At 64.7% G+C, this 42,132-nt stretch carries 34 protein-coding genes; 27 read left to right on the top strand and 7 right to left on the bottom strand.

Annotated features, from left to right (window positions below):
* Window positions 1-34: 34 nt before the first annotated feature.
* The gene (rnr, locus tag DA1_RS27200) at window positions 35-2,611 is read left to right on the top strand and encodes a ribonuclease R (protein ID WP_034396186.1); all 2,577 of its coding nucleotides are present in this window, start codon (window positions 35-37) and stop codon (window positions 2,609-2,611) included.
* A 6-nt stretch (window positions 2,612-2,617) separates the two neighbouring features.
* On the opposite strand, the gene DA1_RS27195 is transcribed toward rnr, so the two are convergent.
* The gene (locus DA1_RS27195; RefSeq protein ID WP_034396184.1) at window positions 2,618-4,195 is read right to left on the bottom strand and encodes an NAD(P)H-hydrate dehydratase; all 1,578 of its coding nucleotides are present in this window, start codon (window positions 4,193-4,195) and stop codon (window positions 2,618-2,620) included.
* Window positions 4,196-4,238: 43 nt separating this feature from the next.
* Window positions 4,239-5,510, bottom strand: coding sequence for an FAD-dependent oxidoreductase (locus DA1_RS27190; protein ID WP_034396182.1), 1,272 nt, complete (start codon window positions 5,508-5,510; stop codon window positions 4,239-4,241).
* 370 nt (window positions 5,511-5,880) lie between these two features.
* Here DA1_RS27190 and rpsB point away from each other — a divergent pair, with 370 nt between their 5' ends.
* The 20 genes from rpsB (at window position 5,881) to DA1_RS27090 (ending at window position 26,980) form a co-directional block, all read left to right on the top strand.
* Window positions 5,881-6,633 (top strand): 30S ribosomal protein S2, encoded by a 753-nt coding sequence (rpsB, locus tag DA1_RS27185; protein WP_012206747.1) that lies wholly within the window; start codon window positions 5,881-5,883, stop codon window positions 6,631-6,633.
* A gap of 113 nt (window positions 6,634-6,746) precedes the next feature.
* Entirely contained in the window at window positions 6,747-7,643 is an 897-nt protein-coding gene (gene tsf / locus DA1_RS27180) for a translation elongation factor Ts (protein ID WP_034396180.1), read from the top strand.
* A 64-nt stretch (window positions 7,644-7,707) separates the two neighbouring features.
* The gene (pyrH, locus tag DA1_RS27175) at window positions 7,708-8,430 is read left to right on the top strand and encodes a UMP kinase (RefSeq protein WP_012206745.1); all 723 of its coding nucleotides are present in this window, start codon (window positions 7,708-7,710) and stop codon (window positions 8,428-8,430) included.
* 43 nt (window positions 8,431-8,473) lie between these two features.
* On the top strand, window positions 8,474-9,034 hold the full coding sequence (gene frr, locus DA1_RS27170) for a ribosome recycling factor (protein ID WP_012206744.1): 561 nt from the start codon (window positions 8,474-8,476) through the stop codon (window positions 9,032-9,034).
* Window positions 9,035-9,069: 35 nt separating this feature from the next.
* Window positions 9,070-9,816 carry a polyprenyl diphosphate synthase gene (gene uppS / locus DA1_RS27165; RefSeq protein ID WP_034396177.1) on the top strand — a complete coding sequence of 249 codons (747 nt, stop codon included), beginning with the start codon at window positions 9,070-9,072 and terminating at the stop codon, window positions 9,814-9,816.
* 13 nt (window positions 9,817-9,829) lie between these two features.
* Window positions 9,830-10,684 carry a phosphatidate cytidylyltransferase gene (locus DA1_RS27160; RefSeq protein ID WP_034396174.1) on the top strand — a complete coding sequence of 285 codons (855 nt, stop codon included), beginning with the start codon at window positions 9,830-9,832 and terminating at the stop codon, window positions 10,682-10,684.
* The gene (gene ispC, locus DA1_RS27155; protein WP_034396171.1) at window positions 10,681-11,859 is read left to right on the top strand and encodes a 1-deoxy-D-xylulose-5-phosphate reductoisomerase; all 1,179 of its coding nucleotides are present in this window, start codon (window positions 10,681-10,683) and stop codon (window positions 11,857-11,859) included. Before DA1_RS27160 ends, ispC begins: the two co-directional genes overlap by 4 nt.
* Window positions 11,860-11,941: 82 nt before the next feature.
* On the top strand, window positions 11,942-13,312 hold the full coding sequence (gene rseP / locus DA1_RS27150) for an RIP metalloprotease RseP (protein WP_034396168.1): 1,371 nt from the start codon (window positions 11,942-11,944) through the stop codon (window positions 13,310-13,312).
* A 45-nt stretch (window positions 13,313-13,357) separates the two neighbouring features.
* Entirely contained in the window at window positions 13,358-15,655 is a 2,298-nt protein-coding gene (gene bamA / locus DA1_RS27145) for an outer membrane protein assembly factor BamA (RefSeq protein ID WP_013801452.1), read from the top strand.
* Window positions 15,655-16,164, top strand: coding sequence for an OmpH/Skp family outer membrane protein (locus DA1_RS27140; protein ID WP_013801453.1), 510 nt, complete (start codon window positions 15,655-15,657; stop codon window positions 16,162-16,164). Before bamA ends, DA1_RS27140 begins: the two co-directional genes overlap by 1 nt.
* Window positions 16,165-16,187: 23 nt before the next feature.
* Window positions 16,188-17,195 (top strand): UDP-3-O-(3-hydroxymyristoyl)glucosamine N-acyltransferase, encoded by a 1,008-nt coding sequence (lpxD, locus tag DA1_RS27135; RefSeq protein ID WP_013801454.1) that lies wholly within the window; start codon window positions 16,188-16,190, stop codon window positions 17,193-17,195.
* Window positions 17,192-17,632, top strand: a complete 441-nt coding sequence (fabZ, locus tag DA1_RS27130) for a 3-hydroxyacyl-ACP dehydratase FabZ (protein ID WP_012206736.1) — start codon at window positions 17,192-17,194, stop codon at window positions 17,630-17,632. Before lpxD ends, fabZ begins: the two co-directional genes overlap by 4 nt.
* Before the next feature lie 7 nt (window positions 17,633-17,639).
* Entirely contained in the window at window positions 17,640-18,437 is a 798-nt protein-coding gene (gene lpxA, locus DA1_RS27125) for an acyl-ACP--UDP-N-acetylglucosamine O-acyltransferase (protein ID WP_013801455.1), read from the top strand.
* 21 nt (window positions 18,438-18,458) lie between these two features.
* Entirely contained in the window at window positions 18,459-19,649 is a 1,191-nt protein-coding gene (gene lpxB / locus DA1_RS27120; protein WP_034396164.1) for a lipid-A-disaccharide synthase, read from the top strand.
* The gene (rnhB, locus tag DA1_RS27115) at window positions 19,612-20,319 is read left to right on the top strand and encodes a ribonuclease HII (protein ID WP_034396161.1); all 708 of its coding nucleotides are present in this window, start codon (window positions 19,612-19,614) and stop codon (window positions 20,317-20,319) included. The genes lpxB and rnhB overlap by 38 nt, the downstream gene beginning before the upstream one ends.
* 62 nt (window positions 20,320-20,381) lie before the next feature.
* On the top strand, window positions 20,382-21,173 hold the full coding sequence (locus DA1_RS27110) for a TrmH family RNA methyltransferase (RefSeq protein ID WP_034398842.1): 792 nt from the start codon (window positions 20,382-20,384) through the stop codon (window positions 21,171-21,173).
* Window positions 21,174-21,347: 174 nt separating this feature from the next.
* Window positions 21,348-22,520 (top strand): glutamine-hydrolyzing carbamoyl-phosphate synthase small subunit, encoded by a 1,173-nt coding sequence (gene carA, locus DA1_RS27105; RefSeq protein ID WP_016447475.1) that lies wholly within the window; start codon window positions 21,348-21,350, stop codon window positions 22,518-22,520.
* On the top strand, window positions 22,513-25,761 hold the full coding sequence (carB, locus tag DA1_RS27100) for a carbamoyl-phosphate synthase large subunit (protein ID WP_034396158.1): 3,249 nt from the start codon (window positions 22,513-22,515) through the stop codon (window positions 25,759-25,761). Before carA ends, carB begins: the two co-directional genes overlap by 8 nt.
* A 254-nt stretch (window positions 25,762-26,015) precedes the next feature.
* The gene (gene greA / locus DA1_RS27095; RefSeq protein ID WP_012206729.1) at window positions 26,016-26,492 is read left to right on the top strand and encodes a transcription elongation factor GreA; all 477 of its coding nucleotides are present in this window, start codon (window positions 26,016-26,018) and stop codon (window positions 26,490-26,492) included.
* 44 nt (window positions 26,493-26,536) lie between these two features.
* A complete protein-coding gene (locus DA1_RS27090; RefSeq protein WP_034396156.1) occupies window positions 26,537-26,980 on the top strand; it encodes a DUF4149 domain-containing protein in 444 nt (147 codons plus the stop codon).
* 76 nt (window positions 26,981-27,056) lie between these two features.
* On the opposite strand, the gene DA1_RS27085 is transcribed toward DA1_RS27090, so the two are convergent.
* Together DA1_RS27085 and DA1_RS27080 are read right to left on the bottom strand one after the other, a co-directional pair.
* Window positions 27,057-27,851 (bottom strand): hypothetical protein, encoded by a 795-nt coding sequence (locus DA1_RS27085; RefSeq protein ID WP_013801461.1) that lies wholly within the window; start codon window positions 27,849-27,851, stop codon window positions 27,057-27,059.
* A gap of 13 nt (window positions 27,852-27,864) precedes the next feature.
* Window positions 27,865-28,338, bottom strand: coding sequence for a YhbY family RNA-binding protein (locus DA1_RS27080; protein WP_012206726.1), 474 nt, complete (start codon window positions 28,336-28,338; stop codon window positions 27,865-27,867).
* Between the two features lie 31 nt (window positions 28,339-28,369).
* On the opposite strand from DA1_RS27080, the gene DA1_RS27075 reads away from it, so the two are divergent.
* From DA1_RS27075 to glmM, 4 genes are all read left to right on the top strand, one after another.
* Window positions 28,370-29,023 (top strand): RlmE family RNA methyltransferase, encoded by a 654-nt coding sequence (locus tag DA1_RS27075; RefSeq protein ID WP_012206725.1) that lies wholly within the window; start codon window positions 28,370-28,372, stop codon window positions 29,021-29,023.
* 170 nt (window positions 29,024-29,193) lie between these two features.
* Complete coding sequence (gene ftsH, locus DA1_RS27070) at window positions 29,194-31,116, top strand: ATP-dependent zinc metalloprotease FtsH (protein WP_016447469.1); 1,923 nt, start codon at window positions 29,194-29,196, stop codon at window positions 31,114-31,116.
* Window positions 31,117-31,258: 142 nt separating this feature from the next.
* A complete protein-coding gene (folP, locus tag DA1_RS27065) occupies window positions 31,259-32,095 on the top strand; it encodes a dihydropteroate synthase (protein ID WP_034396153.1) in 837 nt (278 codons plus the stop codon).
* 16 nt (window positions 32,096-32,111) lie between these two features.
* Window positions 32,112-33,455, top strand: coding sequence for a phosphoglucosamine mutase (glmM, locus tag DA1_RS27060; RefSeq protein WP_034396150.1), 1,344 nt, complete (start codon window positions 32,112-32,114; stop codon window positions 33,453-33,455).
* A gap of 108 nt (window positions 33,456-33,563) precedes the next feature.
* On the opposite strand, the gene DA1_RS27055 is transcribed toward glmM, so the two are convergent.
* Both DA1_RS27055 and DA1_RS27050 read right to left on the bottom strand, forming a co-directional pair.
* Window positions 33,564-35,417 (bottom strand): EAL domain-containing protein, encoded by a 1,854-nt coding sequence (locus DA1_RS27055; protein ID WP_034396146.1) that lies wholly within the window; start codon window positions 35,415-35,417, stop codon window positions 33,564-33,566.
* A gap of 119 nt (window positions 35,418-35,536) precedes the next feature.
* On the bottom strand, window positions 35,537-36,517 hold the full coding sequence (locus DA1_RS27050) for a Ppx/GppA family phosphatase (RefSeq protein WP_034396142.1): 981 nt from the start codon (window positions 36,515-36,517) through the stop codon (window positions 35,537-35,539).
* A gap of 212 nt (window positions 36,518-36,729) precedes the next feature.
* On the opposite strand from DA1_RS27050, the gene ppk1 reads away from it, so the two are divergent.
* On the top strand, window positions 36,730-39,177 hold the full coding sequence (gene ppk1 / locus DA1_RS27045) for a polyphosphate kinase 1 (protein WP_034396140.1): 2,448 nt from the start codon (window positions 36,730-36,732) through the stop codon (window positions 39,175-39,177).
* Between the two features lie 68 nt (window positions 39,178-39,245).
* Here ppk1 and DA1_RS27040 read toward each other — a convergent pair whose 3' ends face one another.
* A complete protein-coding gene (locus tag DA1_RS27040) occupies window positions 39,246-40,730 on the bottom strand; it encodes a Ppx/GppA phosphatase family protein (RefSeq protein WP_034396137.1) in 1,485 nt (494 codons plus the stop codon).
* A gap of 245 nt (window positions 40,731-40,975) precedes the next feature.
* On the opposite strand from DA1_RS27040, the gene pstS reads away from it, so the two are divergent.
* Complete coding sequence (pstS, locus tag DA1_RS27035) at window positions 40,976-42,016, top strand: phosphate ABC transporter substrate-binding protein PstS (RefSeq protein ID WP_012206717.1); 1,041 nt, start codon at window positions 40,976-40,978, stop codon at window positions 42,014-42,016.
* Window positions 42,017-42,132 lie beyond the last annotated feature (116 nt).

Here is a 42,132-nt window from a genome sequence, read left to right as displayed (position 1 = left end):
ATCTCAGGAAAGATTTAGATTGTATACCAAGAAAATGAACCCTCACGCCAAAAGCGCCGATGTGAACGACGAAATCGAGGGCAGTGTGCAGGGGCACCGCGACGGACATGGCTTCGTCATCCGCGATGACGGCGAAGGCGACATCTTCCTCCCCCCCAATGAAATGCGTGCCGTGCTGCACAAGGACCGCGTGAAGGTCCGCATCGTGCGTCAGGACCGCCGCGGCCGGCCTGAAGGCCGTGTGGTCGAGATCATCGAGCGCCCTGCGCACAACATCATTGGCCGCTTCTTGCAGGAAAGCGGTGTGTGGCTGGTGGCGCCCGAGGACAAGCGCTACGGTCAGGACATCCTGATCCCCGCCAATGCCACAGGATCGGCCAAGATCGGCCAAGTGGTGGTGGTGGAACTGACCGAGGCGCCTGCGCTGTTCGGCCAGCCCGTGGGCCGCATCATCGAAGTGCTCGGTGAAGTCGATGATCCCGGCATGGAGATCGAGATCGCGGTGCGCAAGTACGGCGTCCCGCATGTGTTTTCCGATGCCTGCCTTGCGCAGGCCAAGGCGCTGCCGGATAGGGTGCGGCCTGCCGACTGCAAGAAGCGCATCGATCTGACCGATGTGCCCCTGGTGACCATCGATGGCGAGGACGCGCGCGATTTCGACGATGCCGTCTACTGCGAGCCCGCCAAGGTCGGACGCAGCAAGGGCTGGCGCCTGCTGGTGGCGATTGCCGATGTGAGCCACTACGTGACCACGGGCAGCGCCATCGACATCGATGCCTATGACCGTGCCACCAGCGTCTATTTCCCGCGCCGCGTGATCCCCATGCTGCCCGAGAAGCTGAGCAATGGCCTGTGCTCGCTCAACCCCGATGTGGACCGCCTGTGCATGGTCTGCGACATGCTGATCACCGCCAAGGGTGAGATCCATGCCTATCAGTTCTACCCGGCGGTGATGCACAGCCATGCGCGCTTCACCTATACCGAGGTGGCGGCCATCCTGGCCAATACGCGTGGCCCGGAGGCTGCGCGGCGCTCGGAGCGCGTGGGTGACTTGCTCAATCTTCATGGCGTCTACCAGGCGCTGCTCAAGTCGCGCGAGGCGCGCGGCGCCGTGGACTTCGAGACCACGGAGACGCAGATCGTCTGTGACGAGAACGGCCGCATCGAGAAGATCGTGCCGCGCACGCGCAACGAGGCGCACAAGCTGATCGAGGAGGCCATGCTGGCTGCCAATGTCTGCAGTGCGGACTTCATCGAGCAAAGCGGTCGCGTCGGCCTGTTCCGCGTGCACGACAAGCCCTCGCTGGAAAAGCAGGACATTCTGCGCAACTATCTGAAGGCCATGGGGGTCGGTGTGGCGCTGAGCGAGAACCCGGCCACGTCCGAGTTCCAGGCCATTGCCAACGCCACCAAGGACCGTCCCGACTCCCAGCAGATCCACACCATGCTGCTGCGCTCGATGATGCAGGCCTTCTACACGCCCGAGAATTCGGGCCACTTCGGCCTGGCATTCGATGCCTATACGCACTTCACCAGCCCGATCCGCCGCTATCCTGATTTGCTGGTGCACCGCGTGATCAAGGCCGAGCTCGAAGGCACGCACTATCGCCTGCCCGAGCTGCCCACCCCCGGAGAAGCCGAGGCCAAGCTGGCCAAGCGTCTGGCATCACGCGTCAGCCCGCCCGGCCAGAAGCCGCGCAAGCGCGCGCCCGCCGCCGAGGTCCAGGCCTGGGAAGCCGCTGGCCTGCACTGCAGTGCCAACGAGCGCCGGGCTGACGAGGCCAGTCGCGATGTCGAAGCCTGGCTCAAGTGCAAGTACATGCGCGAGCATCTGGGCGAGGAGTTCGGTGGCATGGTCTCTGCGGTGACCACCTTCGGCATCTTCGTCACGCTCGACGCCATGTATGTGGAGGGACTGGTCCACATCACCGAGCTGGGTGGCGACTATTTCCGCTTTGACGAGGCGCGCCAGGAACTGCGCGGCGAGCGCTCGGGAATTCGCTATGGCATCGGCACGCGGCTGCGCGTGCAGGTCAGCCGCGTGGACCTGGATGGCCGGCGCATCGATTTCCGCCTGGTGCGCGATGGCGAAGAGCAGCCGGCCTCGGGCCGGCCCGGCAGGACGCCGGCGCGCACGGAAGCCCATCAGGGCGAAAAATGGGGCCGCCGCGATGCCAAGGAAAAGCGGGCGCAGCGCAACTCGGGAGGCTCCAGCGGTGCAAGGCCTGAGTCTGATGCAGCGGCGTCGGCGGGCAAGCAGGGGCGCAAGGCGTCTAAAAAGGCCATGGTCAAGGGTGTGAACCTGGCCGCGCTGGAAGCTGAATATGCGAATGCCCAGCCGCGCTCGGCTACCTCGGCGCGGCAGAGCGACATGGGCGAGGCGGTTGCGGAACCATCGTCCGCTGGCTCCGCTGGCTCCGCTGCGCGACCCCGCAGAGGCCGGGCGTCCGATGCGCGCAAGCCTGCGGCCACGGATGCTGCTGCCCACGGCCTGCCGCAGCTGCCTCCACCGTCGCCGGTGCAGGCACTGCGCGCCTTGGGCAAGAAGGCCTTGGGCGCCGTCAAGTCCAAGGTGACGGGCAACACATCCAAGCCCCGGCGCAAGCCCTGAGGGTTTTTATGCTCCGAGCTGCTGGGCCAGTGCGCTGGCGCTGAACGGGATGTGCGCAGGCCAATGGTCTGCTGCAAATCCATGGCGCCAGGCCGCCAGGGCTGCCGCCTGCGTGGGCTCCAGTCCCTGGGCCCACAGCGCGGCAATCAGCCCGGCCAGCACATCGCCGGTTCCTCCGGTCGACAGGCGGGCGTTTCCCGTGGGATTGATCCAGCAAGGCGGTGCATCGCTCTCTTCCTGGGGCCCGGCGATCACGGTGCCGGAGCCTTTGAGCAGTGCGGTGCAGTCGAAGCGTTGCGCCAGCTGCCTGGCGGCGTGCAGCCGCTGTGCCTGGATCTGTGCGGTGTTCGTCTTCAGCAGGCGGGCGGCCTCCAGCGGGTGGGGCGTCAGCACCGTGTGCAGGTCGCGCTGGCGGCGCTCTTTCAGGAGCGAGGCCAGCGATTCATCTTCGGCAATGGCATTCAGTGCGTCTGCGTCCAGCACCAGCCTGGGGGCTTGTTCCAATATCTGGGGCAGCCATGCGCGCACCGCCACGCCGCCCCCGCATCCGCACGCCACGGTGGTGCTGCGCCAGTCCTGCGCTTCGGGGCTGCGCAGCATGATTTCGGGCCAGGGCGCGGTTGCCTGGCCTGACCCGGCCGAGGCATCGAGCAGAGCGAGCATCACGCGCCCCGCGCCACCATGCAGCGCGGCCAGGGCAGCCAGCCAGGCGGCGCCGGTCATGGAAAGGCCGCGCTGTCCCAGCCCCTCTCCGCCAAGGATGGCCACGTCGCCAAAGCTTCCCTTGTGGCTGGCGTGCGGGCGCGGGGCGCTGGCGCCTGGTGAAAACAGTTGTGCGCAGGGCAGGGGAGTGAGGATTGGCCCGCCTTTCGCCAGTCCCGTGTCCAGGTCATCCCACCATATCTGGCCGCAGGCATCGCGGCCACTTCCTGTGAACAGTCCGGGCTGCAGCGTCAGCAGCGCCAGCGTGTGCCGTGCGCTGGCTGGGGCGTTTTGGGGTGCGAATCCAGGCAGGTACTGCCCGGTGTCGGCATCCAGTCCGGACGCTATGTCCGCGCAAAGGACCGGGCTGGTGCTGGACTGCAGGCTGCGCAGCAGAGTGAGCAGGCGCTCATTCGTGCCGGTGTGTGGGCTTGCGGCGTCTGGATGGCGCAGGCCGATGCCCAGCAATGCGTCAATGCACAAGTCCTGTGGCCCCATGTTGGCGGGCATGTGCTCGGTCCATTGCACGCCGGCTTCGTGGGCGGCGTCCCAGGCGGCGCGTGCATCGTCTGGCATGTGGGCGCGTTCGCGCACGCAGCTGACCAGAATGCGGCAACTGCGGGCCTTTTCTGGCGCCGCATTCAGGCTTTGTTGCAGCCAGGCGGCTGCCTGCAAACCATCGCCGCCGTTGTTGCCGGGGCCACAGGCTATCCAGATGCAGCGTGCATGGGGAGCGATGGCGCGCGCCAGGCGTGCCAGGCCCGCGCCCGCGCGTTGCATGAGGCTGTGCGCTGGCAGTCTGGCTGCCGCCTGCTGTTCCAGGGTGCGAGTGGCCGCCGTATCAAACAGCGGCAAGGCGGTGGATGTGGGAATGCGCAGCATGGACCGAGCATAGCGGTCCGCCGCCGGGTGGCGGACGGGGCGATCAGCCGAAGCGGCGCGGGTCGAGCAGTGCGCTGTCCAGGAAGCTGGCGCGGTTGTCCATCAGGTCGCTCAGCATGCTTGCGCATCCCTGCGCGATGGCGGCGCCGCAGCTGCCGTGTCCCAGGTTGAGCCAGATGCCGGGCAGTCCGCTGGCGCCCACCAGCGGCAGTCCATCTGCCGTGCACATGCGCGTGCCATGCCAGATCTGTACGCCCGAGGCCAGCACCGCGCTGCCGGGAAAAACCATGTTGAGGCGGTGATACATGCGCTGCAGCGTGGCCTCATGCATGGGGCTGCGGCGGCCCAGCTCCGCGCCGGCCACGATGCGCATGCGCTGGCCCAGGCGGACCAGGGTCATCTGCTCACTCCAGTCCACGATGGCGTGGCGGGGGGCATAACCTTGTTCGCGCAAAGGGGCGCTGACGCCATAGCCGTGCAGGGCGATCATGGGTGGGCGCAGGCCCAGCGGCGTGAGCAGGTTCGCGGCCTCGGCGCCGGCGCAGACGACGATGGCGTCGTGCGAACGGGGGGCGTCTTCGCCCAGCAACTGCAGGCGTGCGGTGCGCCCGGCGCCGCCGGGTTGCAATCGCTGCACCAGGCGCTGCGTCTCGAATCGTGCTCCTGCCGACTGCGCTGCCTGGCGTTGCATCAGCGTGGCAAGGCGGCCATTGGCTGCGCCTGCCTGTGGAAAATACAGGGCGCCTGCGAGCGTGGTTTCCTCGCCCAGGGCGGGTTCGCGCAGCCGGGTCTGGGCGGCATCCAGTGCCTCGCAGCGTGTGCCGGCCTCGGCCAGTGCGTCCAGCGCAGGCTTGAGTTGTTGGTGCTCGGCCTCGCTGCCCAGCAGCACCAGGCTTCCGGCGACATATTCCGGGTCAAACTCCCATTGCCTCCACAGCGATTGCTGGAACTGCTGGCTGCGCTGCGTGAGCGCCTCCAGCGCCGCCATGGCGGCTGTGGGCACGTTGCCTTTGCGCAGTTGCCGTCCGGCCTGGCGCCATTGCCATAGCCAGCGCAGCTGGGCTGCAAGGTTTCCGGAGCCCAGGCGCGGCAGGGCCTGCCGGCCGGGGAGGGTGGGGGAGCGTTCGGCGGTCGAAAGGCCGGGGACGCTCCAGGGCTGGAGCAGGCTGGGGCCCAGCCAGCCGGCATGTCCGAAGCTGGCTTCTTCGGCTGCGGTGCCGTGACGCTCGTAGACGGTGACCTCGTGGCCGGCCTGTGCCAGTGCGTGGGCTGTCGCAACGCCAATGCTGCCGGCGCCCACAATCGCGATGTTCATTTTTGGGTGGAATCTGCTGAAGTGCCCGGATTATCAAGCGGATGCAGCTATCACTACAGGAGTGTGTGCATGTTGTGCAACTGCCGTGGCCGTGAGGGGTGGTGAGCGCGCTTGGAGCGCGAAGCCTCGGTTGAGGGGTGGCGTGTGCTAGAATCTTGCGGCTTTGCTAGGGGTTCCCCCTGATTTTCTCCGGGATTGCCGGGGGTCAGGTGAAAGCTTTTGGGTGCGGGGTGTTCGTCAAGAACGCCTGCCCATGCTTGGGGATCCTGCGCAAAGTCAATCGCAAACCAGTCCCTTCAAGGTGTTGCGCCCTGTGTTTCAGGGGGCAATTGTCGGGCTGGATTTTAGACCTAACCTTTGAGGTATTCATATGTCCGTCACTATGCGCGAGATGCTGGAAGCAGGCGTCCACTTCGGTCACCAGACCCGTTTCTGGAACCCCAAGATGGCCCCCTTCATCTTCGGTCACCGCAACAAGATCCACATCATCAACCTGGAAAAGTCGCTGCCGATGTTCCAGGACGCCCAGAAGTTCGTCAAGCAACTGGCGTCCAACGGCGGCACGATCCTGATGGTCGGCACCAAGCGCCAAGCCCGCGAGATGGTGGCTGCAGAAGCCCAGCGCGCTGGCGTGCCCTTCGTTGACCAGCGTTGGCTGGGCGGCATGCTGACCAACTTCAAGACCGTCAAGACGTCCATCAAGCGTCTGAAGGAAATGAAGGCCCAGCAAGAAGCCGGCCTGGAAGCCATGAGCAAGAAGGAACAGCTGATGTTCGTTCGCGAACTGGAAAAGCTGGAAAAGGACATCGGCGGCATCCAGGACATGAACAGCCTGCCCGACGCCATCTTCGTGATCGACGTGGGCTTCCACAAGATCGCCGTGGCCGAAGCCAAGAAGCTGGGCATCCCCCTGGTTGGCGTGGTTGACTCCAACCACAACCCCGAAGGCATCGACTATGTCATCCCCGGTAACGACGACTCTGCCAAGGCTGTGCAACTGTACGCCCAAGGCATCGCCGACGCGATCCTGGAAGGCCGCGCTGCTGCACTGACCGACGTGGTCAAGGCTGCATCCGGCGAGAGCGGTGACGAGTTCGTGGAAGTGGAAGAATCCGCTGCCTGATTGAGCTTGTCCGGCTGAGCGACCTCGTCGCTGAATAAGAAGCGGGGCTCAGGGTAGCCCCGTTTTTTTAGCCGAAATCCTGTAACGAATCGAACTGACATTGGAGAAATACGATGGCTGCAATTACCGCAAGCATGGTGGCTGAACTGCGCGCAAAGACTGACGCGCCCATGATGGAATGCAAGAAGGCCCTGACCGAAGCCGAGGGCGATCTGGTCAAGGCCGAAGAGCTGCTGCGCGTCAAGCTCGGCACCAAGGCTGGCAAGGCCGCCTCGCGCGTGACCGCCGAAGGCGTGATCGCCGCCTTCATCAATGGCAACCAGGGTGCCATGATCGAAGTCAACAGCGAAACCGACTTCGTGTCCAAGAACGACAGCTTCATCGCGATGGCCAATGCCGCCGCCAAGCTGGTCGCCGAGCAAAACCCCGCTGACGTGGCCGCGCTGAGCGCCCTGGCCTATGAGCAGGACGGTTTCGGCCCCACCCTGGAAGACGTGCGCAAGGGCCTGATCGGCAAGATCGGCGAGAACATGTCCTTCCGCCGCTTCAAGCGTTTCGATGGCACCAGCCTGGCTTCTTACCTGCACGGTTCGCGCATCGGCGTGATCGTCGAGTTCGAAGGCGATGCAACCGCTGCCAAGGACGTCGCCATGCACGTGGCCGCCATGAAGCCCGTGTCCGTGACCAGCGCTGACGTGCCTGCCGAGCTGATCGAAAAGGAACGCACCGTTGCTGCCGCCAAGGCTGCCGAATCCGGCAAGCCTGCCGAGATCGTCGCCAAGATGGTCGAAGGCTCGGTTCAGAAGTACCTGAAGGAAGTCTCGCTGGCCGACCAGGTCTTCGTGAAGGCTGCCGACGGCAAGCAGACCGTGGCCCAGATGCTCAAGGCCGCCAACACCAACGTCAAGGGCTTCACCCTGTACGTGGTCGGCGAAGGCATCGAAAAGAAGGTTGACGACTTCGCTGCCGAAGTGGCTGCCCAAGTGGCCGCTGCCAAGGCCGGCGCCTGATTCGTCTGAGCGCCTGAACCGTTCCCTTCACCATCCACCACCATCCACCTTTCGGAGAAACACCATGTCCAACGCCGCACCGGCCCACAAGCGCATCCTGCTCAAGCTGTCCGGTGAGGCGCTCATGGGCGACGACTCGTTCGGCATCAACCGTGCCACCATCGAGCGCATGGTCTCCGAAATCGCCGAAGTCACCCGCGTGGGTGTCCAGGTGGCCGTGGTGATCGGTGGAGGGAATATTTTCCGTGGCGTGGCTGGTGGTTCGGTCGGAATGGACCGCGCCACCGCCGACTACATGGGCATGCTGGCCACTGTGATGAATGCCCTGGCCCTGGCCGATGCCATGGACAAGCAGGGCCTTATCGCCCGTGTCATGTCGGCCATTGCCATCGAGCAGGTCGTGGAGCCCTATGTGCGCCCCAAGGCCCTGCAGTATCTCGAAGAGGGCAAGGTGGTGGTGTTCGCCGCCGGCACCGGCAACCCGTTCTTCACGACCGATACGGCCGCGGCACTGCGCGGCGCGGAGATCGGTGCCGAAGTGGTGCTCAAGGCCACCAAGGTCGATGGTGTCTACACCGACGACCCGATGAAGAATCCCAACGCGACCCGCTATCACAAGCTGGCTTTCGACGAGGCCATTTCGCGCAACCTGGGCATCATGGACGCCACTGCCTTTGCGCTGTGCCGCGATCAGAAGCTGCCGATCCGGGTGTTCTCCATCATCAAGCCCGGCGCGCTCAAGCGCGTGGTCATGGGCGAGGATGAGGGCACGCTGGTGTACGCTTGAGCGTTTTGATCCCGCGTTTCACAGCTCTTCAAGGAACAAGAACATGACGATTGCAGACATCAAGAAGACCACCGAGTCCAAGATGGGCCAGTCCATCGAAGCGCTCAAGAACAATCTTGCGCGTGTGCGTACCGGCCGTGCCAACCCCTCGCTGCTGGACTCCATCCATGTGGATTACTACGGCTCCATGGTGCCGCTGTCCCAGGTGGCCAACGTGAACCTGCTCGATGCGCGCACCATCAGCGTGCAGCCCTGGGAAAAGAGCATGTCCGCCAAGGTGGAGAAGGCCATTCGCGAAAGCGATCTGGGCCTGAACCCTGCCTCGCTGGGCGATTTGATCCGCGTGCCCATGCCTCCCATGAGCGAGGAACGCCGCAAGGAAATGACCAAGCTGGCCCGCAACGAAGGCGAAGCTTCCAAGATCGCCGTGCGCAACCTGCGCCGCGACGCCAACGAAGCCGTCAAGAAGCTGGTCAAGGACAAGGAAGCCTCGGAAGACGATCAAAAGCGTTGCGAAGCCGATGTCCAGAAGATGACCGACAAGCACATCACCGAGATCGACGCGCTGGTGGCTGCCAAGGAACAAGACATCATGGCGGTCTGAGGCGTTCTGCCTCGCTTGCCTCAGGGCCCGTACCTTTGACAAACCAAGACTCCGGCGCGGTGCCGCGCCATATTGCCGTCATCATGGATGGCAATGGACGCTGGGCCAATCGCCGCTTTCTGCCGCGACTGGCCGGCCACAAGCAGGGCGTGGAATCGCTGCGCCGCTGTGCCCGCGCCTGCGTCCAGCGCGGCGTGCAGGTCCTGACCGTCTTCGCTTTCTCTTCCGAGAACTGGAACCGCCCCGAAGAGGAGGTTTCCGGTCTCATGGGCCTGCTGGCCAATGCCCTTGCCAAGGAAGTGCAGCAACTGAGCCGCGATGGCGTGCGCCTGCACTTCATCGGCGACCGCAGTGGCCTGAGCGAGAAAGTGTGCGCAGGCCTGGCCCAGGCCGAGCAGGTCACGGCACACAACAACCGCCTGGTGCTCAATGTCTGCTTCAACTACGGCGGGCGCTGGGACATTGCCCAGGCCGCAGCCCGGCTGGCAGAGCAGGGCGAGCCCATCACCCCGCAGAGCCTGGACCGCGCACTCGCGCTGGCCCATGTGCCCGACCCGGACCTGCTGATCCGCACTGGCGGGGAGATGCGCATCAGCAACTTCCTGTTGTGGCAGGCCGCGTATTCAGAGCTCTTCTTCAGTGCCAGCCTGTGGCCTGATTTCGACGAGGCCTGCCTGGACGAGGCCATTGCCGCCTTCACTTCGCGCGAGCGGCGCTTCGGCCAGACCTCCGCGCAAGTACACCAATCACAATCGAAGTCGTCCCATCAACAGACGACCTGAACAAGGGGGAGCCATGCTCAAGCAGCGAGTCATCACCGCCCTGATCCTGCTGGCCATCTTGCTGCCTGCGCTGTTCTATCCGACGGGCGTTCCGTTCGCCGTGGTGGTGCTCGTGCTCATGGCTGCGGGTGCCTGGGAATGGGGCCGTCTCAACGGCTTTGGCTCCGCTGGTTCCATCGGCATAGGTGCCATCTGCACGGCGATGTGCGTGGGGACCTGGGCCGCGGGCTGGCTGGAGCGTCCTCTGACTGCGGTCTGGGTGGTTGCTGGCTCCGCCTGGGTGCTGGGCGGCGCGGCACTTCTGCGCGCAGGCGTGGCCGGCTGGCCGCGCATTGCGGGGCCTGTGCGTCTGGTCGGCGGAGTACTGGCCCTGTGGCTGGCCTGGGTGGCCGTGGTGCAGGCGCGCATGATGGGCATCAACTTCCTGCTGTCGGTGCTGGTGCTGGTCTGGGTAGCCGATGTCTTTGCATATTTCGCAGGCCGGACCCTGGGCCTGAAATTCACCAAGTCCAAGCTCGCGCCATCCATCAGTCCTGGCAAGAGCTGGGAAGGCGTGTGGGGCGGCATGGCCGGCGTGCTGGTGCTGGCCTTGGCCTGGGTCTGGGCGGACCGCCACTACGCGGTGGCCGTGCCCAGTTTCTATTCGTTGCTGTTGGCGCGCGGGGCCTGGTTCCTGCTGCTGGCGGTTGTGTTCATGGCCGCGATGAGCGTGGTCGGCGACCTGGTCGAATCCCTGGTCAAGCGCAGCGTGGGCGTCAAGGACAGCAGTGGTCTGCTGCCCGGCCATGGCGGCGTGCTTGATCGCGTCGATGCCCTGTTGCCGACCCTGCCGCTGGCCATGATGCTTTCCTCTTTCGCGCATTCATGAAGCAGAAAATCACCGTCCTGGGCTCCACAGGCTCCATCGGTACCAATACGCTGGACGTGGTGGCGCGCCACCGCGAGCACTACGAGGTCTTTGCACTCAGCGCGGCCACGCAAGTGGACCTGATGCTGCGCCAGTGCGCCGAATTCAAGCCCGCCTATGCCGTCATGGCCAGCGAGCCACACGCGAAGCTGCTGGCTGAGCAGCTGCGCAGCAATGGATTGGCGACCGAAGTGCTGCAGTCGCCAGACGCGCTGGAGCAGATCGCCTCGCATCCCGAGGTCGATGCCGTCATGGCGGCCATCGTCGGTGCGGCGGGCCTTGCGCCTTGCCTGGCGGCCGCGCGCGCGGGCAAGCGCCTGCTGCTGGCCAACAAGGAGGCTCTGGTCGTTGGCGGCGCACTGTTCATGGACACGGTCAAGCGCCACGGCGCGACCCTGCTGCCCATAGACAGCGAGCATTCGGCCATTTTCCAGTGCCTGCCGGAAGACCGAGCCAGCTGGCCCGATCGCGTGGACAGTCTGCTGCTCACGGCGTCGGGCGGACCCTTTCGCCTGCGCGATCCGGCCACCTTGTCCGAGATCACGCCGGAGCAGGCCTGCGCGCACCCGAACTTCTCCATGGGGCGCAAGATCTCCGTGGACTCGGCGACCATGATGAACAAGGCGCTGGAGGTCATCGAGGCACGCTGGCTGTTCGACATGGCTCCCGACAAGATCAAGGTCGTCATCCACCCGCAGCAGATCGTGCACTCCATGGTGCAGTTCAAGGATGCCTCGGTGCTGGCACAACTGGGCACGCCCGACATGCGCGTGCCCATCGCCTGCGGCCTGGCCTGGCCACGGCGCATCGCCAGTGGCGCGGCGCCCCTGGATTTCGCGAACCTGTCGGCCCTGACCTTTGAAGAGGCGGATGCCGTGCGCTTTCCGGGCCTGCATCTTTCCTGGCAGGCGCTGCTCGCCAGCGAGGGAACTACGGCGGTTCTCAATGCTTCCAACGAAGTCGCCGTTGCCGCCTTCCTGGAGCGACGCCTGGCATTTGACCGTATCCACGCTGTGAATTTGCGCACTCTCGAAACCTTGCTGCCGCCTACACTGGGCAGCCTGGACGACCTGCTGGCCCTGGACGCCCAGGCCCGCGAAATCGCGCACACCGTGGCGCGGCAGTGGCAGCTGTAATGCCGGCTTCGCGGGCCAGAACGGGTTTCTCGGTGGGCCTGCGGCGGTGTCCAGGTGCGCATTGGATTCAAAGGAGTATCAATTGTTGCTGACCGTAGTTGCATTCGTGGTCGCGCTGGGCGTGCTGATTGCCGTCCACGAGTGGGGCCACTACCGCGTCGCTGTGGCCTGCGGCGTGAAGGTGCTTCGGTTTTCCGTCGGCTTCGGTCGCCCCATCCTGCGCTGGAAGCGCAAAGGTTCGGACACGGAATTCGTCATCGGTGCACTGCCGCTTGGCGGCTATGTGCGCATGCTCGACGAGCGTGAGGGCGAAGTCCCTGCCGATCAGCGCCATCTGGCATTCAACACCCAGCCGCTGCGTGCACGTGCGGCCATCGTGGCGGCAGGCCCGGTGGCCAATCTCGTGCTGGCCATTGCGCTGCTGGCCATCGTCAATTGGATGGGCATGCAGGAACCCGTGGCGCGATTGGCCACGCCGCCGGCGGGCACGGTGCTGCAGATGGCGGGCGTGCAGGGCGGCGATCGCGTGCTGCGCATCGCCTTGGGCGACCAGGAGTGGGAAGAGGTCCGCTCCATCAATGATCTGCGCTGGACACTGACGCGCGCCGCGCTCGATGATGAGTCGGTGCGCATGGAGGTGCTCCAGGGCCGGCGCACCGCTCCGTCCGAACTGCGGCTGGCGCTGGCCGGGCAGGTGCAGGGCGAGCCCGATGCCGCCTTCTTCGAGCGCCTGGGCCTGCTGGGACCCTGGACACAGCCTGTGCTGGACAAGGTCATTGCCGGTGGTGCCGCCGAAAAGGCCGGCTTGCGCCAGGGCGACCTGGTGCTGCGCGTGGGCAGCACCCCGGTGGATGATGGCACCCAACTGCGCAATCTCATCCGCAAGATGGGTGCATCGGGCCAGGTCCAGCAGCAGGTCTGGCTGGTGGAGCGCGATGGCAGGCAACTGCAGATCCCCGTGCTGCCCGATCTGGGCCGCTCGGAAGATGGCAAGGAGAGCATTGCCCGCATCAGTGCCTACATCGGCAGTGCTCCCGAGATGGCTCTGGTGCAGCGCGGTCCGCTGGAAGGCCTGTGGGCTGGCGTGCAGCGCACCTGGGAGCTGTCGTCGCTGACGCTGCGCATGATGGGCCGCATGGTGATAGGCGAGGCATCGCTCAAGAACATCAGCGGCCCCTTGACCATTGCCGACTATGCGGGGCGCTCGGCCAGCATGGGTCTGGTTCAATATCTCTCGTTCCTGGCGCTGATAAGCATCAGCCTGGGGGTTCTCAACTTGCTCCCCCTGCCGGTGCTCGATGGCGGGCACCTGATGTATTATCTTTGGGAGGGCGTGACTGGCCGAAGCGTGTCGGAAGTCTGGGCCGGGCGCTTGCAGCGTGCAGGCGTGGCGGTTTTGATGATGATGATGTCCGTCGCCTTTTTCAACGATATCAACCGGCTTTGGGGCTAACTTTTCAGCCGTTTTCGGCAAGCCGCAGCGGCGGCAAATCCATTCATGACTAAACGTATCAATCGCCTGGGCGTGCGCGCTGCATCGACCCTGGCTGCCATGGTTTTGGCTGCCAATGCAGCCTGGGCGCTGGAGCCCTTCCGGGTACAGGACATCCGCATCGAAGGCCTGCAGCGCGTGGAGCCGGGCACGGTCTTCGCATCCATCCCGCTGCGCGTGGGCGACCAGTATGACGATGACAAGGGCGCAGCTGCGATCCGCTCGCTGTTCGCGCTGGGGCTGTTCAAGGACATCCGCCTCGAAGCCAATGGCAACGTGCTCGTTGTCGTCGTCGAAGAACGCCCGACCATCGCCGAGGTGAACTTCGCCGGCACCAAGGAGTTCGACAAGGAAACCCTGCAAAAGGCCATGCGCGATGTGGGCCTGGCAGAAGGTCGTCCCTTCGACAAGGCCCTGGCCGACCGTGCCGAGCAGGAGCTCAAGCGCCAGTACATCAACCGTAGCCTTTATGGCGCGGAAGTCGTCACCACGGTCACGCCCATCGAGCGCAACCGCGTCAACCTGACCTTCACGGTGACCGAGGGCGATCCGGCCCGCATCAACGAGATCCACATCGTCGGCAACAAGGCCTTCAGCGAATCCACGCTCAAGGACCTGTTCGACCAGGACACCGGCAACTGGATGAGCTGGTACACCAAGTCGGACCGCTATGCGCGCAACAAGCTCAACGCCGACTTGGAAACGCTGCGCTCGTACTACCTGCAGCGTGGCTACCTGGAGTTCCGCGTGGACTCCACCCAGGTGGCCATCTCGCCCGACAAGCAGACCATCTCGCTGACCCTGAACATCCATGAAGGCGAGCGTTTCGTCGTCTCCGGCGTCAAGCTGGAGGGCAACTACCTCGACCGCGACGACGAGTTCAAGTCCCTGGTCAAGATCAAGCCCGGCGAGCCCTACAACGCCGACCAGGTCACGGCGACGACCAAGGCCTTCACCGAGCACTTCGGCAACTTCGGCTTTGCCTTTGCACGCGTCGAGGCCGTGCCGGACATCGACCGTGCGACCAACCGGGTGGCCCTGGTGCTGCACGCCGAGCCTTCTCGCCGCGCTTATGTGCGACGCATCAATCTCAGTGGCAACAACCGCACGCGCGACGAAGTGATCCGCCGCGAATTCCGCCAATACGAGGCCTCCTGGTATGACGGCGACAAGATTCGCCTGTCGCGCGACCGTGTGGACCGTCTGGGCTTCTTCACCGAGGTCAATGTCGAGACCCAGGAAGTGGCGGGTTCGCCCGACCAGGTGGATCTGGTCATCTCGGTGGCTGAAAAGCCCACCGGCTCGCTGCAGCTGGGCGCTGGTTTTTCCAGCGCTGAAAAGGTTTCGCTGTCGTTCGGCATCAAGCAGGAAAACGTGTTCGGCTCGGGCAACTACCTGGGCGTGGACGTGAACACCAGCAAGTACCGTCGCACCATGGTGCTGTCCACCACGGATCCGTACTTCACGGACACCGGCATCTCGCGCACCTACGACCTGTACTACCGCACTGACCGTCCCTACTACGACGATGCGGCCTACAAGATCGTCACCTCGGGCGGCAGCGTGCGCTTTGGCGTGCCCTTCAGCGAGATCGACACGGTGTATTTCGGCGGCGGCGTGGAGCGCTCCGAAATCAAGCCCGGCACCTACCTGCCCCAGGCGTACAAGGACTATGCCGACAAGTACGGCTACTCCAACACGGGCATACCGCTGACCCTGGGCTGGTCACGCGACAGCCGTGACAGCGCGCTGGCGCCCAACTCCGGTCTCTACCAGCGCCTGAACACCGAGTGGTCGGTGGGTGGCGAGGCCCGCTATGTGCGAGCCAACTACCAGATCCAGCAGTACATCCCTCTGAGCAAGAAGTACACGCTGGCACTGAACGGTGAACTGGGCTACGGCAAAGGCCTCAATGGCCGTCCGTTCCCGCTGTTCAAGAACTTCTTCTCGGGTGGCCTGGGCTCGGTGCGTGGCTTCGAGCAGGGCTCGCTGGGTCCGCGCGACACCAAGGAAAACCTGGCGCTTGGCGGCTCCAAGAAGGTGACCTTGAACGCAGAGTTCATGATTCCCTTCCCCGGTGCCGGCAATGACAGGACTTTGCGTCTTTTTACATTCCTCGATGTGGGCAATGTCTACGGGGCCAACGAGAACTTCGATCTCGGGGAGCTGCGTGCTTCCACGGGCCTTGGCATCAGCTGGATTTCCCCGCTGGGCCCCCTGCGTCTCGCCTTTGCTCAACCCATCCGCAAGCAGACCGGGGATAAAATCCAGCGACTGCAATTCCAAATCGGAACCTCTTTCTAATGAAATCTCTATCTAGCCATTTTTCCCTGGCTGTGCTGCTTGGCGCCATGGCTGTTTCTGCGCACGCTCAAGAGTTCAAGGCCGGCTTTGTGAACACGGACCGCATCTTCCGTGAAGCGTCGACGGCCAAGGCTGCGCAGTCCAAGCTGGAGCAGGAATTCTCCAAGCGTGAGAAGGAACTGGTCGACCAGGGCAATACGCTCAAGAGCGCTTCGGAGAAGTTCGAGCGTGAAGCGCCCACCATGGCCGAAAGCCAGCGCGTCTCCCGTCAGCGTCAGCTGGTGGACCAGGACCGCGAGTTCCAGCGCAAGCGCCGTGAGTTCCAGGAAGACCTGAACTCCCGCAAGAACGAGGAACTGGCCCAAGTGCTGGAGCGCGCCAACAAGGTGGTCAAGCAAGTGGCCGAATCCGAGAAGTACGACGTCATCCTCCAGGAAGCCGTCTACATCAACCCCAAGTACGACATCACTGACAAAGTGATAAAGGCACTGAACGGCGGCGGCAAGTAAGCCAGCGTCCAGGGCTGCATGCCGTGAGCGTATTGTTGGGTCAGATCCTCGATGCACTCGGTGGCGAACTGGTCGGTGGCGAAAGGGAGATGCCCATCTCCCGCATCGCACCGCTGGATTCCGCCGGGGCCGGGGATCTCAGTTTTCTGAGCAACCCCCGCTACCGCCAGCAACTGGCCGCCTCCGAGGCGGCCTGCGTTATTGTGGCGCCCGCCATGCGTGAGCTGGCGCAGCAGCGGGGTGCCTGCATCGTGGTCCCTGACCCGTATGCCTACTTCGCCAGGGCCACGCAGTGGTGGAAGCGGAACTGCAGGTCTGTGGCGCCGGCCGGTATCCATCCAAGCGCGGTGGTGCACGAGAGTGCCATCGTTGATGCCTCTGCCACGATCGGCCCGCTCTGCGTGGTTGAAGAGGGTGCCACCATCGGTGCCCACACCGTGCTCAAGTCGCGCGTCACCATTGGCGAGAACTGCCATGTGGGGGCGCGCTGTCTGCTGCATTCCGGCGTGGTGCTGGGAGCGGACGGCTTCGGGTTTGCGCCCGAGAACGGAGCATGGGTGAAGATCGAGCAGCTCGGTGGCGTGCGGATCGGCGACGATGTGGAAATCGGCGCCAATACCTGCATAGACCGCGGAGCGCTGGACGACACGGTGATCGAGGACGGGGTCAAGCTCGACAACCTGATCCAGATCGGTCACAACGTGCACGTCGGCAAGCATACGGCCATGGCCGGTTGCGTGGGGGTGGCCGGCAGCGCGCGCATTGGCGCGCATTGCACCGTGGGAGGCGGCGCCATCGTGCTGGGCCATCTGCAGCTGGCCGACAGGGTGCATATTTCGGCAGCGACGGTAGTGACCCGTTCGCTGACACAATCAGGTGTTTACACGGGCATGTTTCCCGTGGATGAAAACGCCAAATGGGAAAAAAATGCTGCGACGCTGAAGCAGCTGCACTCCATGCGCGATCGCATCAAGGCCCTGGAGCGGCAACTGCAGCAATCGGCGGATCAAGGCCATAACGGAACGCAATGATGGATATTCACGCAATTCTCAAGCAACTGCCCCACCGCTACCCCTTCCTGCTGGTGGACAAGGTCACGGAGCTTGAGCGCAATACACGCATCAAGGCGATCAAGAACGTCACGTTCAACGAGCCCTATTTCATGGGCCATTTCCCAGGCCGTCCCGTCATGCCGGGCGTGCTCATCCTGGAGGCGCTGGCGCAGGCTGCCGGCCTGCTGGCCTTCGATGCCATGGGCCAGGTTCCCGACGAAAACAACATCTACTACTTCGTGGGCATCGACGGTGCGCGCTTCAAGCGCCCTGTGGAGCCGGGCGACCAGCTGGTGCTGGAGATCACCATCGATCGCGTTCGCGGCGGCATCTGGAAGTTCAAGGGCGTGGCTCGCGTCGAGGACGAAGTGGCCTGCGAAGCCGAGCTGATGTGCACCATGCGCAACGTGGGCTGACGGGCGCATGGCTGGCATTGAACGCATCCATCCCACGGCACTGATAGATTCCGCTGCACAGCTGGATTCATCGGTGTCGGTCGGCCCCTATGCCGTCATCGGGCCGCATGTGGAAATCGGCGCCGGCACCACGATTGGCGCGCATTGCGTTGTCGAAGGCCATACCCGCATTGGTTGCGACAACCGGATTTTCCAGTTCGCGTCCCTGGGTGCGCAGCCCCAGGACAAGAAGTACGCAGGCGAGCCCACGCGGCTTGTCATCGGTGACCGCAACACGGTGCGCGAGTTCTGCACCTTCAATGCGGGCACCGTGCAGGACCAGGGTGTCACGGTCATAGGCCATGACAACTGGATCATGGCCTATGTGCATGTGGCCCACGACTGCGTCGTGGGCAGCCACACCATCCTGGCCAACAACGCCACCCTGGCTGGCCACGTGCATGTGGGCGACCATGTGATCCTGGGCGGCCTGACGGGCGTGCACCAGTTCACCAAGGTGGGTGCCCATGCCATGGCGGGCTTTGCCAGCCATATCTCGCAGGATGTGCCGCCCTTCATGATGGTGGATGGCAATCCCCTGGCCGTGCGTGGCTTCAATATCGAAGGCCTGCGTCGGCGCGGATTCGGGCCGCAGCGTATCCAGGCCATCAAGCAGATGCACCGTCTGCTGTATCGCCAGGGGCTGACCCTGGAGGCCGCGCGCGACGCCATTGGAGCGCTGGCTGGCGAGCAGCCCGAGGCCGCTGCCGATGTATCGCTGATGCTGGATTTTCTGGCCGCTTCGACCCGGGGCATTGCGCGCTGATCCGGCGCGCGAAAGGACGGCATGACAGAGAACGCGGCGCCATTGGCGCGCCTGAGTCCATCGATTGCCATGGTCGCCGGGGAAACCTCGGGCGACCTGCTGGCGTCCTTGCTCCTGGGTGGGCTGCAGGCCCGCTGGCCCGAGGCTTCGGCCTTTGGAATCGGCGGGCCCCAAATGCAGCAGCGCGGTTTTGAGGCATGGTGGTCCTGCGAGCGGCTGGCCGTGCATGGCTACAGCTGGGAAGTGTTTCGCCGACTGGCCGAGATTCTGAACATCCGCCGGCAGTTGCGCCAGCGCCTGCTCAAGCAGCCGCCAGCCGTTTTTGTCGGCATCGATGCGCCCGACTTCAATTTGGGCCTGGAGACCGATCTGCGGGCTGCGGGCATCAAGACCGTGCATTTCGTCTGCCCCTCGATCTGGGCCTGGCGTGCCGATCGCGTCGAGAAAATCCGGCGTGCGGCCGACCATGTGCTGTGCATCTTTCCCTTCGAGCCCGAGTTGCTGGCCCGTCACGGCATAGACGCCACCTACGTGGGCCATCCCCTGGCCAGCGTGATTCCGCTGCAGCCCGACCGTGCCGCCGCGCGCCGTCGGCTGGGTCTGCCGGAAGATGGTCTGGTGCTGGCCGTGCTGCCCGGCAGCCGACGCTCCGAAATCCGCTATCTTGCAGCCCGTTTCTTTCAGGCTGCAGCTTTGGTCCGGAAGGCGCTGCCAGCTATTAAAATAGTAGTGCCTGCCGTGCCTTCGCAACTGGACGAGTTGCGGCGCATTGCCCAGGAGTCAGGCATGGCCTCGTCGCTGCACATCGTGCGCGGCCAGTCCCATGATGCATTGGCAGCCTGCGACGTGACGTTGATCGCCAGCGGCACGGCGACGCTGGAAGCCGCGTTGTACAAGCGTCCCATGGTGATCGGCTACAACATGCACCCCTGGAGCTGGCGCCTGATGCGTGGCAAGCAGTTGCAGCCCTGGGTGGGCCTGCCCAACATCCTGTGCGGCGATTTCGTCGTGCCCGAGCTGATCCAGGATGCGGCAACGCCCCAGGCGCTGAGCGCGGCTGTGCTGCAATGGCTGCAGGCGTGCGAACATTCCCCTTCAACCGTCGAGGCGCTGGTACAGCGCTTCACAGCGCTGCACCATGAATTGCGGCGCGATACTGCCGAACTGGCCGCCCATGCGATCGAGAAAATCATTGCCCCCACTGCCGCCTGAACAGGCGTGCCTGCCCTGGCATCCGCCGGGGTTGGTTGCGGGCGTGGACGAAGCGGGCCGCGGCCCGTTGGCTGGCCCTGTCGTGGCCGCTGCTGTCATTCTTGACGATCTCAATCCCATCGAGGGCCTGAACGATTCCAAGAAGCTCACGGCTGCCCGCCGCGAGGCACTCTATGACGAGATCCGTGCCAAGGCGCTGTGCTGCAGCATTGCCGAGGCTTCGGTCGAAGAGATTGATCGCCTGAACATCCTGCAGGCCACGCTGCTGGCCATGCGCCGCGCGGTGCTGGGTCTGCGCCTGAAGCCGGTGCTCGTGCTGGTGGATGGCAACCAGCTGCCCGTGCTGGATGTGCAGGCCGAGGCCATCGTCAAGGGGGACTCCCTGGTGCAGGCCATCTCGGCCGCCTCCATTCTGGCCAAGGTCACGCGCGACCGCTGGTGCAAACGGCTGCATGAGCAATATCCGGAATACGGCTTCGACGGCCACAAGGGCTACGGCACGGCGGCCCACCTTGCGGCGCTGCGCCTGCACGGTGCCTGCGAAGAGCACCGGCGAACCTTCGCGCCGGTGGCCCATGTCGTGAGCATTGCCCGCATGGCCGAGCCTCTGGCCGCTGCCCGCGTGGCAGCTGCGGCGCAGGGCGCGCAAGCCTTGCTGCTGTCGGCCTGAGCGCCTTTGCCGTTTCTTTCTGCGCCCGTGGCGCGCTGTTCCCTTTGCCCGAAAGCTTCACCATGAGCCGACAACCCGCCGCCACATTGATCCAGTCCCGTGACAACGTCCTGGTCAAGGATTTGCGCAGGCTTGTCCAGGACAGTGGGGCCTACCGCAAGCAAGGGCGCGTCTGGCTGGAGGGGGATCATCTGTGCCGTGCCGCGCTGGCGCGTGGCATGCAGCCCTCCGTGGCCGTGGTGGCCGAATCCTTCTGGCCGCTGGTGCCGCTGGAATGGGTGCAGGGCGCGGGCAAGTGCGTGGTGCTGGCGGATGCCCTGTTTGCCGAAGTCAGCGGCCTGGAGTCCCCGGCGCGCATCGGTTTTCTGATGGACTGGCAGGCATCGGCGGTCATCCGTGCCGGCGTGGCCACGGTGGTGTTGGATCGCGTGCAGGACGCAGGCAACGTAGGCTCCATCCTGCGCAGTGCCGCTGCCTTCGGTTTCAGCCAGGTCGTAGCCCTGAAGGGCACGGCTGCGCTGTGGAGCCAGAAGGTGCTGCGCGCCGGCATGGGGGCGCATTTCGGTCTGCAACTGATCGAGTCGGCCTCGCCCGAAGACCTGGATGCGCTTGGCTTGCCCCTGATCGTGACCAGTTCCCACCAGGGCGAACTGATCCACAATGCCGCGCTGCCCTGGCCTTGTGCCTGGGCCATGGGCCATGAAGGGCAGGGCGTTGGCGAGGCGCTGATGCAGCGGGCAGCGCAGCATGTGCGCATCGGCCAGCCAGGCGGTGAGGAGTCGCTGAATGTGGCTGCTGCAGCGGCGATATGCCTGCACGCAAGCAGCGTGAGTGCCGGCTCACGTCAAGGGTAATCCCGCCTCCTGTCAGGAGGCTGAAGCACGACCAGCCTATAATGGGCGGCTTTCAAGCATTCCACACTACGCCTAGCGACGCTTCCTCGCCACCCCCTGCAGACAAGCTATAACCCGCCCGGATCCGTCCGTGCGGCACGCTGGGCGTAACCGTAATTAGAACCGGAGAACCCAGTGCTTTTGTCTCTCAAGGGAGCATTCCCATCCGCCATCCTGGCGCTCGCAGACGGCACGGTCTTTGTTGGCAACTCGATCGGTGCGCAAGGCACCACGGTTGGTGAAGTCGTTTTCAACACGGCAATCACCGGCTACCAGGAAATCCTCACCGACCCCAGCTACTGCCAGCAGATCGTGACGCTCACGTATCCGCACATCGGCAACTACGGCGTCAACGCAGAGGATGTCGAGGCTGGCAAGGTCCATGCGGCGGGCCTGATCATCAAGAACCTTCCGCTACTGGCCAGCAACTTCCGCAAGTCCGAGACCCTGCCCGACTACCTCACGCGCAGCGGCACGGTGGCGATTGCCAACATCGACACGCGCAAGCTCACACGGCTGCTGCGCGACAAGGGCGCACAAAACGGCGCCATCGTCGGTTTGGCCGCTGGCGAAGAAGTGACCCAGGCGCGCATCGACGAGGCACTGGCTGCGGCCAAGGCGGCTCCCAGCATGAAGGGCCTGGATCTGGCCCAGGTGGTGAGCGCCGCCCAGCAGTACGAATGGACGGAAACCGAGTGGAAGCTGGGCGAAGGCTACGGCCAGCAGCAGGCCCCGCGTTTCCATGTGGTGGCCTATGACTTCGGCGTGAAGTTCAACATCCTGCGCATGCTGGCCGAGCGCGGCTGCAAGCTGACCGTGGTGCCGGCCAAGACGCCTGCCAAGGATGTGCTGGCACTCAACCCCGACGGCGTTTTCCTGTCCAACGGCCCTGGCGACCCGGAGCCCTGCGACTACGCCATTGCCGCCACCAAGGAACTGGTGGAGTCCGGCAAGCCCGTCTTCGGCATCTGCCTGGGTCACCAGATCATGGCCCTGGCCGCCGGCGCCAAGACCTTCAAGATGGCCAACAGCCACCACGGCGCCAACCACCCCGTCAAGGACCTGGACAACGGCCGGGTCAGCATCACCAGCCAGAACCATGGTTTTGCCGTGGAGATGGAGTCCCTGCCCGACACGCTGCGCGCCACGCACATCAGCCTGTTCGACGGCACGCTGCAAGGCCTTGAGCACAAGGACAAGCCTGCGTTCTGCTTCCAGGGCCACCCCGAGGCTTCGCCCGGCCCGCACGATATCGCCTACCTGTTTGACCGCTTCACGGCGCTGATGGAGAAACACAAAAATGCCTAAGCGCACCGACCTCAAAAGCATTCTGATCATTGGCGCCGGTCCCATCGTCATCGGCCAGGCCTGCGAGTTTGACTACTCCGGCGTGCAGGCCTGCAAGGCGTTGCGCGAAGAGGGCTACAAGGTCATCCTGATCAACAGCAACCCTGCCACGATCATGACCGACCCGGCCACGGCCGACGTCACCTACATCGAGCCCATCACCTGGCAGACGGTCGAGAAGATCATCGCCAAGGAGCGTCCCGACGCCATCCTGCCGACCATGGGCGGCCAGACCGCGCTGAACTGCGCTCTGGACCTGTGGCGCAACGGCGTGCTGCACAAGTACAAGGTCGAGCTGATCGGCGCCACGCCCGAGGCCATCGACAAGGCCGAGGACCGCCTCAAGTTCAAGGATGCGATGACGCGCATCGGCCTGGGTTCGGCACGCTCGGGCATCGCCCATTCGATGGACGAAGCCTGGGCCGTGCAAAAGGAAATGGGCTTTCCCACCGTCATCCGCCCCAGCTTCACGCTGGGCGGCACGGGCGGCGGCATTGCCTACAACCCCGAAGAGTTCGAGACCATCTGCAAGCGCGGGCTGGAAGCATCCCCGACCAACGAGCTGCTGATCGAGGAATCGCTGCTCGGCTGGAAGGAGTACGAGATGGAAGTCGTCCGCGACAAGGCGGACAACTGCATCATCATCTGCTCCATCGAGAACCTGGACCCCATGGGCGTGCACACCGGCGACTCGATCACCGTGGCACCCGCGCAGACGCTGACCGACAAGGAATACCAGATCATGCGCAACGCCTCGCTGGCGGTGCTGCGCGAGATCGGTGTGGACACGGGCGGCTCCAACGTGCAGTTCTCGGTGAACCCGAAGGACGGCCGCATGATCGTCATCGAGATGAACCCGCGCGTGTCGCGTTCCTCGGCGCTGGCCTCCAAGGCCACGGGCTTCCCCATCGCCAAGGTTGCTGCCAAGCTGGCCGTGGGCTACACGCTGGACGAACTCAAGAACGACATCACGGGCGGCAAGACGCCCGCTTCGTTCGAGCCCTCGATCGATTACGTGGTCACCAAGATCCCGCGTTTCGCGTTCGAGAAGTTCCCGGCTGCCGACAACCGCCTGACCACGCAGATGAAGTCCGTGGGCGAGGTCATGGCCATTGGCCGTACCTTCCAGGAGTCCTTCCAGAAGGCGCTGCGCGGCCTGGAAGTCGGCGTGGACGGCATGAACGAAAAGACCCAGGACCGCGAAATCCTCGAAAAGGAACTCGGCGAGCCAGGTCCGGACCGCATCTGGTATGTGGGCGATGCCTTCGCTGCCGGCTGGACGCTGGACGAGGTGCACAACATCACCAAGATCGACAAGTGGTTCCTCGTGCAGATCGAAGAGATCGTGAAGATCGAACTCGAGCTGGACCAGGTCTACGAGGAAAAGGGCGATGCCGCGCTGGCCGCACTGGACGCCACCACGCTGCGCACGCTCAAGCAAAAGGGCTTCTCCGACCGTCGCCTGGCCAAGCTGCTGCACAGCAATGAGAAGGCCGTGCGCGAGGCGCGCAAGGCACTGGGCGTGCGCCCCGTGTTCAAGCGTGTGGACACCTGCGCTGCCGAGTTCGCCACCGACACGGCTTACATGTACTCCACCTATGACGAGGAGTGCGAAGCCGAGCCGACGAACAAGAAAAAGATCATGGTGCTGGGCGGTGGCCCGAACCGCATCGGCCAGGGCATCGAGTTCGACTACTGCTGCGTGCATGCTGCGCTCGCCATGCGCGAGGACGGCTATGAAACCATCATGGTCAACTGCAACCCCGAGACCGTGTCCACCGACTACGACACGTCGGACCGCCTGTACTTCGAGCCGCTGACGCTGGAAGACGTGCTCGAAGTCGTGGCTGTCGAGAAGCCTGTTGGCGTCATCGTGCAGTACGGCGGCCAGACGCCCCTGAAGCTTGCGCTGGGTCTTGAAAAGGAAGGCGTGCCCATCATCGGCACCACGCCCGACATGATCGACGCGGCCGAAGACCGCGAGCGCTTCCAGAAGCTGCTGCATGAGCTGGGCCTGCGCCAGCCGCCCAATGCCACGGCCCGTACCGAGCCCGAAGCGCTGGAAAAGGCGGCCGGCCTGGGCTACCCCCTGGTCGTGCGTCCCAGCTACGTGCTGGGTGGCCGTGCCATGGAAATCGTGCACGAGCAGCGCGACCTGGAGCGCTACATGCGCGAAGCCGTCAAGGTCAGCAACGACTCGCCCGTGCTGCTGGACCACTTCCTGTCCAACGCCATCGAGTGCGATGTGGACTGCGTGCGCGACCGCGAAGGCGCCGTCTTCATCGGCGGCGTGATGGAGCACATCGAGCAGGCTGGCGTGCATTCGGGCGATTCCGCCTGCTCGCTGCCGCCTTACTACCTCAAGCCCGAGACCGTGGCCGAGATCAAGCGCCAGACTGCCGCCATGGCCAACGCGCTGAGCGTGGTCGGCCTGATGAACGTGCAGTTCGCCATCAAGGAAACGGCCGACGGCGACGTGATCTACGTGCTGGAAGTCAACCCGCGCGCCTCGCGCACCGTGCCCTTCGTCTCCAAGGCCACCGGCATCCAGCTGGCCAAGGTGGCTGCGCGCTGCATGGCCGGCGACACGCTGGCCCAGCAGGGCATCACCAAGGAAGTCACGCCGCCGTACTTCAGCGTCAAGGAAGCCGTCTTCCCGTTCGTGAAGTTCCCTGGCGTGGATACCATCCTCGGCCCCGAGATGAAGTCCACCGGCGAAGTCATGGGCGTGGGCAAGACCTTTGGCGAAGCCTTCGTTAAGAGCCAACTGGGCGCCGGCGTCACGCTGCCGACCCAGGGCAAGGTCTTCCTGACCGTGAAGAACGCCGACAAGCCGCGTGCCGTGGCCGTGGCCAAGGAACTGGCAGCGATGGGCTTTGTGCTGTGCGCCACGCGCGGCACGGCAGCGGCCATCTCCGAGGCCGGCATCGAGGTGCAGCTCGTCAACAAGGTGACCGAGGGCCGCCCCCACATCGTGGACATGATCAAGAACGGCGAGATCGCCATGGTCATCAACACGGTGGAGGAGCGCCGCAACGCCATCGCCGACTCGCGTGCCATCCGTACCAGCGCCCTGCTGGCGCGTGTGACCACCTTCACGACCATCTTCGGTGCAGAAGCTGCCGTCGAAGGCATGAAGTCCATGGGCAACATGGACGTGCACTCGGTCCAGGAATTGCACGCCCAACTGCAGGCTGCCTGAGATCCTTCCATTGCCGCTGCGCCTGTTTTTTGATGGCGCGCAGCGAGCGGCACTGTCCGACAGTGCCGCCGGGTTATCCCACCATTTCGGGTGGGTAAACACGGCATAATGGAACGAATCATTCGATGAAACCGCCGCGCGGCAACGTGCGGCGGTTTGCTTTTGGGGTGCAGGTCCAGCCGCAAAGTCGCCGGCCCGCCTGTACCAAAGAAACCGCGCAGCGCGCGGCGTTCGCTGAACATGGAGACTTTTCAATGGCCACCATTCCCATCACCAAGCGCGGAGCCGAGAAGCTCAAGGACGAACTGCACCGCCTGAAAACCGTGGAGCGTCCCTCCATCATCCAGGCCATCGCCGAGGCACGTGCCCAGGGCGACCTGAGCGAAAACGCCGAATACGAGGCCGCCAAGGACCGCCAAGGCTTCATCGAAGGCCGCATTGCCGAGGTCGAGAGCAAGCTGTCGGCTGCCCAGATCATCGATCCCTCTTCCGTGGATGCCGGTGGCCGCGTGGTCTTCGGTGCAACGGTGGAGCTCGAGGATGAAGACAGCGGCGACACGGTCAAGTACCAGATCGTCGGCGAGGACGAGGCCGATCTCAAGCTGGGCCTGATCAACGTCTCCAGCCCCATCGCGCGCGCGCTGATCGGCAAGGAAGAGGGCGATACCGCCGTCGTGCAGGCACCGGGCGGCGAGCGCCGCTATGAAGTGGTGTCGGTGCGCTACCTCTGATGCGTCGGCGCCTGTGCCTCGATCATTGAGGAAGGCCTAAGCCCATGAGCAACCTGTACGAGCGCATTCCCCTGCTGGCTGCCGCCCTGTGGTGGGGCAGCCTGTCGGCCATCGGCTTCATGGCCGTGCCCATGCTGTTCGCCCAATTGCCCACGCCGGCTGTCGCGGGCTTCATGGCAGCCAAGCTGTTTGCCGCGCAGACCTGGGTGTCCATCGCCTGCGCGGCCCTGCTGCTGGTCCTGTCCCGGCGCAGCAAGGAGCAGGTCCTGCAGCCCTGGGCCAAGGCCTGTCTGGGCTTTGTGATCGCAGGCATGCTGCTGGCATTTCTGGTCCAGTACGGCGTGTCGCCGCGCATCGTTGCACGCGACAACCTCAAGCTGTGGCACAGCGTGGGCACGGTGATGTATGCGCTGCAGTGGCTGTGCGCGCTCGTCGTGCTGTGGCGCATAGGCAGTCCGTCTCAGGCGAAAACCGAGGCCATGGCCTGAGCCCGGTCCTGCCGGTTCGGCGCCATGCCAAACGAAAACGCCCGCAAGCGCGGGCGTTTTTTGTGGGCCGAGCTGCTCACTCGTGCCAGTGCTCGGCCACCCAGGTAGCAGGCCGGATATAGCGAAAGCGCCGATTGCGCCGGCCGGCCAACGCGTCGGGCGGATTGCATTCTCCGTGGAAGATCACCACGCGTGCACCATCCGGCACGAAGGGCGGCTTCCAGTAGTTCGTCGGCCATGCGGGAATGCAGTGGTACTTGAAGCTGGGGCACCAAGCCTGCGGCCAGTACTTGAGCTTGCCCTGCTTGTGCAGCATGTCGGACAGGTAGGCCTGTTCGTTGCGGAAGCTGCTGCGGATCTCTTCGAAATGCGTGCGGAAGTAGTCCAGTACCTCGGGGTGGGCACCCAGCTCGAAGCGGTACACCGAGGAATTGCCAGTGATGCGCCAGGGACGCTTGTAGTCGTGGATGATCAGGAATTCGCCGGGCTCGGTGAAAAAATCGTCCAGCGGCCCGGTGATGACCACGTCCACGTCAAGAAACAGCGCCGTGCCGCGCAGGCCATGCAGGTCGGCACTGAAGGTGGCCAGCTTGTTCCAGCCGCGCTCGGGAATGCCGGCGGGCAGGTTCAGCGGCGGAATGGGCAGGCATTCGACTTCGTCACGAATCCCCACGCCGTCATCGGTCAGGCAGACAAGGCGAAAATCGCCCTTCAGATGCCGACGCACCATGGCGTAGAGCCTGTTGACATACTCCGGACCGTACTTCTTGCCCCACTTCATGCAGATCACGAAGCGCTGCTGCGCAGAGGGGGAGGCGGAGGGCGGTTGCGCGGCCTGGGCCACGCTGGCGGCATGGGATGCTACGGTCATGGATGCGGCGGACTCAGTCTGCCTGGCGCTTCTTGACCGACTTTTGCTTGGGCTTGGCGCGCTTGACCTGGCCACCTGCCGTCAGGCGCTGGTTGCCCAGCACGCGGATCTGCTTGACCTCGGGCTTTTGGCCGGAGCGCTTGCTGAACTTGAGCAGCTTGACATCGCGAGGACCGGGCATGCGGTTCTCGTCGATGGCTTTTTCCTTTTCCGGCATGGGGCGCCAGAGCACCAGCAGCTTGCCGATATGTTGAATGGGTGCAGCGCCAAGTTCGTCGCACAGCTGCAGATACATCTGCTCGCGTGCGGCGCGGTCGTCGTTGAAGACACGGACCTTGATCAGGCCATGTGCGTTAAGGCCGGCGTTGACCTCCTTTTGCACGGCAGCCGTCAGGCCGTCACCTCCGATGAGGACCACGGGGTCCAGGTGGTGTGCGTTGGCGCGGTGTTCCCGGCGCTCGGCGGGAGTCAATTGAATTTGGGGCATGGCCGTATTATCGAGGCTGAAAGAATCCAGCATGAAAGTCAACACAAAAAGCAAGAAGGTCAACAAGGCTTGGCTCAACAGCCACGTCAACGATCCTTACGTCAAAGCCGCCCAGAAGGACGGCTACCGCGCTCGCGCGGCCTACAAACTCAAGGAGATCGACGAGCAGCTCAAGCTCATCCGGCCGGGTGCCACGGTGGTGGATCTGGGCTCTACGCCAGGGGCGTGGAGCCAGTATGTGCGCCGCTGCCTGTCGCCAGAAGGCGCGGCGGTGGGCGCGCTCAATGGCCGGATCATCTCGCTGGATCTGCTGCCCATGGAGCCCATCGAAGGCGTGCAGTTCATTCTGGGCGATTTTCGCGAGGAGCCGGTGCTGGCGCAGCTTCAGGAGGCGCTGGGCGGTGGCAAGGCCGATGTGGTGGTCTCCGACATGGCTCCCAACCTGTCGGGCAACGGGACGACGGACGCGGCGCGCATTGCGCTGCTGGTGGAGCTGGCGGTTGATTTCTCCATCCACCATATGAAACCTGAAGGGGCCTTGGTCGTGAAGCTCTTCCACGGCGGGGCCTACGACGACCTGGTGGCGCTGTTCCGGCAGACCTTCAAGGTGGTCAAGCCGATCAAGCCCAAGTCCTCGCGCGACAAGTCTTCGGAGACGTTTCTGGTGGGCATGGGGCTCAAGTAGCTCTGCGCAGCCGCCCGGCGCGGCCCTGACGCGGGTCAAGACCGCATTCAAGCTATGGCTGCTATAGAGGGATATAGGCGACCAGCCAGCTTGAAACACCTAAAATGGACCGCAAATACGCTTCGAGCACGCTGGAAGTCGTTTTATCTGTATCCCCATTGGAGCCCCGCTTGAACAATCAGTGGTTTTCAAAAATTGCCGTCTGGCTGGTCATCGCCATGGTGCTGTTTACGGTGTTCAAACAATTTGACACCCGTGGCGGCGCCGGCGCGTCCCATGTCGGTTACTCCGAGTTCCTGGAAGAGGTGCGCAGCAACCGCATCAAGAGCGCCACCATCCAGGAAAGCCCCGGCGGCACCGAGATCGTGGCCACGACCAACGATGACCGCAAGGTGCGCACCACAGCCACCTATCTGGATCGCGGGCTCGTGGGTGACCTGATCAACAACAACGTCAAGTTCGACGTCAAGCCCCGCGAAGAAGGCTCGGTCCTGATGACCCTGCTCGTCAGCTGGGGCCCCATGCTGCTGTTGATCGGCGTGTGGGTGTACTTCATGCGCCAGATGCAGGGCGGCGGCAAGGGCGGTGCTTTCAGCTTCGGCAAGAGCAAGGCGCGCATGCTGGACGAGAACAACAACACCGTGACCTTTGCCGACGTTGCAGGCTGCGACGAAGCCAAGGAAGAGGTCAAGGAAGTCGTGGACTTCCTCAAGGACCCCAACAAGTTCCAGAAGCTCGGCGGCCGCATTCCGCGTGGCCTGCTGCTGGTCGGGCCTCCGGGTACCGGCAAGACGCTGCTGGCCAAGTCCATCGCTGGTGAAGCCAAGGTTCCGTTCTTCAGCATCTCGGGTTCCGACTTCGTGGAAATGTTCGTCGGCGTGGGCGCGGCCCGTGTGCGCGACATGTTCGAGAACGCCAAGAAGAACGCACCCTGCATCATCTTCATCGATGAAATCGACGCCGTGGGCCGCCAGCGCGGCGCAGGCCTGGGCGGTGGCAACGATGAGCGTGAACAGACCCTGAACCAGATGCTGGTCGAGATGGACGGCTTCGAGACCAACCTCGGCGTGATCGTCGTGGCTGCGACCAACCGTCCCGACATCCTGGATGCCGCCCTGCTGCGTCCCGGCCGTTTCGACCGCCAGGTGTATGTGACGCTGCCCGATATCCGCGGCCGCGAGCAGATCCTCAATGTGCATATGCGCAAGATCCCTGTCGGCCAGGACGTGAATCCGGGCGTGATCGCCCGCGGCACGCCCGGCATGTCGGGCGCCGATCTGGCCAACCTCTGCAACGAAGCAGCCCTGATGGCCGCGCGCCGCAATGCGCGTACCGTCGAGATGCAGGATTTCGAGAAGGCCAAGGACAAGATCATCATGGGCCCCGAGCGCAAGAGCATGGTCATGCCCGAGGAAGAGCGCCGCAACACGGCCTACCACGAGGCGGGCCACGCGCTGATCGGCAAGCTGCTGCCCAAGTGCGATCCCGTGCACAAGGTCACCATCATCCCCCGCGGCCGTGCGCTGGGCGTAACGATGAGCCTGCCCGAGAAGGACCGCTACTCCTACGACAAGGAGTTCATGCTCAACCAGATCGCCATGCTGTTCGGTGGACGCATTGCCGAAGAAGTGTTCATGAACCAGATGACCACGGGCGCGAGCAATGACTTCGAGCGGGCCACGCAGATCGCACGCGACATGGTCACGCGCTACGGCATGACCGACGCGCTGGGTCCCATGGTCTATGCGGAGCAGGAAGGCGAGCCTTTCCTGGGCCGCTCGATGAGCAAGACCAACAGCATGAGCGAGCAGACGATGCAGAAGGTGGACCAGGAGGTTCGCCGCATCATCGACGAGCAGTACGGACTGGCGCGCAAGCTGATCGAGGACAACTCCGACAAGATGCACGCCATGGCCAAGGCCATGCTCGACTGGGAAACCATCGACGCCGAGCAACTCGATGACATCATGGCCGGCCGCGAGCCGCGTCCTCCCAAGGACTGGGTGCCGCGCAACCCGCCGTCTTCCGACGGTGGCAACTCGTCCGGCGGCACGCCGGCAGTGGATGCCGACCCTGCGCCCACCACGGCCTGATCTGCTTGCCGCAGAATCTGCCAATCCCATGCAAAGGGCCCCGAGGGGCCCTTTTGCTTTGCTTGCAGGATGTGTTCAATCGCCCACAGCGGTGGCCGAGCGAGGGGCCCCGTCCGGCAAGCGCCTACCTTCAGGAAACCCCATGCCGCATCAATGGCAGACTTCGCGCTTTGTTCTAGACCTTCAGCGTCCACTGGTCATGGGCATCGTCAATGTGACGCCCGACTCGTTTTCCGACGGCGGGCGGCACAACACGGTGGAGCAGGCCTTGCGACATGCAGAGCAACTGGTCAGTGAGGGCGCGCACATCCTCGATATCGGTGGCGAGTCCACCAGGCCCGGCTCACCGGCTGTTCCGCTGGACGAGGAATTGCGGCGCGTGCTGCCCGTGGTGCAGGGCGCGGTGGAACTGGGCGTGCCTGTCTCCGTCGATACCTACAAGCCCGAGGTCATGCAGGCCGTGCTGGATCTGGGGGCCGACATCGTCAACGACATCTGGGCGCTGCGCCAGCCGGGCGCGCAGCAGGTGGTGGCCGCGCACCCGCGCTGCGGCATCTGTCTCATGCACATGCATGGCACGCCGCAGGACATGCAGACCATGCCCATGCAAGGCGATGCCGTGCCCGCCGTGCGCGATTTCCTGCAGTTGCACACCGATGCCCTGCTGGCTCGGGGCGTGGCGCGCGAGCGCATTGTCTGGGACTACGGCATCGGCTTCGGCAAAAGCGTGGCACAGAATTTTTCGCTGCTTGCGCGCCAGCAGGAATTGCTGGGCCTAGACTTCCCGCTGCTGGCGGGCTGGTCGCGCAAGGGCTCGCTCGGGCAGGTCAGTGGCCTTGCGCAGGGCCAGCGCATGGTGCCCAGTGTGGCGGCGGCGCTGCTGGCAGTGGAGCGGGGTGCGCGCGTGGTGCGCGTACACGACGTGGCAGATACGGTGGCGGCATTGACGGTCTGGCAGACCATGCACGACAACAACTGAACAACAAAGGAGCACTATGGCACGCACATATTTTGGTACCGATGGAATTCGCGGCCTGGTGGGCCGCTCGCCCATCACCCCCGATTTCGCGCTGCGCCTGGCGCACGCCGTGGGCCGTGTGCTGCGGCGCAAGGAAGCCCGCCCGATGGTGCTGATCGGCAAGGACACCCGGATCTCGGGCTACATGCTGGAAAGTGCCCTGGAGTCCGGCTTCAACTCGGCCGGCGTGGACGTGATGCTGCTCGGTCCCCTGCCCACCCCGGGCGTGGCCTACCTGACGCGCGCCCAGCGCGCCAGCCTGGGCGTGGTCATCAGCGCCAGCCACAACCCTTACTACGACAACGGCATCAAGTTCTTCAGCGCCCAGGGCACCAAGCTGCCCGATGCCTGGGAGGAAGAGGTCGAGCAGGCCTTGACCGAAGATCCCGTGTGGGCCGACTCTGCCGCTCTGGGAAAGGCCCGGCGCCTTGAAGACGCGGCAGGGCGCTACATCGAGTTCTGCAAGAGCACCTTTGACCATGCACTCACGCTCAAGGGCGTGAAGATCGTTGTCGATGCGGCCCATGGCGCGGCCTATCAGATCGCACCCAAGGTCTTCCATGAACTGGGGGCCGATGTGGTGGCCATAGGCTGTGCGCCCGATGGACTGAACATCAACGAAGACGTGGGTGCCACGCACCCCGAGGCTCTGGTGCTGGCCGTGCGCGCCAACAAGGCCGATTTCGGCGTGGCGCTGGATGGCGATGCCGACCGGCTACTGCTGGTCGATGCGGCAGGGCGGCTCTACAACGGCGACGAGCTGCTGTATCTGATGGCGGCCGACCGGCTGGCGCGCGGCGAGGCCGTGCCGGGCGCCGTGGGCACACTGATGACCAATATGGCCGTGGAGGTGGCGCTGAAGTCCCAGGGCGTGGGCTTTGTGCGTGCCAAGGTGGGCGACCGCTATGTGCTGGAAGAGTTGCACCGCCAGGGCTGGACCCTGGGCGGTGAGGGCTCGGGCCATTTGCTGGCGCTGGACAAGCACACCACGGGCGACGGCCTGGTCAGCGCACTGCAGGTGCTGCAGGCCTGCGTGCGCTCGGGCAAGAGCCTGTCGCAGTGGCTGTCGTCCGTGCAGCTGTTTCCCCAGGTGCTGCTCAACGTGCGGCTGCAGCCGGGCCAGGACTGGAAGCGCAACACCCAATTGGAAGAGGCCACCGAGGCCGTCAAGGCCGAGCTGGGCGATACCGGGCGTGTGCTCATCCGCGCCAGCGGCACCGAGCCTTTGCTGCGCGTGATGGTGGAGGCGCGCGATGGCGATCAGGCCAGCCGCTGTGCCGAGCGCCTGGCCAGCGTGGCCAAGAATTCGCCGGTTGCCTGAGCGGTTGCGCGCTCCTGTGCATGGAAGGCCGAGGCTTCATGCCTCGGCTTTTTTTCGTCTGGATTCCGGTGCGCGAGGTGATGCGATGCGCGCGGTGATGCGGCCCGGTCAGCCCTGGCTGCGCAAGAAGGACTCCAGCGCCTCAGGTGCCAGCGGGCGGCTGAAATGGTAGCCCTGGGCTTCATCGCAGCCCTGCTCGCGCAGGAACTCCAGCTGCGCCTCGGTCTCCACGCCCTCGGCCGTGGTCTGCATGCCCAGGGCCTGGGCCATGCGGATGATGGCGCTGACAATGGCGCGGTCGTTGCTGTCGTGGTCCAGATCCTGGATGAAGGACTGGTCGATCTTGAGCTTGTAGATCTGAAAGCGCTTGAGCTGGCTCAGGGATGAATAGCCGGTGCCGAAGTCATCCATGGCCAGGCGCACGCCGTGCTCGCGCAGCCGGTCCATGGTGGCTGTCGCCTGGCGCGGATCATGGATGGCAACGCCCTCGGTCAGCTCCAGCTCCAGCGAATCGGCCGGCAGGTCGCTGTCGAGCAGGATGCGGTTGATGATCTCGGGCAGTTGCTGCTGATGGAACTGGATGGCCGAAAGATTCACGGCCACCTTCAGGTCGCACAGGCCCGCATTGCGCCAGACCTGCAACTGCTGCATGGCGCTGCGCAGCACCCATTCGCCGATCTGCAGGATCTGGCCACTGTCCTCGGCCACGGGAATGAACTCGGCCGGTGAGACCGAGCCCAGTTCCGGGTGCTCCCAGCGCAGCAGCGCCTCCACGCTGCGCACGCGGCCGGTGCTCAGCGTGATCTGCGGCTGATAGTGCAGATACAGCTGATTGCGCTCCAGCGCCCGGCGCAGCGCGTTCTCCAGCTGCAGGGCGCGCAGGGACTGGGCCTGCATCTGCGGCGTGAAGAAGCGGTAGGTGTTGCGACCGGCCTGCTTGGCGTGGTACATGGCCGCGTCGGCGGCCTGTGTCAGCGAGTCGATGTCGTGGCCGTCGCGCGGGTACAGCGCAATGCCCATGGACGGCGCAATGGTCAGCTCATGGCGGTCGATCTGGTAGGCCTGGCGCGACGCCTCCTGCAGCTTGCCGGCCACGCGGGCCGCGCCCTGGGCATTAGCGCCGGGCAGCAGCAGCACGAATTCGTCGCCGCCGATGCGGGCCACCGTATCGCGGTCGCGCACGACGGCACGCAGGCGGCGGGCAATCTCCACCAGCAGGGCATCGCCCACGCGATGACCCAGCGAATCATTGACATGCTTGAAGTGGTCCAGGTCCAGGAACATCACGGCCAGCGGCGTGTCGTTGGCCTTGGCCAGCTCGATGGCGCGGGCACTGCGCTCGGCCAGCAGCGTGCGGTTGGGCAGGCCGGTGAGCGCGTCGTAGTGCGCCATCCAGTAGATGCGTTCCTGGTCCAGCTTGCGGTCGGCAATCTCCCGGTGCAGGTTCTCCACCGTGGCGCTGAGTTCGCGTGTGCGGTCGCGCACCTGCTGCTCCAGCAGCTCGTGGGCCTGGCTCAGGGCCTGCTGGGCACGCAGGCGGTCGTCGATATCGCTCACGATCCAGATCGATCCCTCGCGCGCATCGCCCGGATTGATGAGCCGCCCCGTGAGCTCTCCCCAGAACAGGCTGCCGTCCTTGCGGCGCAGGCGGCGCTGCGTGCGAAAGGACAGGCCGGCGCTCAGCGTGCGGTAGGCCTCGCGTCCCAGGCTGCGCAGCTCATCGCGGCTGGGATGCAGGTGTTCGCTGTTGATGCCCACGAGCGCATGCTCGCCCGCGTAGCCGAAGATGTCTGCGTAGCACTGGTTGCAGCGGACGATGACGCGTTGGCGAATGAAGACGATGCCGACGCCGGCATTGTCGAGCAGGGCCTGCTGCTCGCGCAGGCTGCGTTGCAGGGACGCCGCCATCATCGAAGACGGACGTTCGAGTACAGGGTCGTACGCAATCGTCGGCGCGGACATGGCGAAGCGGTGGGGCGGTAATGAAGGGAGGGTGGGAAGCTTACAAAGTGTAGCACTTGTGCGAAAAACACTCTATCGGCCTTCCCTGACGCAAGCAGGGCCTGGGCCATCATGGGCCGTCACGGGCCGGGTGCAACTTGCCTGCGCCTGCGTTTTCCGGAGGCTTCGGCATCCAGCCGATCGGCCAGCTCATACAGCACGCCATGCCGCAGGGCGCCATGCGTCACGCGCATGCGCTCGATGCCCAGGCTGGAGAAGATCGCCCGCATCACGCTCATGCCGCCGCCGATCATGGGGCGCAGTTCTTCCTTGAGCCCGTCCATGTTCACGCGGCTGACATGCCCTGCACGCAGCAACTGCGCCTGCAGCCAGTCCAGTCCCTGCCGCGTGATCCAGCCGGCCGTGCCATCGGGTGCATGGGCCAGCACCTTGACGATGGCACCGGCCGTGCCGGAGGACCCATAGGCATGGCTCCACTGCCCGGCGGCAAACCGCGCGGCTTCGGGCGCAATGATGTCGGCCACCGCCGCTTCGGCCTGGGACAGTGCCTGGGCCGACAGCTCTCCATCGGGAAAGTGGCGCAATGCCCAGGTCACGCTGCCGAAAGCGAAGGAGCGTGCCTGCAGCACCTGCCGCTGCTGGCCAAGGCACAGCTCGGTCGATCGGCCACCGATGTCCACCACCAGCCGCCGCTGGGGACCGGGCGGCAGCAACTGGGCGACGCCGCGATAGATCAGGCGTGCTTCTTCCTCGCCGTCGATGACTTCGATGGAGCAGCCCAGGATGCGCTGGCCCTCGTCCAGGAAGACCTGGCGGTTCGATGCCTCTCTCAGCGTCTGCGTGGCCACGGCACGAACGCGGTGGCGGGGCAGGTCGCCCAGCACCTGCGCATAGCGCTCCAGGCAGGCCCAGCCACGCTGCATGGCCTCCAGGCTCAGGGCTCCCTGTTCGTCCAGGGCGCTGCCCAGGCGTATGGCTTCCTTGCGGTGGCTGAACAGCTGTACCTTTGCGCCGTCGCTGCGGGCCATGGCCAGCAGGCAGCTGTTGGAGCCAATGTCGATGGCGGCCAGGCGGCTTTCGGGGGGATTGGAAGAGGGCATGCGCGAAAGGCGGACGACGACACGGCTGCGGCAGGTTTGCAGCAGCCAACGCCATCCAGGGGGATGGCAGTGAGCTTAGCACCCTGGCGATACAGCGTGGCCCTCGTGGCTGCGTGACCTGGTCATGACCTTTGCATGACAGCGACAGCGCAGCCATTCCTTGCCGGAAGTCGCTTGTATGACAGGTGTCATGCGTGGGCGGGATTTATGTCATGAACATGTCACAAACCCGGGGCAGACTGCCCGAATCCCCGGTCCACGGGGTGACTACCGGGTCCTGCACAGGCCGGGCCCCTGCATCCATGCCCCAGACATTCACGCCGATTCCCGCCAGCGCCTCTGCCGCGCCTGCCGAACCAGAACATGAACAGGGGCTGCGCACCATGCCCGCAGGGCCGGCCTCGCTGGGCATGGCCCGCGAGACAGCGCCCATACCCGTCTCTGCACCCTTGAATGTCCCGATGATGCCCCTGGCCAAAAGCCTTTCCACCGCCCTGCTGGAATTGCAGGGCCAGGCGATGCCAGCGTCTGCCCCGGTCTCTGCTGCGGGGCTGGTCGCCGCGGCATACACTGGCCTGTACGCCACAGCCGAAAGCGGTGAAGTGCAACAGCAGCAGCAACAACAGTTTCTGGACCGCGACCATTGCATCCTGGCGTTCAACGAACGCGTGCTGGACTGGGCTGTGCGCGAGGATGTGCCGCTGCTGGAGCGGCTGCGCTACCTGTGCATCGTCTCTTCCAATCTCGACGAATGGTTCGAGGTGCGCTGCGCCCCCCATGTGACGGCGGCCAAGGCAGGCGACGCCAAGGGTCTGTATACGCTGCAGAGCTTTCGTTCGCTGATGGACAAGGCGCATGAGCTGGTATTGCGCCAGTACACGCTGTACAACCAATCGCTGATTCCTGCCTTTGCGGGGCAGGGCATACGCGTGGTCTCCCATGGCGAGCGCAGCAGCGCCCAGCGCAAATGGGTGCGCGAATACTTTCTGCGCGAAGTCCAGCCCCTGCTCATGCCGGTGGGCCTGGACCCATCCCATCCATTTCCCCAGGTGGCCAACAAGGCGCTGAACTTCATCGTGCGCCTCAAGGGTGTCGATGCCTTTGGCCGCGCCAACGAGGTGGCCATCGTCAAGGTCCCGCGTGCCTTGCCTCGCCTGGTGCGCCTGCCGGAGAAGATCGCGGGCAAGCAGCGCCTGTTCGTGAGCATCTCCAGCATCGTGCGCGCCCATCTGGTCGAGCTGTTCCCGGGGCGTGAGGTGGCGGAGTTCGCGCAATTCCGTGTCACCCGCCATTCGGACCTGGCGGTGGATGAGGACGATGTCAGCGACCTGCGCATGGCGCTGCGCCAGGGTCTGCACCACCGCCACTACGGCCAGGCCGTGCGGCTGGAGGTGTCCTTTGCCTGCTCGCCCATGTTGTCCGACCTGCTGCTGGGCCAGTTCGGCCTGCCGACCGAGGCACTGTTCCGCGTCAAGGGGCCCGTGAACCTGGTGCGCCAGTCGCAGCTGGTCGATCTGGTCGATGACCCCGCACTGCTGTTCCCGCCGTGGCGGCCGGCATGGCCGCGCCAGCTGCAGCCGGGCCGCTCGGTGATGGCCCAGATCCGCAAGCGTGATGTGCTGATCCACCAGCCTTTCGAGAGCTTCGACGGCGTGCTGGAGCTGCTGCGCGAGGCCGTCAACGACCCCGAGGTGCTGGCCATCAAGCAGACCATCTACCGCACCGGGTCCGACTCCGAAATCATGCAGTTGCTGGCCGAGGCCGTGCGCCGCGGCAAGGAGGTGCTGGCCGTGCTGGAGCTCAAGGCCCGCTTTGACGAAGAGGCCAACATCAACTCCGCCGAGAAGCTGGAGGCCCTGGGCGCCCAGGTGGTCTACGGCGTGCTGGGCCTGAAGACGCACGCCAAGATGCTGCTGATCACGCGCCGCGAAAAGCGCAGCGGACAGCTCAAGCGCTATGGACACCTGTCCACCGGCAATTACAACGTGCGCACGGCGCGCCTGTACACGGACATCAGCCAGCTGACCTGCGATGCGCAGATCACGGCCGATATGGATGCCGTATTCAGCCACCTGTCCAGCCACAACCGCCTGCCCAAGCTGCACCAGCTGGTGATTGCGCCGTTCCAGCTGCACGACCGCATGCTGGCGCTGATCAACCAGGTGGGCGAGGCGGCGCAGCGCGGCGAAGAGGCGCGCATCGTGCTCAAGATGAATGCGCTGACCGACGAACTGCTCATGCAGGCCCTGGTGCGTGCCGGCCAGCAGGGCGCGCGCATCGATCTCATCGTGCGCAGTGCCTGCATGCTGCCGCCGCAGCGCAAGGGCTGGACCGACAACATCCGCGTGCGCTCCATCATCGGCCGTTTCCTGGAGCACTCGCGCGTCTTCTACTTTGCCTGGGGCAAGCAGCAGGAGCTGCTGCTGTCCAGCGCCGACTGGATGAACCGCAACATGATGCGCCGGGTGGAACTGGCCTGGCCCGTGCGCGACCCCGTGCTGCGCCAGCAGGTGATAGACGAATGCCTGGTCGCTGGCCTGTATGACAACCGCGATGCCTGGACCCTGGAGGCCAACGGTGCCTACCAGCGTGCACCCTATCCGACCACGGGCCTGGGTGCGCAGCGCGCCTTGATGGAGCGCTACGGCCCCCAGGTCTGAGCTGCGTCACGGCCGGCGCGCCGGCCGCCCCGCGCCATCCCGCCACAAGCCGAAGCGGGTGGCCGTGCTCAGTGCAGATGCAGCTGCAAGGTCCAGGGCGTCTTCTGCCAGGCCACGGCCTCGGTGCGCAGCAGCTGGGCGGACTGGGGATAGCTTTTGGCCCAGCCTTCCGGCACGGTCAGGTGAAAGACGCTGTCCGAGCGATGCAGGCGCATGCCCTGCAGATCGGGGTCACGCCGGGCATGGCACAGCTGCACGGCCAGCCGCAGTGCCAGCAGGGGCCAGGCCACGGCCTGGTCCTCGATGGCGGCTTCCAGCTTGCGCAGCTTGCCCTGGTGGCCGAGCACGAGCTGGGTGATGCGCGCGCGCAGCTCCACAGGCCATGTCGCGGCACCGCAGTGCTCGGTGATGTAGGCGCCGTGCCGGTGGTAGGCGCTCAGGGAGATGCGCATGCCGATCTCGTGCAGGCTGGCAGCCGTGTCCAGTGCATGCGTGGACAGGACATCGGGCGGTTGTTGCGCGTGCAGCGATTGCCAGGCCCAGCGTGCCACCTTGCGCACGCGCAGCGCATGCGCGGCGTCAATGCCGAAGTCCTGCTGCAGTGCGGCAATTTCGGCTGCCTCGCGGTCGGCGGGGGGCTCGTGCTCCAGCAGGTCGTGCAAAACGCCCTGGCGCAGCGCGCCCTGGGCGACTTCCAGTTCATTGATGCCCAGCAGGCCCAGGGCCGCAATCAGGATGCTCAGGCCTCCGGCGATGACGGCGCGGCGGTCTTCCTTGAGTCCGGCCAGCCGGATGCGGTCCACATGGCCGGCCTCCATCAGCTGCTCATGCAGCCAGCGCAGGCTGTCGGGCGTGATCAGCCCGCCGGAATATCCGTTGGCAGCCAGGATGTCGCCCACGGCGTTGGCCGTGCCCGACGAGGCATAGGCGCAGTCCCATGCAGTGGCCGGGTAGGCCGAGACGGTCTGGGTGAGGGCCGCCTGCGCGGCCTTGATGGCGGCCGAGAAATGTGCGCGCGACAGCGTGCCTTCGCCAAAGAACTGCGTGCTCCAGGCGACGCTGCCTATGGGGTAGGAGGCCACTTGGCGCGCCTCGCCATGCTGGCCGATGATGACTTCGGTCGAGCGGCCGCCAATGTCCACCACCAGGCGCCGCTGCTGCGAGGGAGGCAACAGGCTGGAGACGCCGCGATAGATCAGCCGGGCCTCTTCCTCGCCCGAGATGACCTCGATGGGAAAGCCCAGCAGGGCGCTGCCGCGTGCGATGAAGACATCGCGGTTGCGGGCCTCCCGCAGGGTTTGGGTGGCCACGGCGCGGACCTGGTCGGCAGGAAAGCCGGCCAGGCGCTCGCCAAAGCGTGCCAGGCAGTCCCAGCCGCGTTGCATGGCCTCGTCGGTCAGCTCATGGTGCTCGTTGAGCCCATTGCCCTGGCGCACGGTCTCCTTGAGATATTCCACGCGCTCTATGCGCTGGTGGCTGCCGACGCGGCCTATTTCTAGGCGAAAGCTGTTGGATCCGAGGTCAACGGCGGCGAGCAGGGATTCTGGTGCCATGAAAGAAACGCCAATCAAGATTCGTCGAGCAGGAGTGCACAGCGGTGCCGGGTGGCAGGGCTGCGCTTGTCTGGTGCCAGCTCGTGCGAGGCACAAGACTAAGACGGAATTGTGACACCGCGATGACCTGGGTCTTACAGACTATGGCCCAGCATTTGTGACGCCTTTTCTCTGTGTCATATCAATGTCACAAAGCCTTCTTACAGTCCAGTCATCGCATCTTTCAACCCCTAAGAGGTCTGTACATGAAGTTGTCTGTGATTCACATTCTGGTGGCTGGTGCTCTGTCTGCGGGCGGTATGGGCCAGGCCCTGGCCCAGCAGGAAGCCACCGGCGCCGGCGCCAGCTTCCCTGCGCCGCTGTACTCGAAGTGGGCCGCCGATTACCACAAGGCCACCGGCGTGAAGATCAACTACCAGTCCGTGGGCTCCAGCGCCGGCATCAAGCAGATCGAAGCCAAGACCGTGGACTTCGGTGCTTCGGACGAGCCGCTCAAGGACGACGAACTGGCCAAGAAGGGTCTGGTGCAATTCCCCACCGTGATCGGCGGCATCGTGCCCGTGGTCAATATCAAGGGCATCCAGCCCGGCCAGCTCAAACTGACCGGCCAGGTGCTGGGTGACATCTACCTGGGCAAGATCACCAAGTGGAACGACGAGGCCATCAAGGCCCTGAACCCCGGCGTGACCCTGCCTGACGCCACCATCGCTCCCGTACGCCGTGCTGACGGCTCGGGCACCACCTTCGGCTTCACAAACTACCTGTCCAAGGTCAATGCCGAGTGGAAGGAAAAGGTTGGCGAAGGCAAGGCCGTGAACTGGCCCACAGGTGCCGGCGGCAAGGGCAATGAAGGCGTGGCCGCCTTCGTGGGCCGCCTGCCCAACTCCATCGGCTACGTCGAGTACGCCTATGTCAAGCAAAACAAGCTGACCTACACGCAACTGCAGACCGCTGGCGGCGCCTTCGTGTCGCCCGACGACGCCACCTTCAAGGCCGCTGCCGCCGGTGCCGACTGGGCCAAGAGCTTCTACCAGATCCTGACCAACCAGCCCGGCAAGGATGCATGGCCCATCACCTCGGCCACGTTCATCATCATGCACAAGGCCCAGGACAAGCCCGCACAGGCCGCTGCCTCGCTGAAGTTCTTCGAGTGGGCCTACAAGTCCGGCGACAAGACCGCCACCGACCTGGACTACGTGCCCATGCCTGACGCCGTCAAGAACGTGATCTTCCAATCCTGGGGTCAAGTCAAGGACGCCTCGGGTACCGCGATTTCCCTGAAGTAAACCCTGAAAAGGGGCCGTGGCGCACCGCCGGCAGGTGCATCATGGCCCCCCTGATCTCCCCACAAACCGCGAATAAAGGCGCCTCACGTGTCCACAACGTCGCCCTCGAACTCGCT

This window comes from Delftia acidovorans NBRC 14950 (assembly GCF_001598795.1).
In the GTDB taxonomy this organism is placed as follows: Bacteria; Pseudomonadota; Gammaproteobacteria; order Burkholderiales; family Burkholderiaceae_C; genus Comamonas; species Comamonas acidovorans.
This window is presented reverse-complemented; position numbering and strand designations above follow the sequence as displayed.

Coding starts and splice junctions, on each gene's coding strand:
- DA1_RS27085 (WP_013801461.1), bottom strand. CDS start 27,851: ATGACCGTAGCATCCCATGCCGCCAGCGTGGCCCAGGCCGCGCAACCG.
- ispC (WP_034396171.1), top strand. CDS start 10,681: ATGAAGCAGAAAATCACCGTCCTGGGCTCCACAGGCTCCATCGGTACC.
- DA1_RS27080 (WP_012206726.1), bottom strand. CDS start 28,338: ATGCCCCAAATTCAATTGACTCCCGCCGAGCGCCGGGAACACCGCGCC.
- pstS (WP_012206717.1), top strand. CDS start 40,976: ATGAAGTTGTCTGTGATTCACATTCTGGTGGCTGGTGCTCTGTCTGCG.
- carB (WP_034396158.1), top strand. CDS start 22,513: ATGCCTAAGCGCACCGACCTCAAAAGCATTCTGATCATTGGCGCCGGT.
- DA1_RS27055 (WP_034396146.1), bottom strand. CDS start 35,417: ATGTCCGCGCCGACGATTGCGTACGACCCTGTACTCGAACGTCCGTCT.
- DA1_RS27040 (WP_034396137.1), bottom strand. CDS start 40,730: ATGGCACCAGAATCCCTGCTCGCCGCCGTTGACCTCGGATCCAACAGC.
- DA1_RS27160 (WP_034396174.1), top strand. CDS start 9,830: ATGCTCAAGCAGCGAGTCATCACCGCCCTGATCCTGCTGGCCATCTTG.
- tsf (WP_034396180.1), top strand. CDS start 6,747: ATGGCTGCAATTACCGCAAGCATGGTGGCTGAACTGCGCGCAAAGACT.
- rnhB (WP_034396161.1), top strand. CDS start 19,612: ATGCGATCGAGAAAATCATTGCCCCCACTGCCGCCTGAACAGGCGTGC.
- DA1_RS27050 (WP_034396142.1), bottom strand. CDS start 36,517: ATGCCCTCTTCCAATCCCCCCGAAAGCCGCCTGGCCGCCATCGACATT.
- folP (WP_034396153.1), top strand. CDS start 31,259: ATGCCGCATCAATGGCAGACTTCGCGCTTTGTTCTAGACCTTCAGCGT.
- DA1_RS27195 (WP_034396184.1), bottom strand. CDS start 4,195: ATGCTGCGCATTCCCACATCCACCGCCTTGCCGCTGTTTGATACGGCG.
- DA1_RS27140 (WP_013801453.1), top strand. CDS start 15,655: ATGAAATCTCTATCTAGCCATTTTTCCCTGGCTGTGCTGCTTGGCGCC.
- bamA (WP_013801452.1), top strand. CDS start 13,358: ATGACTAAACGTATCAATCGCCTGGGCGTGCGCGCTGCATCGACCCTG.
- DA1_RS27190 (WP_034396182.1), bottom strand. CDS start 5,510: ATGAACATCGCGATTGTGGGCGCCGGCAGCATTGGCGTTGCGACAGCC.
- glmM (WP_034396150.1), top strand. CDS start 32,112: ATGGCACGCACATATTTTGGTACCGATGGAATTCGCGGCCTGGTGGGC.
- lpxB (WP_034396164.1), top strand. CDS start 18,459: ATGACAGAGAACGCGGCGCCATTGGCGCGCCTGAGTCCATCGATTGCC.
- fabZ (WP_012206736.1), top strand. CDS start 17,192: ATGATGGATATTCACGCAATTCTCAAGCAACTGCCCCACCGCTACCCC.
- rnr (WP_034396186.1), top strand. CDS start 35: ATGAACCCTCACGCCAAAAGCGCCGATGTGAACGACGAAATCGAGGGC.
- DA1_RS27110 (WP_034398842.1), top strand. CDS start 20,382: ATGAGCCGACAACCCGCCGCCACATTGATCCAGTCCCGTGACAACGTC.
- DA1_RS27075 (WP_012206725.1), top strand. CDS start 28,370: ATGAAAGTCAACACAAAAAGCAAGAAGGTCAACAAGGCTTGGCTCAAC.
- rpsB (WP_012206747.1), top strand. CDS start 5,881: ATGTCCGTCACTATGCGCGAGATGCTGGAAGCAGGCGTCCACTTCGGT.
- frr (WP_012206744.1), top strand. CDS start 8,474: ATGACGATTGCAGACATCAAGAAGACCACCGAGTCCAAGATGGGCCAG.
- lpxA (WP_013801455.1), top strand. CDS start 17,640: ATGGCTGGCATTGAACGCATCCATCCCACGGCACTGATAGATTCCGCT.
- greA (WP_012206729.1), top strand. CDS start 26,016: ATGGCCACCATTCCCATCACCAAGCGCGGAGCCGAGAAGCTCAAGGAC.
- DA1_RS27090 (WP_034396156.1), top strand. CDS start 26,537: ATGAGCAACCTGTACGAGCGCATTCCCCTGCTGGCTGCCGCCCTGTGG.
- pyrH (WP_012206745.1), top strand. CDS start 7,708: ATGTCCAACGCCGCACCGGCCCACAAGCGCATCCTGCTCAAGCTGTCC.
- ppk1 (WP_034396140.1), top strand. CDS start 36,730: ATGAACATGTCACAAACCCGGGGCAGACTGCCCGAATCCCCGGTCCAC.